Genomic DNA, 57,671 nt, shown 5'->3' with positions numbered 1-57,671 from the left:
TGTAAGCATATGGAGTTGCGCATTACGCGGCTTTTTTTTATTAAGCTCAAGGGCAGGATGCTTCCAATAGTTGTATAATTAAGATAAGGAAGTAGATTCGGTATTAGGCTGATGCTATTGGATTCAGTTATTCCGGAAGCTAGCAAATATTATCATATGCTTGAGGTTGGAGGCGTTGCTGGTGGATGAAAAGTCTATATCTCAGCTCTATGTAATGACAGCAAAAATCCCAGAAGAAGGCGTTGATAAATTTAATGAATATGAAAGTCTTGTACTCCCTTTGCTTAGAGAGTATGGGGCAAAATTAGAAAGAAGGCTCCAGAGCCATGATCGTCTCAACGAGGTTCATATCATCTGGTTTCCATCTCCCCAGTCGTTTGAGAATTATCGTAAAGATCCTAGACGAAGTCAGCATGCATATCTTCTTGTTGAGTCAGGCGCTGTTATTGAGTTAATGATTATGAATGAGTTGAATTCATTCGGGCATTCAACGAGTGAGGAACAATAGCTGAACAAATACGTGACGGCAGTTAAACATATGATCGGCTGCCGTTTTCTCAACTACCTCGGTACGGTTTGGTTTTCTTGCGAATGCTCTTATTCGCAGGATTTCGCCACACTTAACGATTAACCATAAGCGAGTGTCCCGGCTGATGAAGGTAAAAGGAATCCGATCCGTTATTAGCAGGAAGAAAAAGAAATATGCGCGTTCCACTCCGCAGCAGGTGGCCGAGAACTTGTTAAACCGCGAGTTTCAAGCAAGCGTTAAAACTAGCCTTGTAGGCTGCACCAGGAAGCAAGCCTATGCTACATAGCGACAGGGGATTCCAATATAAATCGCTCGACTTCAAATTGCTCCTGGACGAAAACAAGCTGACTCAGAGTATGTCCCGAGTCGGGGAGTGCATTGATAACGGTCCAATAGAATCGTTTTGGGGGACTCTAAAGTGCGAGAAGTATTATTTGTACACGTACCATACCCTTGAAGAGCTCGAGAGAACTGCAAACCGGGAAGGCGTCCTCTTAGACAAAGAACAGGAAAGGGATCGATCAGGACTGAAATGAACGCATCATAGTCGATAATTTGTTTCAGAATGTTATCCGACATGCCAAGGCGGGGCGATATATCGGCATCTTCTGCTGTGAGCAGGATGGTGAAATGGTTGTAGCGATCCGAGACCATGGCCCCGGCATCGCGTACCGTTCAAGTGCGAAAGGGGCGGAAATCGTTCAGTCCATTTTGTCATTAACGATTAAAGATATGAATTTGCAGTGGAAGATCGACTCCGAGAACATCGGAACTACCGTATACATCAGTACATAAAATTAAACAAAACTTAAACTTGAGGTCACCTAAAAGCCAATCTAAAGTTGTTAGGATAGCTATTGAGGTGATGAGAATGAACGTTAAGAAAAGAAATCGGGCAGGCTATATTGCGTGCATATGCGGGCTGTTATATGCACTTCCGCACTTTTGGTGGGGCTTGGGGGTTTCATTCGGTTTCCCGGGAGATTTTGCAAAGGTACCAGATGAATTATTATCTCGGGTAATCGGTTATTGGTTTATGGGAGTGATGGCCGTGCTTTCTGCCCTATTCAGCTTGTCGTTCGTGTATAAGTGGGGAGATAAGCTACCGAGGAGGCTGAAGATCATTCTGGGGCTTTAGCTTCTTTGTTCTTAAGTTTCAATTTGCAATTGGACGTGTCGTGTCCGCTCCCTCTTTCGTAGAACAGGATGCAAGCCCAATGGCTGTATGGGGATATGTATGGTATGCACTGTTCCTTTGCTGGGGAATCTCGCTTGGCTTTGCTGCATTTTTCGAAGGAAAAATGACAAAAACATTTGGTCATAGGGTTATTAATGGTGTTGGTTCGCCGCGCTGAGCTCTGTCCCAAACAACGAATTTTCGCATTAGCGATGATATGGTGAACCATATCACAAGTAGAAGTACGTAACATTACGCTAACGAAATGTTGTCTACAAGAAGCTCATGATAATGATGAAAAGATTGATGTGTTCGTAGATGGAGTGAATGTGGTAGAAGTAAGTGATGGCTTGCAAGGAGAGCTATTTACCATGGGCAAGGCAGTTATACCGCTTGAGCTTGAACGATTTTATTGATTATTTCGTCGAAGGTCTCGCACGAGTGAAGATAGGTAAGAGTAAAGAAGTAGTGAGGTTAAAAACGAGAACGTTGAAGCATATTTTAAAAGACACGAAGAGGTGCATAAAAATCACCTATGGGGTTTTATAGATAAAACGGGAAGTATTATTGTACCTATGGAATATCATTCGGAAGAGTAAAACATGAGAGCAGGTTAGATGAATTACGGAGGAATAAATATGTATTTAGATAAATTCATATTGCCAATAGATGAAGAATCCTCATTGATAGAACAAAGAATGGCATACAATGGCGGTAGGTTTGGATATATCGACAAAACTTACCCATGTGGCATTTTCTCAAAAAATCGGTTTTCCGAATTGAGCTTTTCAAAAATTACAATTTTATATGGAGGAAACGGCTCGGGGAAAAGCACACTTCTAAATCTCATAGCGAATAAATTGGAACTAAATCGTATTGCACCATTCAATTCAAGTGAATTGTTTAGTTCATATGTTGAACATTGTAAATTTGAACTTGGACTTGACGACGAGGGATTTAAACATCGAATTCCAAATGGAAGCAGGATAATCACAAGTGATGATATTTTTGATTATATGCTTACAGTCCGCACAAACAACGATGAAATCGCGGATAGTGCAGAAGAAATAAGATCGGAATGGGGAAATAAGAAAGGAGATCTGAAATTCGGCAATACAGTGAAAATGAATGGCATGGAAGATTATGAAGCACTGAGGTTGCAGGTGCTTTCAAGAAAAAAAACAGTTTCACGCAGGGAGTTTATTCGCAGAGTCGCCGGCACCGAAATTAAGCTGAACAGCAATGGGGAGACAGCTCTGAGTTATTTTAATTCCAAATTTAAAAATGACACCTTGTATTGTTTGGATGAACCGGAGAACAGTCTATCTCCTAAAATGCAGCTTGAACTTGTCAAAATGCTAGAGGAAATGGCTCACTATTGCGGATGTCAATTTATCATTGCAACTCACTCACCGTTTTTACTGGCGATGGAGTTTACAAAAATATATGATTTAGAAGCTAATCCAGTCGACGTAAAGCAATGGTGGGAATTAGAAAACACAAAAGTGTACTTTGATTTTTTCAATAAGCATAAAGGGCTGTTTCTCGACGATAAGTAGGGGAACAAGAGTTGAACAAAAATATCCGCCGCGTATATCTTCCGACCACGGCAGCTGTGGTGGAGATGATCTACTGACTGGAGGGAGCCAGAGAAATTCAGGTGTCCGGCGCGAAGCACGATGTCGTGCAGATGAAAGTCGGCAAGCCAGATTCCCGCGAAGACTACGATCGGATTCAAGCGGTTCGCATGGTCATCCGTGTCGGGAGCCAAGAACATAGTATCATTGGATGCCGCATTTAATGCGGCATTTTTTTATGTTATCAAGTTCTTGTCAAATTGCAATGACAAGAACTTGATAACATTCCCGATGAGTGACAAGAACGTTGATTCATTCCCGACATGCGTATTCGAGTAAGCGGCGATATTTTTGAAACGGTAAATTGATTTCAAAACGTGTCATGTTAATCGTTAGTGAAGAAAGAAAACAACAAATATTTACCATGGAATCGAAAACCTCTTGAGCGTACTTTTCCAATTCAACGTACCCGTCAATACGAGTGTAATGAAATAGATGAGCAAGGACCAGACAATTGAAACTATTACACTCCATAACAGCGGTAGGCCTTGGACGGTAAGATAATCATAGGTCCAGTGCCCGCATATCGCCATCAGCATCATACAGATCCCAACCTTGATATAAGGGCGAATGCTCCAGTAAAATCCGATCGAGCCTGAGATCGAAAAGAAGTTTAACAGTGTTTGCATGACAATTCCGATGCCGATGCCGTACGCGATGCCGATAATGCCGAATTGGCTGCCGAACACGAAGATCGAGACAACTTTGAAAATCGTTGCTATCACGTAGTTCCACAGTGTAGCTTTCGCTCGGCCGAGACCGAGCAGGATCGCGTGCAGTGGTGCGTCAAAATAATGCAAAAAAAACAACGGCGCCAATATTTTGAGTAACAATCCTGCTTCCGGTGCGTTGTATACAAGCGTCGTAAGTGGAGTTGCCCACTCGTATAAGATGACGGTCGCCGGCGCGCCGATCAGAAGTCCCAAGCTTAACGCCTGATTCATCCTCTCATGCATAAGCAGACTGTTCTTGTTCGCCGCTGCCTCGCCAATCGCAGGAATGAGCGCGGTGGACAAGGACTGCGTAATAAAGCTTGGCATGAACAGCAGTGGAAATACATAGCCGGCCAGCAGGCCGAATTGCTTCGTGGCTAACACCGTGCCGATGCCGGCCAGCGCCAGGCTGGATGTAATGAGAAGCGGTTGGAAAGTGCCATATAGCGAATGAATAACGCCGTGCCCGGTCGTCGGCAGACCGATCTGTAGCAGCTCTCCAAGTGTGCTTCTTCCTTGCTTCATGTGGCTCGCCCATGTCTCGCCCGGCATCTTCGATTCGCCGTACAGTTTGTAGCTTGCCACTAGAAATAAGAGGCTGATCGCTTCACTGACGACTGACGCAGCCATTGCACCCGCAGCCGCATACGCGATGCCAAAAGGCAGCAATAGGTGTACCAATGCAAGGACACAGGCGATTTGCACCGTATGCTCGAGCACATCGGAGGTAGCGATGGTCCTCATCTGCTGCATGCCGCGGAAGTATCCTTTTAACACCGCGGAGACAGCGACAATCGGTGCGATCGGCGTAATCGCGAGCATCGCATAATAGGCGCGTTGATCGCTCAGCAGGATGGATGCGATCCATTCGGATCCTAGTAGTGAAATGAACGTAAGCGCTATGCTCAAGATGCCGGTGACGGCTAGCGACACGTGCAGGATACGTCTCACTTTCAATCGTTCGCCTCGGGCGTGGGCCTCCGCGACCAGCTTTGAAATTGCCACTGGCAATCCAAGCTCCGTAATCGTAATAACGAGAGGGACGAGCGGATGCGCCATCATCAATAGGCCGATTCCCTCCGCTCCCAGTACACGCGCAATATACATGCCGCTGATAAAGCCGAGAATGCGGTTGATGAAAGCAGCGACAGACAAGACTAGCGTTCCTCTCATGAACGATTGCCCGTGTTGCACCATGGCTTGTTTCCTCCTGTTTATTTAATACTTAAATATGTATTCAACATTTGGAAAAAGCATGCGAACGAGCTGGTATCAGACTCATTTATGAACAAGCAATGTTATACAACGGCGCGGCTTTTTTTACGATTATGTTCTAAGAAAACTTTCAACGAGAGAAGAATAAAGTTCATAATAAAGGTACCTTTTCCATCTAGTTTTGAACAAACGGCTTTTAGCGGTAGATTCAGACGCCGTGCTCCTCCATTAGAAATATTCTTTCGAAGCCTTTTCACTTCCTTACATCCGCGCGGAATGAACCCCGGGGATCGAACCCCTGACCTCATCGCTGCCAGCGATGAAATGGCTATCCGAAGGAGTCCGTTTAGATCCGCTGAAGCCTTGTCCTGTCTAATTCTTGGCGTTTCTATTCGGATGGGGATGAACTCGGGAAATCCCCCTGAATAAAAAATGTTTAATACGACTTCAGTATATGGGCATCTATTTATGCTAACTAACAATATCACGACATATTTGATAGCGCTTTCTCGACATTTTTGGGATGGTATGGAAAAGCATATAAAAATCCGAAGCGCCGCGACAAGCAATGTCATGGTGCTTCGGACCTCATTCAAAATTATTGGCTTTGCTCGGCAGCCCAAGCTTCAAACTGTTTTTGCTTCTCGGCTTTGTATGCAGTACTCGTATGCAGCCGACTAGAAATGATCGGCTGCTGTAAGGGGACAAGAAGTTATACTGCGCCGGTTCCTAGTCGGGCCTTAAGTCGGTGGGACGTCGTGAATACGGGAATTCATGAGAGTTTTTTGCTCTAACGGGAAGCTTATATCTTGAATTATTTTAGCAATATTGAATTACTTTCGCCTTGCGTGACCAATCTGCGGTATTCCTTTGGTGTAACTCCATACAAGGAATAAAACTTCCTATAGAAAAATGTTAAATTGTTATAACCGATTTCTTTGGAGATCTCCTCAATGGTTTGATTGGTTAGTTTTAGCTGCAACGCAGCGTGTATAAATTTTTGTTCTTGTACCAATGTAGAAAAGGATTTTCCGGTTACATTTTTGATGATCCTGCCTACATGCTCTGCTGAATACCGAAAGTGCTCGGCCGTTTGTACTAATGTCGTGTTTAGATAGTGTTTATTAATATAGGCTATTATTTCTATTACAGAGATACTCGATTTTCTGGTTCCGTTGTTCAAAAACATTTTGTAACTATCACTTTCTAATAATCTGCTGAAAAGGATAGTCAGATAAGATTTAATTATCTCTCGATTCGCATTTTTGCTTCCGAATGACTCGCATAATATGTTTTGGATTGTTTGTTTGATTTGCCAATTATTTGACGTATGGAATAATAGAAAACTCTTTTCTTTAGAAGCATCTGCGATAATCGAAGCTATTGTCTTACTAAGTATATTATCCCCAAGGATTTTGTAAATGAAGGAACTATCAAAAAATTCATTCTTCGCTAAGAAGTTGATGAGGATATCATTTTCTCCACTTTTTTCAATTGAATGCTCCACATTCTTATTGAGAATAATCAAGTCTCCTTCTTTTAATTCAAACCGTTCACCCTGAATCTCTTGATAAAAGGTACCGCTATAAATGTAATTCATCTCAAATAGGTTATGGGTGTGCGTTAGCATTTTGACAAACCTGGTATGTCTGGAGATGGCGAAGATTTCTCCTGTGACATTCAATCTAAGCACATCCCCATCCAATGTGTAGTGGTATATGGAAGGGTGAGTTATTGCCATAGACTGATTAGGTACTCCACGAGAATTGTTTTGGACAGAGAGCCTTTCCTCTGACAAGGCAGGAGAAAGAATCCGACTTTTAATTATTTCATCTGTAAGATCGTTATCTTTTAATTTAATCTCCAAATCAGTCAATTCAAATAAAAAATGGTCCAATTCTTCATAATTCATGAAACCGCCTCCCATAGATATTATATCAGTTTTGGTCAGTCAAATAGACGCCTATAGATATTGGATAAAGGGGTTTCATGCGTTAATATATCCGAAAAGGTTAGTCTTATTATGTCTCTGTTAATAAAAGTAATCGTAATTTCTATTAATATCCAAGTGAGTTGTGACGAATGCGGATGTGCTTCTTGACCGAGTAGTTAAGTTGTATTCATGTATTTTGACCGGAGGTAATATTTATGGAACTTGGCTATATTGAAAATGAGTCATTATATTCAAACCAAGCAATCAGAAGCGTTGTAGAAGAAGTGTTCATAGAAGGTAAAAAGCTGGTTCGGATTCATACGGCTTGGCAGCTAAAAAATGGTCAAATCTTACTCTATGAGTATTCGCCAAGAAACAGTCCCACAAGTAATTTTTGCTTATATGATTGTTTGGATGATTATAACGAACTATGTAATCAACTTGAATGGGTGCATGGAAAGTAGACTTGTTATGCCAATTCTATCATGATCACCATGGCATTGAAGTCCTTATGCTTCGTCCAGCGGACTTCACGCCTTTTCAATCTCTTCGCCATTATGGAGAACGATTGCTTCACGGCGGCGTCGACAGGCGGGACGTGATTCAGTCTGCCGTCCTTGCCGCAACGTGCGCGCAAACCTACGGCGCCTATCATATCGTGCGGCAGGATCCGTTCACCGAAGAGGATGTGCAAGCCTATGCGGCGTCCCCTCTCAAGATTTGGGAGAAGGTCTACCTGGGAGCCGCAGCGATTATTAAGTTGATAAGATGCATGTGCCACATCGAATTCAGGTACAAGGAGGAAGGCGAAAGCCGGACCGGATTTTTACTGAGATTCACGTTCAGCCATCCCGCCATGTCAACCACGATCGAAGAATCCGGAGCATCTGGTGGAAAACTTGCGTAACGCGGAAAAAGGAGCGCTGCCGGACAACGTATACGAAGAAGCAAAGAGAAGGGTATAGGAAACCGGGCACGGACCAAAAGAATAACCCGGAAGGAAGATGACGTTGCAATACCGCGTAATGGGAAGATCCGGTTTAAAGGTGAGCGAGGTCAGCCCGGGCTGCTGGGCGATCGGCGGGCCTTCGTGGAGGGACGGCAATCCCGTAGGCTGGTCAGGCAATGACGATAACGATTCACTCGCCGGGTTGCGGCAGGCCTTTGAGCTGGCATTAATCAGGATAAAATCCTAAAACATGTAAAGGCCTAAAACATGTAAAGGCATTACGTTCAAGTCGTTCGTAAGGATAAAAATGCCGAAGCCGCAGCTCATCCGAGCTTTATTCTGGCCTTCGTCCTGTCCGATTCGAACAAAGCATCCATAACGTGCGCTTGCGCCATTATGGACTCGCCGGCATCCGTTTCGGTATCTCCGGCAAGGGCGTACCATGCGAACCGCTCTGCTTGCAGGCGGAACGGGGCAACGCGTTCCGTAACAAAATTCTTCGTCTCTCCGTTCAACGTCACCTGCAGCGTAATCGTTTGCGCATTCGCGAACTGCTTGACTTCCAGTTCGCCATTCGTACCCTTGATCGCATAGCCGCAGCCGTAGGGCATATCGAGTGAGGCAGTCATGTGCGCCGTTCCGCCGCCCGGGAACAGCAGCGTACCCGCGAACCGGAGGTCGACCCCCGTACCGCCCGCCTGAATCATCCGGGAGTCGGCATATTCGGGTTCCTCTTGAAAATGAAAGCGGCACCAAGACACCAAATAGCAGCCTAAGTCGTACAACGCGCCTCCACCCCAAGCTTCATTCAACCGGCTGCTGCCCGCGGCGGCCTGAAAGGAGAAATGGCCGCGGAAGAAGACGGGATCGCCGATCGTTCCGCTCCGGATCGCCTCCCTCGCATAATGATGGCCCTCCAGGGTACGCCATACGAACGCTTCCTCCACGCGGACGCCGCGGCGTCTTGCCAGGTCGACGATTTCCTTTGCTTCGGTGGCGTTCAATGCGAACGGCTTCTCCAGCAGCACGTGCTTGCCAGCTTTGACGGCTTCGAGCGCCCAATCCTTATGTAAATGGTGGAGCAAGGCAATGTAGACCGCATCGATATCGGGATCGTCCAGAAGCTCCCGGTAACCCGCGTAAGCTTTCGGCACGCCATACGTATCGGCCGCCTTTCGGCTATTCTCGGCCATTCGGCCGGATATGCCGATCCACTCGCCGTTATCGGATTGATGCAGAGCCGGCCCCGCTTTCCCTATGATGTTTCCGGTTCCCAATACACCCCATCGCAATTTGTTCATCTGGCATCCTCCTGAAATTCCAACGATTTACTACTCATTTTACTTGACAGACCGCCCCTTGTGAAGATTGACTTAAAGTGATTCGAAATTAGGATGGAATGGTAGATTTTTGTTAGAGGACCAGAACATATAGCGTACCGGATCCGCGTTTGTCGCATAATGAAAACGAACAGGGGAGTAGTACCCGTTTTTGATCATATCTGCAATGACAAGCGCGTCCTTACGATCGCTTTTAGACGGTGTATTATCCCGGTTTTCCTTATTCTTTTTGACGAAATGAGGATTAACCAGAACGGCTTCATTGCCTTGGGCGACAAGCCAGCGTGCTAGGCTAAACCAGTAGTGGCCGGTAGGTTCCATGCCAACCATGACGCTGCTCAGTTTGTAAGTATTGAGCAGATCCTGGATCCAGCGTTCGAACATCTGGAACCCTCGACAGCTCATCCCATAACCCATTATAATCAAATCAAGTCTACTGCTGATCCAAAGTCAGCAGTTTTTTTATGGAAAAGTCGTTGACAATATAGGATAGGGGGGTATACTATACGAGTGTAAGCTAAATCAAGGAGGAATACAAAATGTCAGGAAATTCAAATGCTATGACTAATGCGAATCCGCTAAGATGGAAGGCATTGTTCTTGCTATGCTTGGCCCAGTTCATGGTTATCATGGACACATCTATCATCGGGGTTGCTCTCCCAGCGATTAAAGAAGCACTTGGTTACTCGCAAAACAACCTGCAATGGGTATTTAATGCTTATGTCATTTTCTTCGGTGGATTGTTGTTGCTTGGGGGCAGGCTTTCCGATCTATTCGGTCAACGCAAAATGTTTATACTCGGGTTCGTGATCCTGTCGCTCGCATCATTGTTAGCCGGATTAGCTTGGTCCGAGGAGTCGATGAATATCGGCCGCGCCTTTCAAGGATTTGGATCTGCTCTAATCGCTCCAGCTGCATTGACCATCATCATGCAACTCTTTGTCGCTAACCCTAAGGAGTTAAACAAAGCCTTCGGCTTCTGGGGAGCATCCGCTGCAGCAGGCGGTACGGCCGGGGTTTTCCTCGGAGGAGTCATCACGGAATGGCTCAGTTGGAATTGGACATTCCTGATCAATATCCCCGTGGGCTTGTTCGCTATTTTGTACAGTCTGTATGTCCTTCCAAAAGGAACGAAAAGCAAGGGCAGCATCGATCTCTTAGGATCACTGACGGTCACGGCTGCGTTGGTACTGGCGGTATATGCAATCGTCACTTCGGAGCATAACGGATGGGGAGCGCAAACATTCGGTTTATTGGCTATTGCTGCTGTACTGTTCATTCTGTTTCTAATCGTGCAAGCGAAGAAAAAGGAACCGCTCGTACCTCTACGGATATTTAGAGCTCCGAATCTACTTGCGAGCAATATCATTTTGGCAACTCTTGCAGGTGCTTGGATTCCGCTTTGGTTTTTCTTGAATCTGTATCTTCAACAGGTTCTGAACTATTCGGCATTCATGGGCGGGGTTGCTCTGGTGCCAATGACGATCCTCATCATGATCTTGATGGTCGGAGTCATGGGAAGGCTTGTCGGCAAGTTCGGCATCAAAGGAAATCTCGTCATTGGTATGCTTGTATTAGCGGGATCACTGTTGCTGTTCGCAGGTAATACGCCAGAAGGAGGAAACTTCGTTACCAACGTACTATGGGCTTCTCTACTCGGGGCACTTGGCATGTCAATGGCTTATATCCCGGCAACGATCGCCTCCTTGTCGGGGGCAAGGCCGGAAGAATCCGGTTTGGCGTCGGGCTTATCCAATATGAGCTATCAGATTGGTTCAGCCATTGGATTAGCTGTCATGGTTGCCGTATCTTCTTCCTGGACGAAAGGGGAGTTGGATAAAGGGATCGATCAAATCGCAGCATTAAATACGGGTTTTCACTCCGCATTCGTTGGAGCAGCTATAATAGCTAGCGTCGGTGCACTTATCGCGTTGATTTTCATCCGTAAAGGGAAAACGTCAGAGAATTGAATAGTTCAATGCATCCATGGAGCAGAATGCGATCCGGCATCTGCTCCATTTTCTTTGAGCAACCAGAGCATAAGGCTTGGCGAAATCATTTTTGCGGCACTTATACGCTACGATACAACATTGCGAGTGAAATCAGGTTTGTATCAAGTATCAAACAAAAAAATCAGAAACGAAGAAAGGACAGTACTAACATGAAAAACGTATCTAATGTAGATAAATTGGAATCAATAAGATCTTTGCAATCGACTCATCATTACACCTAGGAAGAATTAGCAGAAGTTCGCAATGTTATTACTGGTTGATCTCCATCAATTGAAATATGCTAAGTCAAAGGCTGGTGTGGTTAGAATTTGGTTTCATACTTATCATTTATATATACGGAATGAAGCTTTTTAATTTTATCGTATAAGAAATAAAATATGCTCTAAAGTACTGTTTTTTCCAGAGTAGAACTCATGAAACTGAATTCAACTTCAGTAATTAAACTTTGTTTATTAGGATACTAGATAATGACTTGCCTCTTGTTTAAATTTGTACTTTAACCGAGCTAATTGGAAAGTTGTCTAGATGAAAACGAATGAACCAGCAATACATTTTTGGCGGGATGTAGTGAACCACTATACCTCTGGCCAGTATACTGAAGTGTTTCGAGAAGATCTAAACAAATATGTACAATCGTTTACTAATCAAAACCGAATTTAAAAGCGTTGGCTAGTGCAGTTCACCTAACGCGAATCTAAATAAAACCACTACGGTCAATGACTTTGTTCAATTATCAGGAAACATTAGTTGTAAATTAATATTTAAGCAGGCAGCCGGCTAAACCAAGCGGCTGCCTTTGTTCAACTAACGGCAGAATAGTGCAACAAATCCCAATATTTTGCGTATGGAGTATGCTTGGAAAACATGTGATAAGGCGGAGATGGGCGATGAACCGTCAACATATATTCCGGCTGCTTTTAGCTGGATCATTGGCTATAGCATCCGTAGCAGGGATGGCTAAGCCGAAAGACATATCAGCAGCTGCAAATAAGGAACAAACACCAGGCTATCATTTGAACTTTAATGGAAATAAAAATACCGAGCAGGCGCTCCGCCTGCCGATTCGACAGCTAAACGGCCGCTTCTTTATCAGTCTTGTAGATGCACGGATAATGTTCATGGACGTCAAGTTCTCAAAGCTAGCTGATAGCTCGCTTCTTCTGCAAGTTCTAACATTTAAAGCCATAAGTAAGTGGGATGTTGATTTCGACAAGCCGATCTTTAGTCAGGATCGGGATTACATGGATCAATACGTCTAGTTAACAGAGGGATGAATAGGTGTGGAATGTGTTATTTTCATTGGGATTCAGGCATCTGGGAAGTCAACGTTCTACAAAGAGAAATTCTTCAAGACCCATATGCGAATAAATCTTGACATGCTTAAGACTAGAAACCGTGAGGATTATTATTTAGCGGCTTCGATTCAGTCTAAGCAACCTTTTGTGGTCGATAATACGAATCCAACAATTGATGACAGAATGAAGTATATTGATATTGCCAGAAAGCATAATTTCAAGGTTATCGGATATTTTTTTGAGCCAGATTATGATTTATCTACTGAAAGAAACAATGAGCGACAGGGGAAAGAAAAAGTTCGTGAGGCAGGAATAAAAAGCACTTTGAAAAAACTGCAGACCCCGAAATATACCGAAGGTTTTGATGAGCTATATCTAGTAAGATCGGTTGGCGGGAATAAGTTCATAGTGAAGAAAATGTAATGAGTCACATGGAGGCAAACAATGAGAAGAGAGATCATAAAGATGTTCACTGGGCTATTTACAAGTCCTATGTTACCGAGGAATACAAAGATTATATTCTATCGGTAAAAGCAGAAAGGAACTCAGAAGGTAATACGAAGTAAAGATCCATAAGTAAGTTGATAATCTGGTCAAATAATCTGAGGGAGTGATTGTCATGGGAAGAGAAGATGCAATATATAATGAGATAGCACTATTTATAGTGGATTACTACAGAAAGAGGATATATGTTAATCAACCCATGAGCAATTACGGAGATCCTGAAGAAGAGCTGACGCTTCGGTGAAACGGCCGACCTTTTATCTTAACGGCATTTATATGACATTTGAAATGTCAGGAACGGCGGACAGACCTTGTCGTTCAGCTGCAAATTCAACGGCGATCCGAAGCCGTCGGTCAGCGTCAAAGTGTTCACTTGGGGTGAGCCGGAGACGGTACAAGCACCTTAAAGAGAAGATACGGAAATGCCCCATGTGAATGAAATGAGGACCACTGTAAAAAAGCTGGTTTTCCTGTACGCTAAGGTTAACCGGCTGACATCGAACTAATTGAAAGAGCTGGTTACGGTAATCTAGCCGATCAGGCACGAGCCACGGCCGATTCTCGTTTTCGGTACCGTATTTTGAACGGCTGTTCCAATTTCCTATTTTGAAACTGCCGGCCGATGCCGGCCAGTGCACGAATAGAAAAAACACTTGACATTACAGAAGCGCCCAAATGTTCGCGTGGCAGCTGTAGCTGCCATACGACTGAAGGAAGACGAGCTGTCGAACGCTGCTACGACAGAAGACGAAGCTCCAGCCACCTACATAGGAGCTATTTGCTCATCAGCAACCGATCTGACGCCTCTGAAGAAGCGTTAAGGACTCATGTGAAGCGTTGGCGACAAGCTTGAAAAATACGTGCTAGGTGGCGGCGCGTTCATAACGACGAGCGAGCTTCGGAAGCTTCTCGGCACTGCCTCGATGATACCAATTGGAAGGGGTGATAACGGCGGATTATAACCGCAGGTCAAGAATACGGCGGACAGTTCATGCTTGTTCTCTTAAGACAGCAGATCACCAGACCTTGACAGGATTGAAGGATGGAAGCAGTCGCAAGAAGGCAGTGAGCGTCATCGACCGACTAAATGAATGATGTGAGGAGAGAGTTGAAGATGAACTGGAGAAGCAAGGCTTTCAATGTGCGGCTGCTTATTGTCAGTATGCTGCTGACATTGATCCCGGCAGGTTTGGTTCAAGCCGACGCGGGCGGGGAAGCGATCAATCTGGCGTTAGGGAAGGAAGTCACGTCCTCCTCGAGCTATGAGATGGCGAATGAAGGATGGGCGAGAGTCAATCTGGTAGACGGATCGAAGACCGGTCCGCGGCCGCCGGGTTCGGTGGAGAATGGATTCTCGACCTTTCCATTGAATCCCGAGCCGACGCCCGCTTGGGTGATGATCGATCTGGGTGCTGTGTATAAAGTCGATCAATTGGTTCTGTGGCCGCGCAACGATAATGGGACAATCAATATGGGCGGCGGATTTCCAGTCGATTTCAAAATTATGATTTCGACGGATAAATCGAATTGGGCGACAGTCGTTGAGAAAACGGATTACCCCATTCCTGTCGATGCGGCGGCACAGATTTTCGATATCGATACGGCTGACGCTCGCTATGTTCGCTTGGAGGCAACAAAGCTTCAAGCTGCCAAGGAAGTGGTCATGCAGTTCCGGGAATTCGAGGTATTCTCAGCAAGCCTCGGACTCAGCGATGAAGAAATCGTCGACAACGATTGGGCCTCATTGGTGTTGGAAGGAAATACGGAGAATATCGTGTCCAGCTTGCCATTGCGTAAGGTCGGCATGCTGGGTTCTACGATCAGTTGGAGCAGCTCGGATACGGAAGTGATTGATTCGAACGGTAAGGTCACGCGTCCTCCGGCAGGACAGGAGACTGCTGCCGTTACGCTCACAGCAACGATTACACAGGGGGAGGCATCCATGACGAAGGAATTTGCCGTCACCGTCAAGCCTCATAAGCTGCGCGAAGCAGAGGAAGAAGAATTACTAATCGGCATCTTCTGGCCGCCAACCTGGGAATACACCAACCTAGAGCAGTATCAGTGGATGAAGGATGCGCATATTGATGTCGTTCAGAACGTACTCGGATCCGGTCTGGATACAGAGACGCGCAACATGACAATGCTGGATTATGCCGAACAAGTCGGCCTGAAGGTGAATGTGGCAGACCCGCGAATACGGGGGACGGATGCACAAATCAAGGAAGTCGTGGACACCTATAAGGATTACTGGGCTACCGGAGGTTATTACATCCGGGATGAGCCTGGTATCGGTGAACTGGATCGCGAAGCTCATATCTATCAGGAAGTACTCAAGAATGATTCAACCAAGAATCCATATGTGAACTTGCTCCCGAACATCTACGGCGATCTTTACGAATCCGATTATGTACGGGCATGGGTTAAGGCAGTGGGAAACAATGAAGCCGGCGTGCCTAACTTGAAATACTTATCGTATGACAATTATCCCTTCTTGAAGAATTCATTCGATAACGGGTATTACGACATGGCGGATATTATTCGCCAGGTTGGTTTGGAGAACAATATTAAGACAGCGTCCTATTTGCAGTCGATCGGCTTTGGCAGCTTGGGAAGCACAGAAGAGCAGATGCACCATCGCAGACCGAGTGCTCAGGATCTATCATTCAGCGCTTATTCCTATTTGGCTTATGGCTTTAAGTATTTGACTTGGTTCACATATTGGACGCCTACCGAGCGAGGTGAAGCGTTCACGAATGCGATTATTACGCCTGATGGGCAGAAGACGGATTTGTATGAGCCGTTCCAGCGCTTGAACGCTGAAGTCAAGCAGCTCGGCAAGACCCTCATTCATACGGATGCGCTGCAGGTATACCATTCCGGAGCTGTGATGCCGACAACGAAGACGCAGAGGGTTCCGGATGATTTTCTGCTGCGGCCTGTTAATGCCAATGATGAACTGATCATTTCGTATATGGTTCATAAGGATACGGGAAAATCCTACGTAATGGTGGTCAATAAATCGCTGACAGAATCACTGTCCAGTACACTGCAAGCGGACCCTCGCGTCACGAACGTACAGGAAGTATCCAAGGTTACCGGCGAAGAGGAAGCCACTACCTATGATCCGGCATCCGGTAATATGACAATCGATCTTCTACCTGGTGAAGGGCGACTGTTTGTGCTCGAAGGAAGCTTCCCAGGCCATCAAGATCCGCGCAAGCCTGAATTGCTGCCGCAGCCTCCAACTAGCCAGCACCCCGCAACGAATCTCGCTCTAGGCAAAACGGTCGATGCCTCCAGCGATGTCGGGAATTGGGGCTGGCTGAAATCGAATGCGGTCGATGGCAAACGGACCGGAGAGGGCGACAGTATGGGGTGGAGCAGCGTGCCAATTAATCCTCACCCAGCTACTCCGGCATGGATTCAAGTGGATCTTGGCCGGGAATACCCGGTTGAGACCGTAACACTGTGGCCGCGCAATGATTCCGGAACCAATATTGGCGTAGGCTTTCCGGAATCCCTTGAAGTTAAGGTTTCAACAGATGGGGAGAGCTGGACGCCAGTTCTTGCACTTACGGATATCGCTCAGCCTACAACAGGTAAGCCCCTCGAATTGAAGCTGGAGACGCCTGTATCGGCACGGTATGTGAAGGTCGAGACGAATAAGATGCGGCCGGATCCCAATAAAGCTTATGCGTTTCAAATCGCTGAGCTTGAAGTGTATCAGCATGATTCGGGGAGCCGTCTGGATGTCCAAGTCGACAGCACCGATATGATCATCGGTCAGCATACAACCTTGCGAGCCGGTATGTGGCAGGACAATCTAACGCTGTTACCGCTGGAGGATGCGACATTCACAAGCAGCGATAAGAAAATCGTGACTGTCGATGAGAACGGGGTCTTGACCGCTTTGTCTGAAGGTTCAGTAACAATTAAAGTGAAGGCGGAAGGTAAAGAGGGCAGAACCGAGCAGAAGGAGATCGTGTTTACGGTCCGTAAGCTGCCGGACCCGTGGGGCTTGACAACCTTTGGCGATGTTCAAGCAACCGTCATCCCGGATTCGGAACAGCTGGTTCTTTCCTCAAGCGGAGCTGGTGTTGGAGAACTGGATGATTCTTATGCTTTCATCCATCAGGCGGTGGATGGGGACTACAATGAATTGTCAGCAGAATTCACTTCATTCGCTATTCCTTCGGGTGCCGAGGGGCTGGAAGGTCGAACCGGCTTGATGTTCCGAGCTGGAACGGGAGCGGGAGCATCACTTGTATATCTCTCAATAAGTCCAGAGGGTCGGATGGAACTTCGTACACGCGATGCCGAAGGAAATATCGAGACAGCCGTTCGGGGCAGCTATACCGATCTGCCGGTTTCCTTGAAATTGGTGCAGAAGGGCGATCGGTTCACCGGCTACTACAGTAAGGGAAGCGCCTGGTATCCCATTTATTTGAGCGAATATGCATCATCTGTTCAATTGACTAGTTCATCAGGTTGGCAGGGAGGGCTAGCCTCATTCTCTAATGTAGATAATCGGCAGAACCAGACGACTGTTCGGCAGTTCATAAATCGAACAGAGAAGCTGCTCTTCGACTTCGAAGGAACTACGCAAGGGTGGACGGCGAAGACCAATTTAGTCACGCCGACTGTTGTCGAATCGTTCCTGAACGGGCCAACGAAGCCGAAGCTGGGCAAATATGCGCTGAGTGCCAGATCCGCCCCTATAGACGCTACAACCTGGAGAACGTTCGAGGTAGCGCCGGAATCGCCGATCGATCTGAGCGTGGCCGACCAATTCTTCTATCACATCAACTCGTATGGCGGAGTGCCTAACGCGACCTACGAGACGAAGGTTACTTTCTACAGCGGCACGGAGAGCATCACTTCAACCGCGCCGATGTCGGCGGACATGTGGAACCGGATCAGCGTAAGCGTTGCCGATTGGGAGCACAACAGTCAGGTGACCCGAATCGAAATCTCCTTCCGGGCAGTAGGCAATAATATGACATGGAGTCCGGAGATTCAGCTGGATTATATCGGATACACTTCCACCAAGGCGGCTACGAAACAAGTTGCAAGTCTAAGGACGGAACAGAAATATGCCGTTCTGAAGCCGAATCAACCGGTCGCGATGAAGGTCTATGCCGTCTATGAGGATGGCAAGGAGAAGGAAATCAGCGGCGATGCAGGAACGGTGTACCAGAGCAGCAACGTCAATGTCGTAGGTGTAACGGGGCAATCTCTCCGGACCGGAAGCGTGGAAGGGATGTCGGTCGTGACGGTTTCCTACGGCGGCAAGCAAACGAAATTTCTGACCGTAGTGGATAATAGCGACCTGAAGTCTGTCATTCCGTCCGCCTACAACGTTCAGCTGATGCCGAAGGCTTCGGCTACGCTTCAACTGCAGGCGGTGTTTATGGACGGCACCAGACAGAACGTAACCGCATATGCGGGCTGGACGTCGAACGTGCCGAAGCTGGCCACGGTTCAAGGAAGCACGATTACGGCTGTGAAAACAGGCAACGTTATCATTACGGTGAAATTCGCGGGTAAAGTGAACTATATTATGGTCAATATCAGGTAGGCGGACCTTCTTCAATCCGCAGGTGTAATCGCCGACGGATTACGGAACGGCTGGGTTAAGGATTTTTCTATGGAATGATTGGAAGAACGAAGGGCTGTCCCTATCATCCTATGATGACAGGGACAGCTATATTGGGCGGGCTGTTTAATCGGGCCAGCTCTTACTCGACATATGAGAGCTCTCCGAATCGTCCAGCTCTTCCCGGATGGCAGACTCCTCCGAGTAGCCTGCGGCCTGCAATTCCTTCACACTTGTACGTAAATGATCGAGCATTTCCTCACGAAAATCATTGATATCCCCCGGTTTGCCCTTCATTTTATTGCAGATGCCGTCCACATAACGGATCAATTCGGTCTTTTGCATAATGGCTGCTCGCATGTTTTGTCATTCACTTCCATCCTCCTTCAGAAAAGCGTCCAATACGTTTCGGACTTCCATCCATTCTCGTTTCTTGTCGGCTAATTCCTGGCGGCCGAGCGCTGTTAATTCATAGTACTTGCGCTTGCCGCCGCCGGATTCCTCGCTGCTCCACGATTCGACCCATTTCTTCTGCTCCAGCCGCTTTAAGGATAAATAGAGCGTCGCTTCCTTCAGCTCAAAGCTTCCTGTCGTTCGCTCACGGGCTCTCCTTTCCATTTCATAACCGTAACTCGGGCCTTGATCAAGCAAGCTAAGCAGGATCGGATCGATGTAGCCTTTCAATTTTTCTATGTCAAACAAGCGGATCAACTCCATTACATCAGTTGAGTACCCTGTATAACAAGGCAAGTACATTGTAATGCAAGGTGTCTTATTGTAATAAATTACCATTTCTTAACGTTCCTATTGGAATAATTAAGGGAATGATAAGGCCTGAAAGACGCTGGGACGTGATAGAATGTCTGGAGAAATCGACCAAGAGGTAGAAGAGGAATGAACTGTTGAAAAAGAAACTATCCGTTGAAGGCGATCGAAACGGCCGGGCAGCAGGAGCTCGAGAAAGCGCAGCTGGCGGATAAAGCCGCCAAAGAGAAAGAGGGAAGCGCCGAATTGGCGAGCAGTCAATTAGGATTCGTTCGCTGCCGACTTCTTTAAGGCGCCCGACAACTCTGACGGATTAATCCAGCGAACTTCCGTCCGAGCCTTAATTGGTTTCCGTTAAAATAGTCCGCCGATTCCAAAATCAATCCATAGTCCCATGTAACTGCCAATAAAGATGAACCAATTGCTTTTCATACATAAAATGTTTCTTGTAGAAATAAATATGTTTTTCTGGGTCGGTATGCTCGTAAAACATTGCCAATGTTCCATACAGGCTAGTCAATTGAAGAAGTTGTGCCAATCGCGGATCCAAAAACATCTCTCCCTCGAAATAGGTTTGAAATCAGCATATGCGGAGTAGGCTTTTGGTGCATAGGTCAATGTCACGATGTTCACTCTTTATTTTTTGGGTAACCACTGCAAGGAAAATTGTTTTTATTGGCTTGGAATGAGCAGAAACTATGTATCTTTATAGACAAAAAACTCTCCAGTTTGGAGAGTCCAAGGAAGTGTGTTTGTCATTTATATGCATCATGAAAGAGTGAAAGGTGTGTTTGTAGGTCATTTTATTATCGGGGACTCAGGTGATATGGAATCATGATGGAGTATAGATATTATTGAATCCACCTTACTTTTACTTACGGGGCTTCGCAAGATCAAGTTCGTTAAATGAACTGTTGATGTATTCACCGTGTAATCGAATTGATTTCGTTTTCTTTGAATTCCATTTCATGTTATTCATTAAGGCCGGATCCGCTGCCGGCATTCTAGACGAAGGGAGATCGGCATTATGGCCTATATCAGCCAAAGCGATGAATCGGAAATGATAATCAGCCTGCATGGCGAACAGCACTGGAGGCGCAGGGAAGAGGAGCTTTCACGGTGGATCGTTGCCCCGAAGCCGAGAATGCGGTCCAAACTGACCGCTAGCTTCAGAGGGTTCGATATAGATGCGGAGCTGCTTCCCGCGCTTACACTATTCATACGATTGGAAATCGAAACGGAATTCTCGTGCGCGGGTGTAAGCCTGCTAGATGAGCCGGAGGAGCATTCGCTGTACGCCTATATTACGTTCCCCGCATCTTACGTGCGGAAGTGTTCGTCAAGCTTGCCATGAAGAGGATGAAACACCGCCTTCTGGTCACGTTCGAGCCTGGCCGGAATCGTTTTGACCTGTCTTCTTTTTATATCGGACATAATCGCTCGTTTTGCCTCTTGATGGAGAGTTGTGCCAGAGTCATGATGGAGCTGGAGGAAGGGGCAATCGCAAGTAACGCTTTATATGAATAAACTGCGAAAACATTCCCATTCGAGGATTGCCCGTGCGTGCTTTTTACGGAATAGATCAGGATCGTGTTATATCGATGCCAATCCCGATTTATCTTCTTACTAGGTTTCTGTTCAGGAAAACGACACTTTTCAACCACGCACTTGATTCTGAAAGAGTGTGGCAAGTTGCTGTCGGTTGTTATAAACGAGCTCGCCCCTGTCAAAATCGACGTGAAAATGTTAGACCGAGAGGAGACAGTTTATTAGTATCCGCTAGTTCCAAATATCTGACATGGAAAGGAGAGATGAACGATGCGAGTTATTATCAAGTTGGCTTGTACGAAATGCGGGGATCGTAACTATACGACAACCAAGAACAAACGTACAACGCCCGAGCGGCTGGAGATCAAAAAATATTCGCCGCGCCTCAAAAAATATACGATTCATAGAGAAACTTGTTAATAACGGCAAAAGCAGCTGAGAATCGCATCCGAACCGATATCTTCAACAAAACTGAGATATCGGAAAATTTCTCCAGAGCCCGGCATTTCTTTGACGAGCAGGTCACGACTGCCTCATACGTCGTATCGCGTCTAGTAATCCCAGTACCACCATTGATAAGCACTGTTTCGACCGTATCCCCAACTGCAGCTTCACGAACGAGCGCTTGAATATGAGCATACTCATCATTCACAATACGGTAATCTTTTATTTCAAAGCTGCCTGCTTGTTGTAACAAATCTTTTATAAGGCTCCCGCTTGTATCTGTTTCCGCTGTTCTCGTGTCGGATATGGTGATGTTCATGCAGCGAACCGAGGCGGGGGCTAGGGATGTTCTTCCACCGATGACATGGCCCCCTAATTGACCTGAGGCGCTGTATCCATAATGCACCCTGAAAATTGTTCTTGGAACCAAGCTTGATTCAAATTCCGACCGATAATAACGATTTCACTTTTTTTCGTTTCATCAGGTCTCCAGTCACGATCCGGTGTTGAACTAAATAGCATATGAATCCCCTGGAAAACGATGCGTTGCTTCACGCCTTTGATGTTAAGGATCCCCTTGTAACGAAACGTATCCGGGCCGTGTTCTTGAAGCCATTTTCCAAAGAAGGCCTCCAGCTTGTTCAGATCAAGCGGACGTTCGTCACTCATCACAATCGAGGTCACATCGTCATCATGGTCATGGTCTTCTTCCTCGAGGAATCCGGGATCGAGCTCTAGCTTCTTGTCGAGGTCAAAGGCGTTGATGGCCAGGATGTGGCCGATATCAATGTTGGATTTATGTGTTCGATAAATTTTAGAGTACGGATTCATGGTGCGCAGCCTTTGCTCAAGCTTACTCAATTCTTCCATATCGACAAGATCGGTTTTGTTGAGCAAAATAACATCGGCGAATGCCACCTGTTCCTGCGCTTTATGACCTTCATCGAGGTGTTGCGGCGCATGCTTGGCATCGACCATCGTAATGATCGCGTCCAGCTTATAAAATTCAGCCATCTCCTCGTCAACGAAGAACGTTTGAGCTACCGGAGCTGGATCAGCAAGTCCAGTCGTTTCAATGATAATCCGATCAAAGTCTACCTTGCGGTCGCTGACTCCTCGCTTGGCATCCATCAATTCGCCTAAAATACGAATCAAATCCCCACGAACGGTACAGCAGATACAGCCATTGTTCATTTCAAATATTTCTTCGTCGGCTCCCACTACAAGTTGGTTATCGATACCGACCTCCCCAAATTCGTTGACGATGACCGCGATCTTCTGCCCGTGATCAGACGTAAGGATATGGTTGAGCAATGTAGTTTTCCCGGCGCCAAGAAAGCCGGTCAGAACAGAAACGGGAACGCGATGGTCTGCATTTTCTACAGTATACATGAAACACACTCCTTGATTATGTATTTTGGTTTATTCGTAATTGTTACTAATAAGAGTATAGATTTGGATTTAACTTCTGTCAAATGTTTACTGTATTCGTATAACTGTATGGATATGGAGCTTCAGAACATGAACATAAAGAATAACGGTTCGTGACTAATCCGAAGATGAAAGTGTTTGGTCAAATAGGGACAAGAAATAGTAAAAACGAAAGACGGAACTAAGTTCTGAATGTTAGCCTAATAGTTGGATCTAATCCTCCTCGATTCGCTGTCGGTTCAAATCAATTCCAATAAGGACGAGATAGGAGGGACCGTGATAATCCGTGATTTCCCAGTTGATGCGACTCCCGGCAAACTGGATAAGTCTGTGTTTATATTTTCATCAGATAACGTCACGTACCCGTTCACCTGAATCCTTTATGGTAATACTCATCCAATTGCTCGGTTAATCGGCTCATGTTGATGCCTTTGGTTTCACGGCTTAAAGCTGGTTGTGAGTTGAAACTGACAGATAGTAATTTGCCGATTTGGTTCCACTTCCGAGAGTACTGTAATAGGGTGCTTCACTTGACTGATACCCACTGCATTGATTTCAAACAAATAATCTTGTTTCTGATTCTGGTGGGACGGAACCGAATAAAACGAGCCGCTCTTCCTTAGTCGGTAAGGGATGAGAGTTTTTTTTGTGAAAACATCTGTTTACTCCTTGTATATGCAGTTTTTTGTGTATATAATCGTAAACGTTACGATTAAATTTATATTAAAGGTTTAGGGACTTTTCTGTCAAAGCAAGAGGAGAGGAGAGATATCATGACAACATGGAATCTGCAGAAGACCCGATGTCATTTACTCATTTGTAACGGCGGCAGTTGCATAAAACGGGGCGGTGAGGAAGTGATTCAAGAGATTCGGAGAGAGATAAAAAAACTTAACGCCGACAACATCATTCATACAACACGCACACGTTGTAATGGACGTTGTGCAGACGCTTGCGTCGTAATCGCTTATCCCGACGGTATCTGGTATAGAGACATTACACCTGAAACGGGCAGGCAGTTAGTCCGCAGGCATGTGGTAGGGCAGCACTTGGAGGAGCAGGTAGTGTACACATACGAACATCAATTTATCGCTTCAGAACGAGCGGTCGAAGGAATAACAAAGGGGTAGAGAGCATGAGCAATATCATTTCGATCATCATTTATCCGTTTTTTTAGGAAGCGGCAAAACAACGCTACTTATAAAGCTCTTGGAACATTATACGAAGTCCGGGAAGAGACCGGCTGTCATCATGAATGAAATTGGAGATGTGAATCTAGATGGTCAGATGGTCGAGGAGTCCATTCTAATGCGAGAAATGTTGAGCGGCTCTTCTGGTCAGAAAGGTAGTAAGTTGCCTTACAATGTATACCGGGGGAAAGGGATCTTCACGTGAAAATTCGTGAGTTCATGATAAAGGGAGTTGACGATGTCGGATGGCATTACTATTATTGTGCATGGGAGAGATGTTGATTGTCTTGGTATGAACAAAGTTTTGGAGTCGATTATTTAACCGTATATAACCATCGAAATGCGGAGCAGGCAGAGCGGGAAGTCGCGCAAATGATGCAATGGTTGCGTATGCCTAACCAGGCGAAAGTCCTAGATTTATGTTGCGGGATGGGACGGCATTCGCTTTGTCTGGCCGAGCTCGGCTTCGACGTAACAGGATATGATCTTTCCGAGGTGCTACTTGCGGAGGCAAGGGCGAAAGATACAACTTCTAACGTCCGCTGGGTCCAAGGTGATATGCGCAACCTTCCTTTTCCGAACCATGCGTATGATGCCGTTGTTAATTTATTTACTTCGTTTGGTTACTTTGATGAAGATGAAGAGAACTGCAGAGTTCTCTCGGAAATGGATAAAGTGTTAAAGCCTCACGGGAAATGGATTATCGACTACTTAAATCCCGATGTTGTAGTTTCTCGATTGGTGCACGAGTCTGAGCGTAAAGAGAACACCTTCACTATTCGTGAAGTAAGAACGGTGAAAGACGGCATGGTGAAGAAACAGATTGCAATCTGCGAAGATATAGGTTCGCCTCGATACTACATGGAGCAAGTGAAACTGTATTCTTTCTCTGATTTTATGCGAATGCTGCAAGGCACATCCCTTGTCGTGGATCAAGCATTTGGTGATTATTCGGGCTCGACATTCGTTCCGGCTGCTTCCCCACGTATGATTCTAGTTGGTCATAAACGGTAACGGATGGATGCCAAGGACATATGGAACATGAATGAGCAATCGATCAAAAACGTTTCATACTAATCAATTGACGAATGAAAAGTTAGCTGATAAACTACATTAAGCGTAATTATTACTATTAACCGATTTCGATTGGTTTTTTTCTTGCTTTCACATCGTAATAATTACTATCTGTAGTTGAAGTAATTCAAAGGCGGTGCAGTAAGTGGAGGAACGGGATGTAGAGCTTATTGTTCAGTCCATGAATAGACTCGGATTGCGAATAACAGATCAACGCAAAACGATAGCTCAGCTTTTCGCAAATGCTACCGGATTTTTGTCGGCTAAGGAAGTGTTTCTTGGTATGGTCGATAAATACGACGGTATCAGTTTTGATACGATATATCGTAATTTAAGATTGTTAAAGGAATTAGGTGTAATTGAGCAATTTCAGATTGAGGATAGCTATAAGTATCGTGTAGCCTGTTTCGGACATCAACACCACCATCATCATATGATCTGTCTGTCATGTAATCGTGTAATTCCGCTCGAATCATGCCCTATGGATAATTTCCAGGCCCCTGATCAATTCCGAATTGTAAAGCATAGGTTTGAAATTTACGGTTATTGTGACAATTGTCAACAGCAAGGCATGGGAGAAGACGCCGAAACGATCTCAGCATAACCTTATAAAATTTATGAACGAAAGGATGATTAAATTGCTCTTGGCTTCCATGAATAAAGTGGTGTTCGGTTATAGCGACGTGCCTTGCTTAGAGAATGCAACCATGGATATTTATTCTGGAGAATTCGTCGCGGTTACGGGCCCAAACGGCGCTTCTAAGACCACACTCCTTAAACTCGCACTTGGCTTACTTAAGCCTTGGCGCGGAGACATTTATTTAGCTAAGCAGAATCAAAGTGGCAAGAGACTCGTGATTGGGTATGTTCCACAGCAGATTGCCGCATTCAACAGCGGATTTCCAAGTACTATTCTAGAATTTGTTCGGTCGGGTACATATGTAAGGCGTTCTTGGCTTCATAAGCTCCGCCCTAGTGATCATGCCATTACAGAAATGGCGCTACGTCAAGTGGGGATGTGGGAACACCGACATAAAAAGATCGGTGAGCTTTCAGGCGGACAGAAGCAGCGGATTTGCATTGCACGTGCTTTAGCGCAGCTGCCGGACTTACTCATTATGGATGAGCCCACTACCGGTATGGATCAGGAAAGCAGAGTCGGCTTTTATGAGTTGATGCACCATCATGTGAAAGAGCATGGACGGACTATCGTTATGGTTACCCATAGTCTCAAAGAGGTTCAGTCTTATCTGGACCGAATTATAGAGCTGGAAAAGAAGGAGGAAGGAGGATGGAAATGCTGCACTACGACTTCATGCAGCGGGCATTTTTCGCCGGTGGGTTAATTGCACTGGTTGCTTCTGTTCTTGGTGTGTATCTCATGCTTAGGCGACAAGCTATGATGGCTGATATGCTCTCACATGTCTCGCTGGCGGGAGTAGCAGGAGGGGCATATCTTCAACTAAATCCGTCGCTAACAGGCTTTGCTATTGCTATTACTGGTGCCATTGCTGTGGAATATGTAAGAAGATCTTATAAGACTTATAGTGAGATTTCTACAGCAATCATTATGATTGGCGGGTTATCCAGTGCGGTTGTTCTAATGAGTTTGAATCAAGGCATGAATAAAAGTTTCTCATCCTATTTGTTTGGCTCTATCGTGGCCGTGAATCAAACAGAATTATCTTTAATGATAGCAGTGGCCTTAATAGGGGCATCGTTTTTTATTTTGTTCCGTAGACCTTTGTATCAAATAGCTTTTGATGAGGAGACGGCCGCGACGAATGGTATTCCGGTCAAATGGGTCTCGCTTATCTTTAGCGTTATTACCGGAATGATTGCCGCGGCAGCTATGCCGATTGTCGGAGTTCTGTTAGTATCCTCTCTGATCGTACTGCCCGCTTCGCTTGCAATCAGGGTTTCATCTAGCTTTACATCTGCACTGTACATCGCAATGGGAATTGGATTAATTGGCGTATTCTCAGGTCTAACTGCCTCTTATGAACTTAGCACGCCGCCGGGAGGAACGATTGCGGTTGTACTCTTAATTCTGTTGGTTGCCGGAATTGCAGTAAAGAAACTGATGTTAAAGGTCGGGAAATTAAGAAGCAAGAATTCAACTAGTAAAGTAGACAACATGAGTACCGCTTTCCCACGTTTCACGATGAACTCATCCATTCAAACAACAGGAGGCAAAGAAAATGAAAACTTGGTCTAGCAAACTAATTCTAATTTCTACAGTCACCGCATTACTATTAGCAGGGTGCGGAGCAAATAACGAGGGTATCAATAACATCAGCAGCGAGCCTGAGAACAGCGGCAAGAAGCTGAAAGTCGTAACGTCCATTTATCCAATTTACGAATTCAGTAAGCAGGTTGCCGGAGAGCATGCTGATGTCATTGGCTTGATTCCTGCAGGCGTTGAACCGCACGATTGGGAGCCAAGCGCCAAGGATATGGCTAATATTAAAGAAGCGGATCTATTCATCTATAACGGGATTGTCGAAGGCTGGGCAGAGCAAGCACTTGAGAGCGCTCCGAATGATAAGCGTATTGTGGTAGAAGCAATTGATGGAATACAGCTGATGGAAAGCGAAGACCATGGGCATGAGGAAGAAGGCCATGAGGAAGAAGGGCATGAGGAAGAGGGGCATGAGGAAGGGGGAAGCCTCGATCCGCACATCTGGTTGAGTCCGGTATTAGCGCAGCAAGAGGTGCTTGCGATTCAGAAGGCATTTGAGAAGGCTGACCCAGCTCATAAGGATGAATACAAGGCGAATGCTAATGCCTATATTTCAAAGCTAAAAGAACTGGATGATGCTTTTAAATCCGAACTTCAAGGCGTTAAGCGTACCGAGTTTGTAACCCAACATGCGGCATTCGGTTACCTCGCAAAGGAATATGGTCTGACCCAGGTTCCAATTGCTGGTCTATCGCCAGAACAAGAGCCGTCTCCAGAGCAGATGGCAGAAGTAATTGCGTTTGCGAAAGAGCATGATATCAAAACGATTTTATTCGAGACGCTCGTCGACCCGAAGATTGCTCAGACGATAGCGAATGAGATCGGAGCCAAAACGGATGTGCTTAATCCGATCGAAGGTCTGACGGACGAGGACAAGAAAGCCAATCTCGATTATATCGGCATTATGACTAAGAACTTAGAAGCGTTGAAGAATGCTTTAAACGAATAGAGTTTGTACTTTTTATTCATTATATTCGTTTGTTGAGTCATTATTAAATTCGAAGCAAGCTGACGCTTATAAATGAGTGTCAGCTTTGTTATTGTTCATACAAAACGTTAACGATTAAAATAGAGGAACCTTCCTGTAGAGCTTAAGAAATGAGCTTTGTAAAAAAGGGAGCGCCACCTGTAAGCGATCATTGGCGACCCTCAAGACATTCCCATGCCCACAAGACTTAGAGACGTATACAGCACCGGATGTCATCCAAGCATGGCGAGTTCATATGCAGCGCGATGGAGGCTTTACGGGCATAGAGAAGGCTGCACAGCTCATTGCTCAGGCGAAACGCAGTGTCGGGAATCGAACTGCTGTAGAAGAAGCAAAGTCAGATTTAAGACGACTCATAGAAGAATATGAACGTGTCACCAGCATGCTTGAAGAGATTGAAACGGACATCGAAGCACTGCTTTCTGAGATTCCAATGGCGCAACAACTCCGTACCATAAAAGGGCTCAGAAAGATCTTCACAGCGGCCATACTAGCTGGCACAGGAGATTTAAGACAGTATGCGCGCGGACGTCAGGTATTACGCAAGGCTGGCCTAAATCTGGCCGAGAGTACGTCTGGAAAGCGAAAGGGACGAATTATACTTTCGAAACGAGGTGATTCAGCTTTACGAAAATATCTCTATCTGGCGACGGTTCAGCTCGTTTGGAATAACCCCGTCTTCCGCCATCTGCATAAGCATAATGTGCAAGAAAGGAAGATGAAAAAGCAGCAATCCATATTCAAGTTAATGGGGAAGTTGCTCGTATATTGACTCGTTCGCGGGATTTCACAAAGAAAGCACGGAGGACCGAGTTCGTGTCCCATAAGGGCTCAGACCCATCCGCTAAACGCTATCGGTCTCCACACCTTGGACAGGTATAACGAAGGAATGTAAGGGGAGTGACCCGTTGAGATCTGGGAGGGTGAACCTCCAGGGATTTGTGGAATATGCGTGCAGTAGAAACTAACTGGGGAATTTAACCTGATCGTTCCTCTATTCCCGCATGCCCAGATCACCACCTCAACGGGTATCACTTCGCTGCTTTCTGAGATTGACCTAAATCAAGGTGATGAAATCCTGCGAATGAGTGATATGTGAGATAAATCCTTAAATCCGAGGGACGGGACACGATAGTTCAATGCTATTGGTAAATTATTTCGATCTGTTAGCAAGCGCGATAAGAGCACGCGCTTTTCGTTCTACAGAGTGACGTTTCATCAGCGATTTCCGTAGGGAAAAGATGAAGCATGGCCAAAGAACCGGTGCACATGAGGCTCTTAAAGACTTGACGCAGTTCGGGGAATACAACGTCAACCCACCGATGGATTTGGTTCTTTGCGATAACGAGTCTCGTCACGACAGAGTCGCGGTTGGAGAGAAAACACGCAGCTCTTCAAAGGATTCAGGCGTGTTATGAATGAACAATGTCGGCAATGAAGAGGGCATCCTCACGAGATGAGGTTTACAGTTGGAGAAGGGCTATATGTCGGCGGAACGAATTTCCGCTCTTGCCCGAGCGTAATTCGTACCTTTCCAGTCAAGCGACATCTCTTATGATGTGCCCTCAGCAATACTCTCTGTCCTATTCTACCAACCAGCCCCTCCAGGAGGCTGCAGGGGGCCCTGCTTTAAACCGGCTTTGACCATCGCCTGGCCCCATGTCTTAACATCCGTTGTTTTGGAACCGCAGGAAACAGGGTTTGTAAATCCCAGCAACTCTCCATCGACGGAGCGAACTTCCGCACGTGCCCAAACGTAGTCGCGATTCTTCCAATCGAATGTCGCCATGAATGTGCCACCGCCATCACCAATTTCAACCGTTTGTACCCGTTCGCCATTCTCGATCCAATGCAATTGGCCTGCATTCATTCCACTGATGCTCAAATGACAGCGAACAATGCCATCGGCAGAGGCTTTGATAGCTTCTGTCAAATCGGTGCCGGGCAAGTACACGGTATCGTCAACTTGAATCGTGGGCTCAAGCTCGGGCCCAATTGTGACACAAACGCGTCCTGCACGGATGCCATCAAGAATTTCATGGGCTGATAAGCGTGATGCAAATACGCAAGTCGTTGGACTACCAACACAGTATTCCTTGCCTCCTTCGTGTGGGGCCAGGTTTAAATGGAAATCGGAACCTCCGATTCCTGTCTTCCGCAGTCCTTCATTCCACATTGTGTTCCAAAGCACAAGCGTTTGATCGTTGGCCTCCTTGCTGATTCTGTTCTCTGGTGAGTTAACGATCTCAACAGCGTCGATCCGGCTGAGATCAGTATCATGCAAGGTCCACTCAAAGGACGGATCTAAAGGATGGTTGATGGAGCATACTGCGCCGGAATCGGACGCATCGCGGATGACCCGATTCATTCCTTGTTCGGTTGTCATTCCGCCGTCAGCCAAATTTCCGTTCCAGTCTATCCATGTCCGCGGACCAAGCGCATTCCAATGCCCGCAGCTGGCTGTCACTTCAATGCCAGGTATGACCAATAAATCGGCTTGGGGCCAGGATGTCGGAACAATAAAATGATCCGTTGCCACAATGAAGTCGAGGCCAGCTGTCTGTGCTTGCCGATTGAGTTCAGACGGTGGTAAACTCCCATCCGATAACATGGTGTGCAAATGACAGTCGCCCTTGTACCAACGGCTGCCTTCTTCCCGACTTGACTCCCAATCGTAGAGATTCAGCATGAAACGGCCGGATCTGTCGAATTCGGTTGCCCAGATATCGCGCGCCGGATCGGGGATACTGGGTCTATATTTATAAGAAAGAGCTCCATTGCCATACTCATAATGCAGTTTGAACGTAGTCGGTTTGCTGCCGAAGTCAATCCGCCATTCACCGGCAGGTATCGCTCCGCCTACACCATTAAAGTTTGTCTTGAACGGATCTCGATGAATGGTCACTGTACGCGGGCTACTGATATCCAAGTGTTGATAACGCAATCTGCCAAGTGGATCACGCACATGGAATATGCGATATGCCGGGAGACTCGAACCACAATCTACATTGAAAATAAGCCAATCGCTTTCTTCCTCCACACGAAAGAAATGGGAGTGTGCTAAATTCAGTTCATTTGCCTCCATGATTAATCGATCCTCCTTGGTTATCGCTCAGAGTTGATAAAATTAAATTAGTTAGTAAATTATATCAAAATAAAAAAAATCCGTAAACCTAATATATGAACAAAACCTTCGCTTATTACGACATATTTGTACATAATTTAAACTAAAATCGGCAACACCTAATAATTTGTTTTATGAAATAATTTAAGGATTATGAGCAATCTGGAAGTAATGAGCAATCTTCATCGTAGCGATTTTTTTCCGGCCTTTCGTATCCGAAGTGACTGTGTCTTCCCGCCACTCCCACATGTCGGCCGTAAACATCAACTTGCGAAACTGCTTTCCCTTCAGCTTCTTCTCCTAATCCGGCTCAATGCTCATAGCGCTCACCCCTTCATGGCCGCCGCTCTCCAACAGCCGCAACGTATATAGCGGATTGTAAGCCTGCTAGAAAATCGCAAACCTGCTCTTATTCTCCAAGGAGGTTAAGCTGGGCAGAGGCAGAATTATTGGCTGGGAGACGTATGGTGGCGAAGCTACAACGACAGCCAACTGCGCGGGGCTTTCAGACCCAAAAACAAACCAAGGAGATTACAACATGCATTCTACTCAAAATGAACGAATTAATCTAATCACTTCTTCTACCTTAATTGTCGGTATAGACATCGCGAAATTCAAACATGTGGCTCGAGCACAAGACTACCACGGCGTCAAGCTCGGGAAGCCAATCTCAATTTGAAAATAACCGAGAAGGTTTTGAGCTATTCGTATGAAAATTCGTGATCACCTGTCGACTGACCTGCGTGTGGTACAAGGATGTGTCCATAATGGGTTGGATCGGTCCTTTCCAGAGTTCCTCACGTAAGGATTGGGAATGGCAAGTCGGCTCGTCAAATGCTTAGCCTCTATTTGCTTCCGCATGAACTTGTTTCACTCCGGCTGATATCTTGCCTGAAAAAACAGGGATGCCGCTGGAGGATATGCAGCTTTTTTTGGCGGTCTCCACCGATGCTGATCCCGCGGATTATCCCGAACTGGTGGAACACTTAAGGAGACACCGGAAAAATATCGTCAGCCAAATCGCCGCTCTGCAGCAGGTAGTTGATTTTATCGACATGAAGTTGGAGGAGGGGAGATACCGACGGGACTGCTCGGATGAAAGTCAGGTCGGTGTGTCAGAGAAAACGATGGGAGAACCGAAACCAAAATCCGTCTCACCTGTTGAGATGAGTTATTTTCCGTATCGCCCAATACGGGCAAGTCACCGACTTCCATATGATAAGCTCACAATTCAAGGGGGAGTACAAGCGAAACTGACACCACCGGCAACATTAAAAAAACATGTTTGAAAGGGTTCTGGTTTGCGATGCACGGCGGCTAGTTTTTCATAGAGGATAGCCGAAGATCTGGCACAGTAATTGAAGAAGGAGTTTATTTCTTGCACCATAATTTGGTTAAATTCCCAGGCACAACAAGAGGTATTTCGAGCTGTGTTACAACCAACACTGGGCTATTTAACCCCAGACCGGTTTGTAGCTGAGTATTACAAAAGCATCGTGTGAGCAACCTTATTTCGCGTCCACTTTCTTGACAGAGGTCCATTGATTATCAAGCAGCAGGAGTAGTCATCATGGCCGTATTAACTCCGCTTTTATTAAAGATTGGCGGATAGCGAGCCCAGCTTATTACGGATTGGTGGTTCATTTATTCCGAAAATGGGTAATACATAGTTTCAATACTCATTTTGTCCAATACACCAAGGTAAGCGCTGATTATGCGTAAAGAGTAAGGAGGATTGTGTTCAGCTGTAATCAGCCATTTTCCCACTACAGATCACCCCGATGAGTCATTGTACAAAGGAGGTATTATAATGTTTCAGGAGCGTTTAGCTCTTCGCGAAAGGAACTTGAAAATTTTCACATCGGTTGTTCTCGCCATTCTTTTATTCATCACGCCAGTCCTGCCTGCGTCGGCAGCATCACCTGGCAAAACCGTGAACGCATCAGCAAAGCTTGCGTATAACTTAAAAGGGCTCAAGCACAATGTGGCAGTACAAAAAGCATATATCGCAGACAAGTATATCTATGTTACACAGCGGTCAAAGGGTACATGCTATCTTTCCAGATTGCGCATTAACGGGAAAGACGCCAAGTACGTAGATCAAATGACCGTCACCAATACCGGCCATTGCCAAACGCTTGATATGTACACGTACAAAGGTGAAAATTATTTCTACTTCAGTTCTAAAGCAGATCCTTCAACAGCCCAATACTGGTCGCTCCAGGTGGCAAGACTTCAATATAAAGCCGGCTCGAAGGTCGATTATACGAAGCTTGATCGGTTCACCTATATGAATTACGCTAATAAGACTGGCAAAAGATTAGGCACCACCTATAGGGTAGACGGCGGTGGTAACAGCAAATATACGTTTTTCCGAGTACAAACAAAGGAAAAGACCGTTACCTGGTCCATATACAGCACAGCGGCCTTGAACAAGCTTTTGGACAGCAAAAAGCAGGTTCGAATGGACAGTGCCGTCGCGGTAAAAGCGAGCGTAGCGAGTTTCTCGCAATCCGGCAGCCGTATTATTAGACCGAATGGATCTTTTCAGGGTGCAGATATGCTGGGAAATACAAAAATTTACACCTCGGGGGGCGCCGAAGGCCAAACCCCTCAGATCGCCATGATGACCAGCTCGGGCGCGTACAAAACCCTGGTGAAAATTACGAATGTAGGAAAGCATGAAATCGAGGGAGTTCAGACAAAGAATGGGAAAGTATATTTTACTATTGTGACGGATCCCAAGAACAAGAAAAATACACAGAAAATCTACTATGTGCCGGATACTATATTTTAAATAACTGTACGTAAAAGAAGTCGCCGTTTATTAAATAATAAAAAAGTAAGCCATTGAGAATTTTCATGCCTGTTTACTGTAACGGAAACGAACACCAAACTTAGAAGGAATTATTTATCTTCCTGAACTCCCTCGGGCAGTATAATATAACTAAACAAAGTTTCTTCAACTTCCGAAATAGCAATCGATAAGAAACCACATCATCTGTAACATGGTAGAATAAAAGTATTATAAAATTCATCCATACAGGGTGGCAACCGCCCTGACTATGAAGGAGGAACCTATTAGTGACAAAGAAAGATAATTCTCTTGCTCCACACGGACCACCCAAGCCAGATCGTGCGCTCACTCGCTTGAATGTATTCATTGGCAAATGGAGTACGGAAGGACTGATTAAGGCGAGTCCGTCCGGGCCGGCTGCCAAGTTGAAGGCAATTGATATCTACGAATGGCTACCTGGCGGGTTTTTCCTTATTCACCACGTGGATGGCTATATGGGAGAGGAAGAGGTTAAGACCATCGAGATCATAGGCTATGATACTTCTAGCCAGACGTACTTCACGCACTCTTATGACAACCGAGGCAGCGTCGGTACGTACCAAGCGAATCTACTCGATGCCGCCTGGACCATTGCAGGAAAATCGGAGCGCTTCACGGGAATGTTTAGCGATGACAGCAACACCTTAACTGGCAGTTGGGAGCTGTCAGGCGACGGCGACAGTTGGGTACCTTGGATGGATATCAAGTTGACGAAAGTCGTTTAGCTGAAAATCCCAAAAAAACTTATAAACTCTTGGGGATCAATAGCGGAACAAACCACAAACAAGAAAGGATCTGAAGTTCCCGGCTCGTATCGTTAAACTAACGGACACGATAGCATTCAATTAACCGCCCTTACAGAGGGCGGTTTTTCTTTGGTCGAAAATCAACATTAAGATTTAACATAGCCTAATGAAAAGAGATAATAATACAATGACAAATCAAAAAGTATGGTTCTGAAGGAACGCGAAATAGTATCAATGCAATGAAATGACAGTTTCCGTGCTTTCGACAAGGTGTCTTTTTTTGAGACGAATGTAGCATTGTTGGGCAGTTTTATCTCTGTTACAATATAAAAGTAACAGGTATGTAACAAGTTATTTAAACGTATTTTAAATGAAAAGGAGGAAATTATGAAGCCTTTAATGTCCCGATTGGTTATCGTCCAGCTGTCCGTGCTGCTATTCGCGGCATCCGGACTACCGGCGCCGAAGGCGCTGGCTGGGGAAGGAGATTCGGATCAAGTGCGGAGCATGAGCTTAGGGAAATCGAAGTCGACGTATTACACGACGGAAAAGGTGACGAATGCGCGCAGTAATATCGAAAAATACGACTGGGCGAAATCGATACGTGACAACGCCGTCAATAACGCACAATTTTTCATCGACTTGGATGACGAATTTTTATGGCATTTTCCGACGTCGCAGGCTCTTCCCCGCAGTTTAGGAGTGCTGACGCGTTACAAGCAGCGGGTGAAGGGCAGCCCGGGTCCGGATGGGGCCGAAATCAACAAGTATGGCAACTACCCGTGGATCATCGATCCGATCAATCATCCGTGGAAGCTGAAAAGCCCCGTAACGGGCGAGCTATACCCAACCAACGATTTCAAGTCGTATTACCAGAGCGGTCTCAACGAGAACGGCGAATTCGATCCGGAGCTGGCAAAAAAAAATGGCTCGCAATTTTTAAAAAATGAGTTGTACCCCGAGCGGGGCGAAAATTGGGGCGTTGATGACGGCTGGGGATGGGAGGACGCGGACGGCGACGTCTGGACGTTCATTGCGTATTACAACCATTGGGCTCATTGGGTGACCGGCGGCGGTAACGCCAACCACGGTTATATTACACGCGGCTTGGACGCCTTGCGCGACGCGTATTTGTATACGGGTGATCCCAAATATGCCCATAAAGGGCTGATCCTGCTCGATCGGATCGCCGATTTGTACCCAGATATGGACATTTCGGTCCATCATTGGGATTTGGGCTTCGACAACGGAGACCCCAACGTTCATTCCGCACAAGGCAAAATTGTACACGACATATGGGAAACGGGCATCGTCAAGTCGTTCACATACGCTTACGACGCGTTTTACCCTGTGATCGATCAAGATACCGAGCTCCTTTCGTTTCTTAGCTCGAAAGCGGAGCAGTATAAGTTGGGGAAATCAAAAAACACGCCAGACGATATCCACAATAACATCGAAGACAACATTTTGCGCTATATTTACCCGGGTGTGCAAAACTCTCAAATCCGGGGCAACATCGGGCAGCACCAAAGCGCACTGGCGCTCGCCGCCGTGGTGCTCGACGAGGAAGGAACGAGCAAGGAATGGCTCGATTTCGTATTCAAGCCCGGTGAGCTGATCAAGCAGCCCGACCCAAATGCGCCTTTCGGACGAAAATATATTTTGACGGGGGGCAATTTCGACCCCGTGTTCTATAACGACATTGACCGGGACGGCTGGGGCAACGAAGCATCGCCAGGCTATAACATGGGCTGGCTCAACAATTTCCAGATCGTCGCCGATGTAGTCGACGGTTACGAGCGATACCCGGAGTATGATTTGTACAATAATCTGAAGTATTTGAAAATGTTCCAGGCGTATTATCCGATCATAATGCTGGACAACTATTCGCCGACGATCGGCGATACAGGTAAAACGGGCAATCCTGGACTGATTGGCAGCTTAGCGAGCGATTTGATCGGCTTCGAAAAAACGGAAGATCCCGTCCTGGCCCAGCTCGCCTATAAGCGGAACGGAAATAAGACGACGGGCATGCACGGCAGCATTTTCTCGGCCGATCCCGAAAAGATCATCAGAGATATAGAGGAAGTGATCCGGACAAAAGGGACGTTCCGGTTGGGCAGCACGCACGAAACAGGATTCGGGTTTTCGGCGCTCCGGGACAGCGATCAGGACAGCCAGCGCGGCTTGTGGTCGTATTATGGCCGCAATTCTGGCCACGGTCATCTCGATACGCTGAACATCGGTCTGCATGCGTTCGACGTCGACCTGTCGCCCGATTTGGGCTATCCGGAAGTGACGGGTACCGATCCGGAACGAATGAACTGGACCAGCGCAACGACGAGCCATAACACAGTAGTCGTGGACCGGCAGTCGCAGAAACACCAAGTGGCGGCAATTCCCCGCCATATCGACGATACGGAAACCGTCAAGCTCCTTGATATCGAAGCACCGAACGTGTATCCGCAGACGGAGCTGTATCGTCGGACGACCGCTCTGATCAAAGCGGATGAAACGAATTCGTACGCCGTAGACTTTTTTCGGATCAAGGGGGGGAGCGACCACGTGTTCAGCTTCCACGGGGCGGAAGGCACCGCGACGGCGGAAGGTGTGGAGATGATACCGCAAAGTGGGGGCTCTTACGCGGGGGCAGACGTTCCGCTTAAAGATCCCGACTACAACAAGAACGGGCTTCTCAGCGGCTTCAACTATTTGGGAAGGGTGGAGCGCGATCCCGATCCGACCGCAGCCTTCAGCGTTGATTGGAGCATAAAAGATACGTGGAACGTACATTCGGTCGATCGGGACATTCATATGCGCCTCACGATGCTCGGAGAAACCGACGATGTAGCACTGGCCGACGGGGTGCCTCCGCAAAACAAGCCGGGCAATCCGAAGACGCTGCGCTATATGCTGGCGCATCGGAGCGGGTCCAATTTGGAAAGCAACTTTACATCCGTGCTCGAGCCGTACGAGAATGAACGATTTATTGCGGACATTCAAGAAGTGTCCGTAATGTCTAACGGCGAGGCGGTTACCCCACTAGAAGCGAAGGCGGTCAAAGTGACGCTGCGTGACGGTCGGATCGACTACATCGTCAGCGCTTTAAATGAAGAAGCTTTATACGACGTCGACGACAAGTTCGAGTTCCAAGGAAGCTTCGGGATGGTATCTTATCGGGACGGCAAGCCGGTGTATATGTATATGCACGATGCATCCCGACTGAAGCCGGACCGGGGACCGATGCAGGCTAAGCTGCCATCAGTTCACGGTACAGTCGAGAGCTTCACGGGGGAGCTGTCGTCGCAGAACGAGATCATCGTAGAAATGAAGCTGAATCACGGCGTGAAACCCGAACAATTGGTCGGGAAATTCATTCATTTGGAAACGGACGGAGTGCGCAACGCCTCGTACGAAATCAAGAGCATCGTGAAAACGGGAGGAGGTCGCCGCTATGCGATCGGCATCGGCGACATAACCCTGATTCGCGGCATGCAAGATAAGACGGACCGGAGTAAAGGGTTCGTCTACGACATTGCGAAAGGCGCTTCGTTTACGATTCCGTTAACGTACGAATTACGCTAACGGGACTGACATTTCAACTTCAACTAAAACGAGGCTACCGGATAGATTGGTTGTCTAATGTTGCCGACATGAAGAAAGAACGTACTGATTTCCAAGCTCAAGTATTAGCAATCGATGCTGAAATAGCATCGCTACCATAGCCACAAGAGTCGTCCAATGGGCGGCTCTTCTATTTTATAAGAAGGGATACCAAGGCAGTAACCGTCAAAGCGCGCAGGATACACGCTCGAGCTATCACCTGGTAAATGCAACGCCGTTTCAGTACAAGGAGGCGTTCCAGTACAAGGAATGACAACTTACGTACGATTACGATTGATTATTGTGAGACGTCGATTGTCGAGTGAACATACTTCCTTAAAAGCCGCATAGTTTCGACTTTTTTTATTTAAGGACGCAAGTTCTTGTCAAAATGAATGGACAAGAACTTGCGTCCTTAGCCGACTTGTGACAACAACATACCTCCTTAACCGCGGCAGCTTATTTTCTCAACTAACTGTATGCGTTAACGGTAGCACAAACGAAATTGAATATAGCCGTTAGAGCCAGCAGTTGTTTAGTAATAAGGCAGTCTAATCACTCATGGTCGCTCAACTAACAGGGAGGTTAGCTCAACCACTCAAGCGTCATAGGAATTAAAGGATATCGGATGGATTTAGCGAATTGACTCCAATTTTAAGGAGGGTAATGGGACGTCTGCGTGGAATGTTTCATGCGCCCAAGTGTGATAATATTTAGGGAGGATTATGGATAAAAAATGAGAGAATGCAGGTGAGAGATTGAACTTTGTTTTTATTAAACGATTTTTAATATTAGTAGCAAGTCTTTTCATCTAGTTTATCATTCACACTACTTTTGTGATAATAGATGGGTTGAATGATGAATTGAAACCTGTTGACGTAGCTGTAGTCGCGAAAGTATAGAAGAGGTCCGTAGCGCATTAGCTAGACTTGATGAACCTCACCGCCTTGCTTTAATCCTCAATTATTTGAGCGGCCTTACATCAAAAGAAATCAGTGACCTACTTAAAGTATCAAAAAGTACTATTGAAAGCCGTATAAGGAGAGCAAAATTAAAGATAAAAAAGGAGCTGGTACCGATGGTAGAACAAACATTGATGAATAACCAATTAGGAGTATCTTTCGTGCAGGAAGTAAAGAGGAAGATCAATACTGGACCAACTATGTTACTCGTATCCAATCTCTCTGAATCCAGAAGGTATTATGAAGAAGTTCTGGGATGTGAGTATGACGATTGTGGTCATACATCAAGAGAAGGGTTATTTCTCTTAATGTATGAAGCTAATAATATTGAAGATGTTAAGCCGATCAGTAGCATTCCTGGCGGTCCACCCTGGGATATTCTGGCTTATACAGAATCGCAAGAAGAGCTTTTTGAAGAGTTTAAAGCAAAAGGAGCCATTATTCGCACCGAATTGAGTGTATCTCAATCGGGGTGGAAAGAATTTGTCATTCAAGATTTAGATGGTTACAAAATTGGTTTTGGTGGTTAATGAAGAAAATCGAAGCTTCAATGATGGAGTTATAGAATTTATCATTAACGGAGAACGTTAGTTCAACCATTACAGGAAGCAGTCCGCCGCGGCGCTGCTCCCTGTCTCATTGAAGTAACGGGCAGCATAGATGAATTCCCATATTTCCTCTTGGAGAAGAAAGATAAAGGCCCCACTATACGGTAGGTAGGGCCTATTAAGAGGAGGATAACTGGTGATTTGACTTAAGCCCATAACCCCATTTTTTTCGGACAATAACACTTTTAGTGCTCATTGTCCTTTCGGATTTGTCCTTTATAAGTGAGGGCGAGCCTAGAGGGCAAATTTCCAAATAAACCAACAGATGAGAGCGGACCCCCAAGATATGAAACCAAATACCATGACAATCTTATTCTCGCTCCAGCCATACTTCAAACTGAAATGATAATGAATCGGAGCCATTTTAAATAGTCGCAACTTCGTGAGTTTATAGTAACAGACTTGCAGGATGACCGAAAATTTTTCGGCCAGATAAACTGAAAACAGAATTGGGATTAATATTTCTACCTTCTCAATTACCGCTAAGATGGAGAGTGAACCTCCAATTGCTAGCGATCCAGTATCCCCCATAAATGCTCTAGCGGGATAAATATTATAGAGAAATAATCCGAGCAGACATCCAATCATTACGAGCGAAAATGTTTGTACTTCCTGCTTGTCTGAGATTAAGAAAAAGAAAAAATAAGTCGGGATGGCAACATTAATCAATAGCCCATCTAGACCATCTGTAAAATTGATTGCATTAGTTGATCCAACCACAAATAATAACATGATTGCTATGTACACGTAAACGGGCAAGTGTAGCTGAAAACCATTGAACAACGAAATATCGCTCGTCAGCGAAAACGAATGGAACAAAGTAATAAGCAGAATAGCGGTAAATGCGAATTGAAACACAAGTTTCGTCCGTCCAGAGATGCCTGATGGATCTTGCCACGCTGCCTTTTTGAGATCATCCATAAAACCAACAGAACTGAATAAGAGAAACGTAACGCACAAAAAGATCATCAATGGTGCAGGGTGAAATTGTAAAGATGTTACCACACCAATAAGCAAAATGAGGCCAGCCATCAGTGGTGTCCCTTGCTTGGCTTGATGGTCAGGGGGTAACTCAGAGCGAATGGGCTGCGTTAGCTTCAGGTTGCGCAGTCCCCAAATGAGCAGTGGCGTAAAAAATGCCACAAGGAAAAAAGAAAGACCGGATATACCCAAGATTCCAACCATTCTGAAAGCACCCCTCCCTTGTCATATAATGAAATGTCCTGCATGATTCAGATATATCTCAAAATCAACTATACATAAGGTTTTACATTCATTAAAGTGAAGGTTTGCTTGGCTTTTTTTCATATTTTCGGTATAAGTCGTTGAACTAACGTACACGATAGCTGAACGAAACAAGGAACAGTTTGCCGCGGCAGCTGTTCCTTATTATTAAGCTAAAGGCAGTTTAATGAATAAAGGTAGCCTAATTCATCACAGGAACAAAGCTTTGCCATCCAATGCTTAACATACCGAGATAAGAGTTTTTTCTTGGAGATGCCTTCGGAAGAAGGTGAAACTTATTCCAATCTTATGCGTCTATCAAGGGATGTGATAGGAGGTGTTATTTATGTCTGAAACATGCACTAAGTGCGGCGCCGTTCATACTGGGGAGAAGACATGCGAATCGATTTTCGGCGAATTTTTGGCACTCGAGTTCACGGATCCCGGTTACGGACGGGTTCATTTTCTCACCGTCGCCTGCTACATGGTTCAACATGAGGGCTACAGCGATGAATTGTATGTCTGGGTGCAAACCGCGCTGCGAAAATACCTGGAGGAAGGCCACACCACGGAGATGATTCGCCAGGATGCCGCCCAAGGACCAGGACGCACCAAGGGGATTCGAAGGCCGGCGGATGCGCCGCCTCTTCCCAAGGTGGCCTGGTCCATGACGATCGCCGATGTGGCCTCGCAGATGCATGATGCGGAAAGTTATTGCAAGCTTATTGAGCAATGGGGACGTACCACGCTGAAAGAGATGGGACCGCTTGTTTTAAATAGATGATAGGATGGATTATAGTAGAGCGAAGTTGCAATGGTAATTAAAGTAACGGTACACATATTTTGTAGCTCGATTAAGAATACAAAACACAAACCAGCATGCCGAATTAAAATGGTAACGCTGATTTGTTTTTGAGAAGGCCCAGAAGAGTGCGAAGATTGAGAAGCATTAATGTATAGAAGGTTCTGTCAAAAGACACGATATCTGTTTGGAGGACTGGTGCACAACCAGAAAAGGATTACTCTACCCCGCGTGCTTCCAAAAAGGAGCGACATACCGTGGTGCACCTTGATCGTCGTAGTCAGACTAACGGATGGGTTCGCGACACCATAGCGTAACGACCTTCCTCACCAGCCGTAAACATCGTATAAAATGCCGCACCAAAATTTTCATTATTCTGCGGTGCCCCGAGAGGGGCATGGGTGGCTAACGGGCAGTTTAGTAACAATCTCATTAAAAAATCGGCAGCCTAAGACCATGTAAAAGGTTTAGGCTGCCGATTATTTTTTTCTCATCCATCTGATAATCATTCATCAAAATCGCCTTCCGTAATGCCAGGAATAACCTACTTAGCGAATGAACGTAGATCAGGCTTGAGCATGCGGAATCGGCTCGCGCCCCGGTATAAAGTTCCGTCTAAATCAATCAAAAATCCATTCATACGTAAAAGCTACTCCCTTCAGTTGAATGATTTATTTCAAGTACAGTGAATTAAACAAACCGTGTGCGTGCAGCGCCTAATCCGAGCCCAAACATAAGAATAGAAGTCACGATGAGCAATAGTAATGGGGTTGTCCAACCCTGAGTTAGATCATGAAACAAATCAAATAGAAATGGACCTACTGAAGCCGTTAAATATCCTATGGATTGCACCATCCTCGACATTTCAGCCGCCTCATGACTGGATCTTGTTCGCAGGCTGAAAAACATCATAGCCAGACTTAATGAAAAGCCGCTGCCGGCCACGATCAATATTGCCCATAGAGGTACTAGCTGATTTGTTCCCGTTGCCAGCCCTATAAATCCAATTAAGTAAAACATGGAGGCCAGTGTAGTAAGTAACCTCTGATCTTTCATACGCCAGGCGATAATTGGCACGATGAATGTAAAGGGAACGCGGTGATTTGCCATGCTAATGAAGACTTCCAGATAGCTTCCCGGTTGGATTTTGTCGTTCTATTTACCTTCATTAATTGATTCGGTAAACGAAGACGTGGAATCCATAAGAGTGTGGCTATTACAGCAAGCCCGCTCCAGCATAAGAGCGATCCTCGCCAACCAAGACCAACGTTATGAGCTAGTGGGTTGCTGAGACCGGAACCGAGTGCGGAGAAGAAGTTCATCGATACTGTACAAAGACCCGTCATCAGTCCAATTTTTGTACTGAAGTCGCGTTTAACTACCGAGTGGCGAATCCACGTCTTTTTCCCGTCATAATAAGCGACGGCGAACATTTTCTTAGCTCGAATTTCACAATATATATATATAGAAAATCCAACTATGCGGTTGACCAGCGGGTATATTCGCTTGGAATAAACTTACCAGTGTACAAGCTTTATGCGTCGACCAACTCCCGTAAAGTGGATTTAATATAAATGGACAATTGTCATAATCTTTGTACAAAAACATAAGCAATTTTTTCGGAAGAAGATTATACTAACCCCGACGCAAGGTGTGTATATTTGCGATGAATATGCCTTGCTAATTGGCAAAGAGGGGGGGAATTGAGATTTATTATGCCAAATGGCGAAGAATAAGTTGTATTACCGTTTGGAGATTCATTCTTGGGAACAGAGTATTGTCCGAATTGTGAAGTTTATTCGGTAGAATTAACAGAGCCAGTAGATTCTAAATGTATACATTATGGTTCAGTATCTCCACTAAGAAATACCTAATATATATAACATTATCGACTTGCAGGTAATGATAATGTCTTATGCGCCATATTTATTAGATCGTTCGGCAAACCCAGCCAGAACTGCGTAGTCTCGTTCTCGCCGACGATCCACTGCCCATAGTCCTTGTTTCTGTCCAAATCGATGTATTTTGCAATCGAGCCTAGTTTTGCAAAGTTACTATTCGGAAAAGTACCTTTTATGCGGAGGTTTGACATGGAGCCTCTACGGACATGATTTCGCTTCAACGGATATTGAGCTGTCATGCCCAAATCGTTTTAAAGAAGAAAGGAGGCTTGGTCTGTTCTTATACCGACTATTGCATTTGACAATCCGGACGAGAATAAAATAAAAGAAAGGATGATATGTTCAATGAACAACCCTTGGTTTCAAAAGTCGTTGGTAAAGCTTTTGTTTTTGTTTACTCTGGGCATTGGTTTGTTAGGGTTCAATCATTCGCAAGCCCATGCGCTCGACAATGGGCTTGCGGAAACGCCTCCGATGGGCTGGAATGGTTGGAACGCCTTTCGTTGTAACGTTGATGCCGATCGCGTGAAGGAAACGGCTAAAAAGATTGTTGAGTCCGGGATGAAAGAAGCGGGCTATCAATACGTCAACCTCGATGATTGTTGGATGCTTGATCATCGCGATGAAAACGGCAATTTGATTCCCAATCCGGAAAAATTTCCAAACGGGATTAAGGAAGTCGCCGATTATGTTCATTCTCTCGGTCTGAAAATTGGTATTTACGCAAGCGCAGGTACAACGACTTGTGCGTGGTACCCTGGTAGTCTCAATTATGAAAAGCAAGATGCCCAAAGTTTTGCCGAGTGGGGAATCGACTATTTAAAGTATGATAATTGTGGCGACCCTCTGGGTCGACCGATACAGGAACGCTATGAGAAGATGCGCGATGCGCTTGCGGATACAGGACGGGACATTGTTTTCAGTATGAGCGTTGGGGGAGGCGATGATCCGTGGGAATGGGGCAAGCAGGTGGGCCATCTGTGGCGGACAAACGGTGATATTAGTGATTCGTATCTAAGGATGTTAGTCGTATTCCTTAAGAACGTTGAACTGTATCCGTATGGCGGTCCGGGCTATTGGAATGATGCCGATATGTTGGAAATCGGTAACGGGGGCATGAGTCTAGAAGAATATCGTACCGAATTTGGTCTTTGGTCCATAATGGCTTCGCCATTGCTCGCGGGTACCGATTTACTGAATGCCCCCCAAGAAATTTTAGATATTTACACCAATCGTGAAGTGATTGCGGTGAATCAGGATCCAATCGGAATACAGGGACGCCCCATCAAGCAGCAAAACGACGGTAATTTAGTATTGTTGAAACCGATGGCCAATGGGGACAAAGCCGTGTTGTTCTTCAACTCAAACGATAATGCATCAAATATGGAGATAAGTCTTAGTCAATTGGGCATACCACCCTCTGTCGACAAGAAAAACTATACGGTTCGGAATCTCTGGGCACATGAAACGGCAACGACCACAGATAAAATCAGTGCTTCTGTTCCGTCTCACGGGATTATGATGTATCGCATCAGTCCGGGAACGGGAAATGAGGTTTCAACTGACGGATTTAAGCGTATTATCAATAATGACGGCAAAGAAATTTGGGTGAAATCGTTGTCTGACGGAAGCAAAATGATTACATTGGTCAACCGGACTGCTGCAGCGACAACAATCAGTGCTGAACCGGAAAAATTAGGTTTCAAACATGCATCGGTTTATTTGGCTGAAGACTATTGGACTGGCCAAATAATGAGTTATGCCAGCAAAATCGTCTCCGATGTTGAACCATTTTCAGCGGTCACCTACCGTGTTACACCGGGAAAACCGAACGAGGTGCCTGCCGCTGTTAGTATATCGTTTGACGGTCCTTCTTTTATAGCCCCAGGTGAAACCAAAACGATCATAACAACGATGACCAATTATGGAAGAGTGGCTGTCCATAACCTGGATCTCAATCTAAATGTACCGGAAGGATGGAATGTAATCCCCGGATCGGACACCACATTTCAAACCATTCCACCGGCAGGCAAAAACAATTCCGTTAAGGTGAGTTGGAAGGTGACGGTGCCTCTAGACGCTGGGGTTGGCTGGAGTCATCTTACAGCGAATGCCATGTTCAATTCTGGTGGGGGAAATCAGGGGCATGTACTCTCAGGATTTTCCGTGCAAGTCCCGTCCGCCCCTCCGCCGGAAGATACATTTCTCAGCGACATGCAATTTTTCGGCAACGTTTCAAACGGCTGGGGTCCGGCTGAAAGGGATACAAGTGTCGGCGGGAACGTTCAAGGAGATGGCAATATGATCACTCTGAACGGTAAAGGGTATGAAAAAGGATTGGGTGTCCATGCTTACTCTAAAGTTTCATTTTATATTGGTAAAAACTTTTCAAGGTTTATCTCTGATATCGGACTAGACGGTGAAACTCAGGGGGCCTCTGTCGTCTTTAGATTGTGGGGAGACGGGAAAAAACTCTATGATAGCGGTGTAATTAAAGATAACGCGGATTCCCAGCATGTCAATGTTGATGTTTCCGATGTTGATGTTCTTATGTTGGAAGTAACGGACGGTGGCGTCGGCAATAGTGCGACTCATGCTGATTGGGCTGGAGCTAAGCTGTTGAAAGAGGTGTTAGTAGATGACATCAAGATCAACGGGGAATCCTTCTCAAGTTTTGATCACGTAACCAAAGATTACTACATGACATTTTTGGAAGGCACGATATCGGATGTACCCACGGTGGAAGTCATTCCGACCAATAACGATGTCAAGGTAGATATTTCACCGGCTGAACAACTTCCGGGTACCACCGTAATTACCGTCACCTCAGCAGATGGATCAGTGACGAAAACGTATAAGATTCATTTTAACATCACTTCACAATTGTATTTAAGCGACCTTCCGTGGATTTATGCGACGACTGGCTGGGGAACGATTCATCGAGATGCTAGTGTCGAAGGGAACCCGATTAAATTGCTAAGTGATTCGGGCGTTGTCACCTATGATAAAGGAATTGGAACGCATGCTAATTCAGAAATTATTTACGACATTGCCGGGAGAGGGTATGATCGCTTTCAATGCTACGTAGGCCTTGACCAGGAAGCAAACACAAACGATATCGGATCCGTAGATTTTCAAGTATGGGCCGATGGTGAAAAATTGTTTGACAGCGGGACGATGAAAAGAGACACTCCGGCCAAGTTTGTTGATGTTGATGTTAGTGGGAGGAAACAATTAAAGTTAGTCGTTACCGATGCTGGCGATGGAATTGGCAATGATCACGCCGATTGGGCGGGCGCCCAATTTATTGCTGACAACACGGCTCCCTAAATCCATACAAAGATGAACGGTAAGGATCTTCAAACTGAAGCAACTATACCTGATTCAAATCGTTGAGTTCACGTGGCATGTGAAAGAAAAGAAAGCGAAATAACCAAAGTATCCGCAACATTCGACCTTACAAAAGGACATCGGTGATCTATCGCTCCATTGATTTATTGCCTCATAAACGCACAAATAGTAGGGGTGTAGCAACTCCGCAAGCATCGTCAGCGGAAGAGACGCTTACTTTTTTAGGAGTCATTTAACCTGACGTGAATCTGCTTTTGAAATACGTTGTCATTACGTTAACGGGGAACGATAGCTAAATAAATAACTAAGACGCGGCTGCCGGCATGGATCGGCAGCCGCGTTGCGCTAACTGGCAGTTATGCTCAAAAAACTATGTTAAACTGGAAGAAAACTACTCATTAGGGGAAATTGTGCGTTTCTATTGCAGATATTACTACGAGAAGGAATGATGGAGTGAAATATATGGATATATGGATCGGGATGGAAGGTTTGTAATTGAGCCCGTATTTGAATTTGCCCGTTTTTTCTCTGGGGGGATACCCATGTACTATAAATGGGAAGACACGGTTCATTTCGCTAGATGGAGATACAATACTTGAAGTGAATTTCCCCTTTGTGAAAACGGACGAGCTTTATTCACCAACGGAAGTAAATTTGGATATTTTGACATGGACGGGAACATTTCAATCTCGGCAGTGTTTGATCATGCCTATGTTTTTTCGGAAGGATATGCCAGTGTATTAGTACCTGAAGGCAAAATAGCTATAATTGATGTAAACGGGAATTTGATCAATGAATCAATGTCGCTGGAGAATTAGTGATCGATCCGATCTATGATTCGCCAATATAATTATTGCCGTTGTATTACTGGGTTTCGTTATTGGTGCGCTGTTCTTTGCTACGTGGATAAATAAAACGATAAATGATACTTCACACATAACACGATTTTCAGAAGAAAGCGAACAGTTTATCACCTTTGTGCGCAATTACGATTCCTTAACGCCGGTAGAACTTATGACCGCCGAGCTTGACCCGCAGACATTCAAAGATGCCGCGGCTTTCGCCCCTGACCACGGTACGGCGAATGATTTACAATACATTGCCGAACTAATTAAGCGATATAATGACGACGCAGACGTCGAAGTGCTACAAGAAGCTGCCGCGATATTAAATGATGTCATTCCCCATATTCGCGAAACATTGTAGAAATAGAGGGCCTCTGACAAGGCGATAGTTATCTAGAAGCCTGAAGTGTAATTCGAAAATAGTGACTCAACTAACAGGTAACAGTTAGCTGAATAAACCCGCGACAGCAGCCGACCCGCAATCGGCTGCCGTTTCTCAATTAACGGGAGTTTAACGCAACTTTCCAAATGGTGGTAACGTTTATAAATTATAGGGTGAGGTGAAGGTGTGGAACGGTCAATAAAAATAATGCTTTTAGGTATTGCTTTTATGCTTCTCGGTCTATTTATACAAGGTGAACCAGGTATTGAGATGTATGGAAATGAATTTTTTATTGTACTACTTGGTTTTATGATGACTTTATTTGGTGTTTTTGCGAAAAGATAATAAAGTTTTTAAGCGTTAAATAAGGATACGATTTCTTTAATACCAACAACCCGAACGTTATGCTAAAACCAGCTAATATCTTTTCAACATTTTTCTCTTAAATTAAGTTGGCGGTATACTAAAAATAGGTGCACTAAAGAACCTTCTCTGCGAGTACTGGAAGGTTTATCTTTGGGATGATAAATATGCCAAGTAAGCTAAATCGACAAAGCTTTCTTAGGGTTTTCCTGCTTCACGCTTTTTATTGTAAAACTCACGCAATCTCTTGCTGCCTGCTTTCTTCAAACCGCATAATACGGCGAGATATAAGGCGTGTCGCAGCTTCTTTGAGCCATGTTTTGTAATGCAATTGGTTGTCGCTGTGAACTTGACTGAAGAGTAAACACTAGACTAGGGTCAATTCCCGCGAAAGCAACCAGCTTTTTGGCGTGATTAAACCGATGGATTTCCCCGATTTCTGAGAGAATCGTTGCAGCGATTTTGCCTCCTATACTGGGAATCGATTGAATAATCTGATAAGCTTCAACTTCTTCAGCAAGGGCATCAATCTGACTTCGTAGGTGGGAAAGATGCTCTTGGTACTGAACATGGACAGGTTGAGTGAAGGAATGTGGGAGCGTAGACTCGCGAGATGTGGGAGGGTAGACCGCCATGAGCCCATGTGGAGATCCAAGGGAGCAACCCCATAACATCCACTTTTTAAAACGAGTGGTCTAGGTGGAGACTTTTTTTCACTTCAATGGCCCCATAAATTTCTTCTTCTGCAACTTCATACCACTTAAATGTTATCTGCTAAATAGTAAACTTGGGTCAAAATTTAAGAAAACGTAAGTATTTAAGAGAAAAGTGATTCTCCATAGAGGCAGGATAGTTTTAAGAGTATGTTGAAAATTAATTGGAAAATTTTTAGTCAATTATTTAACTCATTCTTGAGGTATCTGATGGAGCACCATGTACCTAATTTTCAGAAAGTTCTTGACTATGACGTTAGGTCATAGTTCATAATTCTCTCTATGAATACATAACTAGGAGTGAGAGATATGAACATAAAAACATTGCGTTCAGACCAAATTTATCAAAAAGTTGCCCAAGCTTCGCCCGAGGAAAAGATTGAATTATTCAGAAACGAAATGATGGCTCCCTTTATGAAACAATGGCAAATTCAACAGATCCCTTTTAAAGCTGAAGAGGCGAATGGTTTTGACGTTATTACATTTAATAGTATGATGCATCGATCCCCTGATCAGATTACCCAGCAGATTTCACCTGAGGTAGAGTTGATTTCGTCAGATTCTTTTTGGTTAGAGTGTGAGCACGCTGTAAGGAAAAGCCTCCGTCTATTTATAGAACATGAAATAAGTCTCCCCGTATCCGAATATTTGTTTACCATTCAACTAGGGAATCCGGAAAGCCGTGCCTTAGCAATAAACGAAGGATATAGCGGCTTTGGGGGCATTCCCGGGTTTATCTGGGGTACACTCTTGCCAAATGAGTACACGATTCCTCGAATGAAGGCTGCGCTGGCGCATGAATGCAACCATAATGTGCGATATCAATTTATTCAGTGGGATCACACCGTTAATTTGGGCGAGCTAATTGTAAGTGAAGGATTAGCTGAAAACTTTTCTACGTTCATGTTTGGAGAAGAGTTCCTAGGCCCTTGGGTAACGAAAATAAACGCAGAAACACTTAACGGACGCATAAAGCCTGTGCTTAGAGAGCAATTGCAACTAACCGGGTTTGATAAATTTGCTCCGTATCTTTACGGTGATGAGATTGCTAAGCTTCAAAACTTTGAACCGGTCAATATGCCTTATAGCGCGGGTTACGCTTGCGGCTATTATTTAATCCAATATTATTTAAGAGAAACGGGGAAAACGATCTTTGAGGCCACCATAACGCCTGCTGCTCAAATACTAGACGAAGTAAAAGGATTTTGGGATGAAGAAACCATTATTAGCCGTTAAAGATATTGTTCAGATTACAGGCATAACAGGCCGGACCCTGCATTATTACGATAGAATTGATTTATTTAAACCGACGCATCTGACGGAAAAAGGGTATCGCCTATATGATCGAAGCAGTTTGGAAAAGCTTCAAACGATTTTATTCTTGAAGGAATTGGATTTTTCCTTGAAAGAAATTGCGGACATTTTAAAGCTAACCCGGCAAGAACAGAAACAAATAATAAAGAAGCAGCGACAAATCTTATTATCGAGAAAACAAAGACTAGAAACCATCATGGTAGCTCTCAATGAATACGTTTCGGGGAAAGATATTAGCAATTTGCAAATATTCAACCATTCTTCCGTTTTGCCATTGAAAGAACAATATGCAAATGAGGCGAGATTCATTTATGGTGAAACAGAAACGTATAAAGAGTTTAATGAAACGTTGGAAAAATTATCACTAGATGATAAAGAGGAACGTTTTCAATCCATGGAGGAAATATTCAAACAAATTGCGTCTTGTGTCGATCTAGAACCTTCTTCCGATGAAGTTCAGCGACTAATCGAGGAGTGGAAAAAAATTTTAATGCAATTCATGACATGTGATGCAGAGTTACTGGCTTGCATGGCTCATACCTACAAATTCGATGCACGATTCAAAAACTATTTTAATCAATATAGCAATGAAGATTTTGCAGATTTTCTTTACAGTGCAATAATGCACAATATCAATCGGTAATCATCTCAATGAATGGTAAATGCTCAACTGCCAGTCTTAAAACAACAACGTGATGGTACTCAAGAATTATTTTATTCAGCGAATCGTTTTACACGGCATTGCTTGTGACTTGACTCTTCCGCATAGATATGGTTTACGGTTTAATTGGAAGGGGGAGATTAAGTTTTATACGACTGGTCAATTAGAGCGAGAGACGGGCATTATTGAAAGGACAATTGCTTACTATAATAGTTTAGGACTCCTCACATTAAAGAAGAAGCAAGGGAAAATGAGGCATTGATAACATAAGCTATTACGCTAAACATTCCTGTAGAGCTTAAGAAATGAGCTTTGTAAAAAAGGGAGCGCCTCGGTATGATGGGTTTGTCGACAACACATCAAGGAGGCGCTCTTACTATGAAGTTTAAGCAAACAGACGCACAAAATCAACGGATTGAACAAATTACCACCTCGCATCTCGTCGTAGGAATCGACATGGCCAAAGAAACACATGTGGCTCTGGCCACAAATTTCCGTGGAATCGTCGTTTCCAAACGGCATCTCTCATTCTCGAATTCCATTGAAGGATTTGAAAAGTTGAGCCGCTGGATGAGCGAATTACAGCAGAAACATCGCTTAAAAAAGCTCATCATTGGCATCGAGCCAACCGGTCATTACTGGTTTAACCTGGCTAACTGGTTATCGTATAAGGGCTTACATGTGGTTATGGTGAACCCTGCCACGACAAAGCGTAATAAAGAAAATCGAGATAACTGTCCATCAAAGAACGATCCCAAAGATGCGTTGGTTATCGCAGATGCAGTCAGTCGAGGGTTCTACTATGAATACACGCGTCAATCGCTTGTGTTTCAACGATTACGGACGATGATGAGTGATCGAGAATTCTGGGTGACGAACAGTATTCGGCTGCAGAATCGGATCATACGCTGGCTGGACATTCGTTTTCCCGAATATCCATCTGTATTCAAAGACTGGACTTGTAAGCGAGCGATCATTGGCGACACGGAAGACATTCCCTTGCCCACAGGATTTGCAGAGGTATACAGCACCGGATGTTATTAATGCTTGGCGTGAATTTATGCAACGTGCCGGGGGTTCTACGGGGATAGAGAAGGCTGCACAACTCATCGCACAAGCAAAACGCAGTGTCGGAGAACGAACTGCTGTAGAAGAAGCTAGAGCAGACTTAAAACGGCTCATTGAAGAATATGAGCGTGTTACCAACATGCTGGAACAGATTGAAAAGGACATCGAAGCTTTGCTTACTGAGATTCCTATGGCGCAGCAGCTTCGAATCATAAAAGGACTGATGCCATAACGGCTTTCGTTCGCTGTATAAGCTCCCGGACTTCTTCCCACGAGACCGTAGGAGCTTCTCCCGTTGTTCCGTTGATGATCAACCCTGAATGTCATGAGCCAATAAGTTCGTGATATAGCGCTCGTAAGAGGTGACATCTAGCGACTCGTCAGTCAATAACGTCGTTACAACCGGAACAACTCTGATGGATTCCGCTCGAAGTGTCTATGCACGACTGTTATTGGTTTGATGGCAGAATCATCTTATGTGTTCAAAGTTACGGCATTCGATGATAAGAGTAACGAAAGCGAGCCGGACTGAGTGTGGAAGCAGCTACTTTGCCTAAGCTGGACACCGAATCGCCGGAATGGCCGGACGGCAGTGAAATACTTACAAGCAATTATATTCATTATTTAAGTTTACACTAAATTAAGTATGCGCTAAAATAATATCATGAATATAGATCAATTATTTACTGCCATGGCGGAACCGAACCGCAGAAGGATGCTTGAACTTCTTCGTTCCGGGGGCAAATCCGCCGGTGAACTGTCGTCTGTTTTTGATATTAGCAACTCTGCCGTATCCCAACATCTAAAGATTTTATCGAATTCAGGATTGGTTGCGGTGGAAAAGCGGAAAACCAGCAGAATTTACTATTTACGAAAGGAGGGCTTTCAAGACTTACAGCAGTATTTAAATCAGTTTTGGTACGACCATCTGCTTGTTCTGAAGCAATTGGCAGAGGAGGAAGAAAGGGAGAATCAAACTCATGAATAATTTTCTTGTGGAACATAAGTTGTTTATTCAAGCCCGTCAGGAGATCATCTATTCCTACTTTGTGCAACCCCAGAAATTAAGCCAATGGTTGGGTAGGTCGGCAAATCTGGATCCTAAATATAATGGAGGGCTTCGTATCAACATGAACCAAAACGATTTCGTCCAGGGTAATTACAGGATATTGGAGCCATATAGCCGTATATGCTTTACTTGGGGCTGGGATGGAAGTGAATCTCATCCTCCTGGTTCTTCGATTGTGGAGATTATTCTAGATCCTCACGACAATGGCACTTGGTTAACGCTTACGCATGCCGCGATTCCCGATGAAGAGCTGGATTGTCATAATCAAGGCTGGGAACAGAATCTATTTCGACTAAAGAACCTGCTTCAAGAAGGTGTAGCGTATGGGTGAGATTGTTGCAGAGCGTCATCTATGGGCATTGGATGTAATGAATATCGCTCCATCTGATCGTATCCTGGAGATCGGCTGTGGCTACGGTCATATGGCCTCTCTGATTTGCAGCCACTTGATTGAAGGTCGGATTACCGCCATAGACCGATCGGAGAAGATGATACAAGCAGCCAAGAAGCGAACCGCTCCATTCATGTCTTTGGATAAGGTGAGATTCGTAACAGCCTCTATTCATGAAGCAGACTTGGGTACCGAACGCTTTGATAAAGTCTTTGCCGTCAATGTCAATGTGTTCTGGATGAAGGCCGAACGAGAGCTTGCTGCGATCAAGCAGCACCTTCTTCCAGATGGACACGTTTACTTATTCATTCAACCTCCGGCACCAGGTAGGCTAAGAACAATATCGGACTTAATGTCACATAATCTGCTTGAAGCCGGATTTACGGTGTCGAACGTTGTGGTAGAACCGAGACATCCAGTCCAAATGGTCTGCGTGATTTCAAAAATGTAGAATTGGAGTGACTTTATGATAAAAATAAAGATTTAGTTGCTGTCGTTACCGGAGCGGCGCGTGGAATCTGGCGTGGTATTGCACTTGTATTGGGGAAACAGGAGCAACGATATACGTTACAGATATCGAATCTCGAAATCGCAAGACCTCAGAACTGCCCGGAAGTGTCGAAGATACGGCTGAACAGCTTACGGAACGAGGTGGCGTAGGAATTCCGGTACGACTAGATCACACAGACGATGACGCTGTTGCGGAAACCATAAAAAGAGAACATGGCGTCCTTGATTTGCTTGTAGCCAATGCATTTAATGGCAATGCCATTCCATTCAAAAGTGATCCATTTTGGAAGCTATCGCTTACCAACTGGCACAATATGATCGACAACGGATTGCGCAATCATTTGGTTGCTGCATGGCATGCCGCTCCATTGCTGAATAGGCGCAAGGGCCGTATCGTATTGACGGGATTAAAAACCTCAGACGAGGGGATTATGGGCAATCTCTTTAATGACCTGGCTATGAATGGCATTAGCAAGTTGACGCATGCCTTGAATTATGAACTAAGCACACATGGAGTCACTTCAGTAGCTATTTCGCCCGGTTTTACACGTACTGAAGCGATTATGGCTGTCATGGGCGGGAACTAATTGAGGAGTATCACAAATTTGTAACTGAAGAAGCACTGGAGCCTTTGTATCAATCTTTTCTGGATTGGAAGTCAGGTTCATTACCCTATTTCGAACTTACAGAGCTAATCCATCAATTCCATAAGAAGAATCAGGAGATCTATAAAGACTTCAACTACACAGACCATAACGACCTCCTACTACTTTCCAAAATAAAATTGGGTCGATTAACTGAGAAGGACGTTATTGAAAATAAACGGCTACTGGAACGATTGGATTGTGAGGACAAAACCTAGGACAACAAGTTGCCAACTACTTGATAACGGTGCACCACTGAATTTCATCCAAGGTATGCTGGGGCATGAAAAAGCATCAGCCACGCAAATCTATGCTCAGCTCCGTGACGAGCGCCGGAGAGAACTTTATCGGCGATTTTTTTAGCATGAAATAGCGGTGGATTCGCCTTTAGAGATCCGCCGCTATTCAACTAAAGGGCAGACTTTTTTGCACTTCAATGTTCCCATAAATTCCTTCTTCTGCAACTTCATACCACTTAAATGTTATCTGCTAAGTAGTAAACTTGGGTCAAAATCTATGAAAACGAAAGTATTTAAGAGAAAAGTGATTCTCCATAGAGGGAGTTTAGTTTAATGATCAAAAATAATAAGCAGGAGATAATATCGTAATTGTTAAAGTATAAAAATATTAGGAGTTTAGAAAAGGGGTATCTACGTAATTTTATTACGTAAAACGATCTTATTACGGTAATTACGAATTGAATTTCGTAGAATAAAAGTTAATATGACATATCCGAAAACCAAATTTCACATTTTACTATACTGTGACTTTATTTTTGTTATTATGAACTGTGACAAGATGTTAATTGTTTGGAAGGAATTAGTAATTCTTGATAGAATAAATATAAAGATGATCAGGTAATAAATTTGTACGCATAAGGAGATGAAACTATGGCAAAAAACAAATTACTAAGAATGGACAATGTTGGCATCGTTGTAGAATCCCTTGATGACGCAATCTCTTTCTTCGAGGAGATTGGCTTGAAGCTCGAAGGGCGAGCTACTGTCGAAGGTGAATGGGCTGGTCGCGTAACCGGGCTGGGTTCACAGTGTGTAGAGATTGCTATGATGGTTACCCCAGATGGCCACAGCCGACTTGAACTTTCGCGATTTCTCACCCCACCTACTATATCAGATCACCGAACTGCTCCTGTAAATGCCCTCGGTTATCTACGCGTCATGTTCACCGTTGAAGACATTGACGAAATGGTATCCAGACTCACTAAGTATGGTGCTCAGCTCGTTGGCGAAGTGGTTCAGTACGAGGACTCGTATCGGCTCTGCTACATTCGTGGAAGTGAAGGACTTCTAATCGGTTTGGCGGAACAACTCGGTAATAAATAAGTGACGTTTAAAAGAAGACTTAACAGAAATATACATTACTAGAGTAAAAATAGAAACAGAAAAGCAGTGTGAAAGTATCTCGAAGAAGTCGGGGGCATCATATAAACACCGCATTCACGCTCCGGGTCTGGCGATCCTCGGTCCCGGAAACAAGGAACGAGGAAGTAATTGCCGGGACACCTCCGCACCGACTAACCGCATCGCGGCCGGCAGCAAGCTGCCTTAACTCGGTGGGACTTCATGATGCATGAACTTTAACGGAAATCAATGCAAAACCAAATTAAAGGGACTCAACTAACGGGTAAGAGAGTGGAATGGAGCAGATTGCAACGGCAGTCTGCTTTTTTCATTGAAGTAACGGGCAGCATTCCTATTATGAAGAAATACGAGATTTGAGAAACAAAATGACTCCTTGGTATGATGTTAATGGGTCCACGACGCTGGCGGGCTGACGGATCCCAAAAACAAACCAAGGAGACTACAAGATGCATTCTACTCAAAATGAACGCATTAATCAAATCACATCTTCTACCTTAATTGTCGGTGTAGACATCGCAAAGTTTAAACATGTGGCTCGAGCACAAGACTACCGCGGAGTCGAGCTCGGGAAGCCAATTACGTTTGAA

The 57,671-nt window shown here is 45.1% G+C and carries 54 protein-coding genes and 8 pseudogenes; 48 read left to right on the top strand and 14 right to left on the bottom strand.

Annotation, left to right across the window (positions count from 1 at the left end; translation table 11 throughout):
• Positions 1–181: 181 nt before the first annotated feature.
• The 6 genes from NNL21_RS14585 (at position 182) to NNL21_RS14555 (ending at position 3,507) form a co-directional block, all read left to right on the top strand.
• Positions 182–508, top strand: a complete 327-nt coding sequence (locus NNL21_RS14585; protein WP_204818016.1) for a hypothetical protein — start codon at positions 182–184, stop codon at positions 506–508.
• A 651-nt stretch (positions 509–1,159) separates the two neighbouring features.
• Positions 1,160–1,324: a hypothetical protein gene (locus tag NNL21_RS14575; protein ID WP_204818014.1), complete on the top strand. Its 165-nt coding sequence runs from the start codon at positions 1,160–1,162 to the stop codon at positions 1,322–1,324.
• 76 nt (positions 1,325–1,400) lie between these two features.
• A complete protein-coding gene (locus NNL21_RS14570; RefSeq protein WP_256555254.1) occupies positions 1,401–1,667 on the top strand; it encodes a hypothetical protein in 267 nt (88 codons plus the stop codon).
• A 79-nt stretch (positions 1,668–1,746) separates the two neighbouring features.
• A complete protein-coding gene (locus NNL21_RS14565) occupies positions 1,747–1,884 on the top strand; it encodes a hypothetical protein (protein ID WP_256555253.1) in 138 nt (45 codons plus the stop codon).
• 460 nt (positions 1,885–2,344) lie between these two features.
• Positions 2,345–3,265, top strand: a complete 921-nt coding sequence (locus NNL21_RS14560; RefSeq protein ID WP_204818013.1) for an AAA family ATPase — start codon at positions 2,345–2,347, stop codon at positions 3,263–3,265.
• A gap of 101 nt (positions 3,266–3,366) precedes the next feature.
• Positions 3,367–3,507: a hypothetical protein gene (locus tag NNL21_RS14555; RefSeq protein ID WP_204818012.1), complete on the top strand. Its 141-nt coding sequence runs from the start codon at positions 3,367–3,369 to the stop codon at positions 3,505–3,507.
• A 195-nt stretch (positions 3,508–3,702) separates the two neighbouring features.
• On the opposite strand, the gene spoVB is transcribed toward NNL21_RS14555, so the two are convergent.
• Entirely contained in the window at positions 3,703–5,253 is a 1,551-nt protein-coding gene (spoVB, locus tag NNL21_RS14550; protein WP_204818011.1) for a stage V sporulation protein B, read from the bottom strand.
• A gap of 832 nt (positions 5,254–6,085) precedes the next feature.
• Positions 6,086–7,183 carry an AraC family transcriptional regulator gene (locus NNL21_RS14545; RefSeq protein WP_204818010.1) on the bottom strand — a complete coding sequence of 366 codons (1,098 nt, stop codon included), beginning with the start codon at positions 7,181–7,183 and terminating at the stop codon, positions 6,086–6,088.
• A gap of 236 nt (positions 7,184–7,419) precedes the next feature.
• Between NNL21_RS14545 and NNL21_RS14540 the strand changes: the two genes are divergently transcribed.
• The 3 genes from NNL21_RS14540 (at position 7,420) to NNL21_RS14530 (ending at position 8,400) form a co-directional block, all read left to right on the top strand.
• Positions 7,420–7,668, top strand: a complete 249-nt coding sequence (locus NNL21_RS14540) for a hypothetical protein (RefSeq protein ID WP_204818009.1) — start codon at positions 7,420–7,422, stop codon at positions 7,666–7,668.
• A complete protein-coding gene (locus NNL21_RS14535; protein ID WP_204818008.1) occupies positions 7,650–8,111 on the top strand; it encodes a hypothetical protein in 462 nt (153 codons plus the stop codon). Before NNL21_RS14540 ends, NNL21_RS14535 begins: the two co-directional genes overlap by 19 nt.
• A gap of 103 nt (positions 8,112–8,214) precedes the next feature.
• A complete protein-coding gene (locus NNL21_RS14530) occupies positions 8,215–8,400 on the top strand; it encodes a hypothetical protein (RefSeq protein WP_204818007.1) in 186 nt (61 codons plus the stop codon).
• A 76-nt stretch (positions 8,401–8,476) separates the two neighbouring features.
• Here the strand turns inward: NNL21_RS14530 and NNL21_RS14525 are convergent, their stop codons facing one another.
• Together NNL21_RS14525 and NNL21_RS14520 are read right to left on the bottom strand one after the other, a co-directional pair.
• Positions 8,477–9,454 (bottom strand): Gfo/Idh/MocA family protein, encoded by a 978-nt coding sequence (locus NNL21_RS14525; RefSeq protein WP_204818006.1) that lies wholly within the window; start codon positions 9,452–9,454, stop codon positions 8,477–8,479.
• Positions 9,455–9,619: 165 nt separating this feature from the next.
• Positions 9,620–9,886 (bottom strand): annotated as a pseudogene (locus NNL21_RS14520) (IS110 family transposase); the annotation flags it as partial.
• 146 nt (positions 9,887–10,032) lie between these two features.
• Between NNL21_RS14520 and NNL21_RS14515 the strand changes: the two are divergent.
• The 5 genes from NNL21_RS14515 (at position 10,033) to NNL21_RS14495 (ending at position 18,885) form a co-directional block, all read left to right on the top strand.
• Positions 10,033–11,463 (top strand): MFS transporter, encoded by a 1,431-nt coding sequence (locus tag NNL21_RS14515; protein WP_204818005.1) that lies wholly within the window; start codon positions 10,033–10,035, stop codon positions 11,461–11,463.
• Positions 11,464–12,392: 929 nt separating this feature from the next.
• Positions 12,393–12,764: a hypothetical protein gene (locus NNL21_RS14510; protein WP_204818004.1), complete on the top strand. Its 372-nt coding sequence runs from the start codon at positions 12,393–12,395 to the stop codon at positions 12,762–12,764.
• A gap of 21 nt (positions 12,765–12,785) precedes the next feature.
• The gene (locus NNL21_RS14505) at positions 12,786–13,223 is read left to right on the top strand and encodes an AAA family ATPase (protein WP_204818003.1); all 438 of its coding nucleotides are present in this window, start codon (positions 12,786–12,788) and stop codon (positions 13,221–13,223) included.
• 196 nt (positions 13,224–13,419) lie between these two features.
• Entirely contained in the window at positions 13,420–13,548 is a 129-nt protein-coding gene (locus NNL21_RS14500; protein ID WP_256555252.1) for a hypothetical protein, read from the top strand.
• Positions 13,549–14,418: 870 nt separating this feature from the next.
• Positions 14,419–18,885, top strand: a complete 4,467-nt coding sequence (locus NNL21_RS14495) for a discoidin domain-containing protein (RefSeq protein ID WP_204818002.1) — start codon at positions 14,419–14,421, stop codon at positions 18,883–18,885.
• 144 nt (positions 18,886–19,029) lie between these two features.
• Here the strand turns inward: NNL21_RS14495 and NNL21_RS14490 are convergent, their stop codons facing one another.
• Positions 19,030–19,248, bottom strand: a complete 219-nt coding sequence (locus NNL21_RS14490) for a permease prefix domain 1-containing protein (protein ID WP_204818001.1) — start codon at positions 19,246–19,248, stop codon at positions 19,030–19,032.
• Positions 19,249–19,269: 21 nt separating this feature from the next.
• Complete coding sequence (locus NNL21_RS14485) at positions 19,270–19,605, bottom strand: PadR family transcriptional regulator (protein ID WP_309145327.1); 336 nt, start codon at positions 19,603–19,605, stop codon at positions 19,270–19,272.
• A gap of 219 nt (positions 19,606–19,824) precedes the next feature.
• On the opposite strand from NNL21_RS14485, the gene NNL21_RS14480 reads away from it, so the two are divergent.
• From NNL21_RS14480 to rpmG, 3 genes are all read left to right on the top strand, one after another.
• Positions 19,825–19,959 (top strand): hypothetical protein, encoded by a 135-nt coding sequence (locus tag NNL21_RS14480; protein ID WP_256555251.1) that lies wholly within the window; start codon positions 19,825–19,827, stop codon positions 19,957–19,959.
• Positions 19,960–20,695: 736 nt separating this feature from the next.
• Positions 20,696–21,022 (top strand): hypothetical protein, encoded by a 327-nt coding sequence (locus NNL21_RS36505; RefSeq protein WP_309145326.1) that lies wholly within the window; start codon positions 20,696–20,698, stop codon positions 21,020–21,022.
• Between the two features lie 464 nt (positions 21,023–21,486).
• A complete protein-coding gene (gene rpmG, locus NNL21_RS14470) occupies positions 21,487–21,636 on the top strand; it encodes a 50S ribosomal protein L33 (RefSeq protein WP_204817999.1) in 150 nt (49 codons plus the stop codon).
• 14 nt (positions 21,637–21,650) lie between these two features.
• Here rpmG and NNL21_RS14465 read toward each other — a convergent pair.
• Positions 21,651–21,979 (bottom strand): annotated as a pseudogene (locus NNL21_RS14465) (MogA/MoaB family molybdenum cofactor biosynthesis protein); the annotation flags it as partial.
• A gap of 53 nt (positions 21,980–22,032) precedes the next feature.
• A complete protein-coding gene (locus NNL21_RS14460) occupies positions 22,033–23,052 on the bottom strand; it encodes a CobW family GTP-binding protein (RefSeq protein ID WP_204817998.1) in 1,020 nt (339 codons plus the stop codon).
• Between the two features lie 812 nt (positions 23,053–23,864).
• Between NNL21_RS14460 and NNL21_RS14455 the strand changes: the two genes are divergently transcribed.
• From NNL21_RS14455 to NNL21_RS14420, 8 genes and pseudogenes are all read left to right on the top strand, one after another.
• Positions 23,865–24,221 (top strand): (2Fe-2S) ferredoxin domain-containing protein, encoded by a 357-nt coding sequence (locus tag NNL21_RS14455; protein WP_204817997.1) that lies wholly within the window; start codon positions 23,865–23,867, stop codon positions 24,219–24,221.
• Positions 24,222–24,252: 31 nt separating this feature from the next.
• Positions 24,253–24,420 (top strand): annotated as a pseudogene (locus NNL21_RS14450) (GTP-binding protein); the annotation flags it as partial.
• 143 nt (positions 24,421–24,563) lie between these two features.
• Positions 24,564–25,295: a class I SAM-dependent methyltransferase gene (locus NNL21_RS14445; protein ID WP_204817996.1), complete on the top strand. Its 732-nt coding sequence runs from the start codon at positions 24,564–24,566 to the stop codon at positions 25,293–25,295.
• Between the two features lie 205 nt (positions 25,296–25,500).
• Positions 25,501–25,959, top strand: coding sequence for a Fur family transcriptional regulator (locus NNL21_RS14440; protein ID WP_256555249.1), 459 nt, complete (start codon positions 25,501–25,503; stop codon positions 25,957–25,959).
• Positions 25,960–25,993: 34 nt separating this feature from the next.
• A complete protein-coding gene (locus tag NNL21_RS14435) occupies positions 25,994–26,701 on the top strand; it encodes a metal ABC transporter ATP-binding protein (RefSeq protein WP_204818509.1) in 708 nt (235 codons plus the stop codon).
• Positions 26,647–27,573, top strand: coding sequence for a metal ABC transporter permease (locus NNL21_RS14430; protein ID WP_204817995.1), 927 nt, complete (start codon positions 26,647–26,649; stop codon positions 27,571–27,573). Before NNL21_RS14435 ends, NNL21_RS14430 begins: the two co-directional genes overlap by 55 nt.
• Complete coding sequence (locus NNL21_RS14425) at positions 27,557–28,546, top strand: metal ABC transporter substrate-binding protein (RefSeq protein WP_204817994.1); 990 nt, start codon at positions 27,557–27,559, stop codon at positions 28,544–28,546. The genes NNL21_RS14430 and NNL21_RS14425 overlap by 17 nt, the downstream gene beginning before the upstream one ends.
• 274 nt (positions 28,547–28,820) lie before the next feature.
• Complete coding sequence (locus NNL21_RS14420; RefSeq protein WP_256555248.1) at positions 28,821–29,357, top strand: transposase; 537 nt, start codon at positions 28,821–28,823, stop codon at positions 29,355–29,357.
• A gap of 387 nt (positions 29,358–29,744) precedes the next feature.
• On the opposite strand, the pseudogene NNL21_RS36790 reads toward NNL21_RS14420, so the two are convergent.
• Both NNL21_RS36790 and NNL21_RS14415 read right to left on the bottom strand, forming a co-directional pair.
• Positions 29,745–30,008, bottom strand: a pseudogene (locus NNL21_RS36790) (IS110 family RNA-guided transposase); the annotation flags it as partial.
• A gap of 165 nt (positions 30,009–30,173) precedes the next feature.
• Positions 30,174–31,670 carry a CehA/McbA family metallohydrolase gene (locus tag NNL21_RS14415; protein WP_204817993.1) on the bottom strand — a complete coding sequence of 499 codons (1,497 nt, stop codon included), beginning with the start codon at positions 31,668–31,670 and terminating at the stop codon, positions 30,174–30,176.
• A gap of 926 nt (positions 31,671–32,596) precedes the next feature.
• Between NNL21_RS14415 and NNL21_RS14405 the strand changes: the two genes are divergently transcribed.
• From NNL21_RS14405 to NNL21_RS14385, 6 genes and pseudogenes are all read left to right on the top strand, one after another.
• The gene (locus NNL21_RS14405) at positions 32,597–32,998 is read left to right on the top strand and encodes a MerR family transcriptional regulator (RefSeq protein ID WP_256555247.1); all 402 of its coding nucleotides are present in this window, start codon (positions 32,597–32,599) and stop codon (positions 32,996–32,998) included.
• Positions 32,999–33,519: 521 nt separating this feature from the next.
• Positions 33,520–34,506 (top strand): helveticin J family class III bacteriocin, encoded by a 987-nt coding sequence (locus NNL21_RS14400; protein WP_204817992.1) that lies wholly within the window; start codon positions 33,520–33,522, stop codon positions 34,504–34,506.
• A 287-nt stretch (positions 34,507–34,793) separates the two neighbouring features.
• The gene (locus NNL21_RS14395) at positions 34,794–35,270 is read left to right on the top strand and encodes a DUF1579 family protein (RefSeq protein WP_204817991.1); all 477 of its coding nucleotides are present in this window, start codon (positions 34,794–34,796) and stop codon (positions 35,268–35,270) included.
• Positions 35,271–35,678: 408 nt separating this feature from the next.
• Entirely contained in the window at positions 35,679–38,876 is a 3,198-nt protein-coding gene (locus NNL21_RS14390) for a heparinase II/III domain-containing protein (protein ID WP_204817990.1), read from the top strand.
• Between the two features lie 916 nt (positions 38,877–39,792).
• Positions 39,793–39,948: pseudogene (locus tag NNL21_RS36785) on the top strand (RNA polymerase sigma factor); the annotation flags it as partial.
• Between the two features lie 24 nt (positions 39,949–39,972).
• Positions 39,973–40,386 carry a VOC family protein gene (locus NNL21_RS14385; protein WP_256555246.1) on the top strand — a complete coding sequence of 138 codons (414 nt, stop codon included), beginning with the start codon at positions 39,973–39,975 and terminating at the stop codon, positions 40,384–40,386.
• 312 nt (positions 40,387–40,698) lie between these two features.
• Here the strand turns inward: NNL21_RS14385 and mraY are convergent, their stop codons facing one another.
• The gene (mraY, locus tag NNL21_RS14380; protein WP_204817989.1) at positions 40,699–41,649 is read right to left on the bottom strand and encodes a phospho-N-acetylmuramoyl-pentapeptide-transferase; all 951 of its coding nucleotides are present in this window, start codon (positions 41,647–41,649) and stop codon (positions 40,699–40,701) included.
• Positions 41,650–42,034: 385 nt separating this feature from the next.
• Between mraY and NNL21_RS14375 the strand changes: the two genes are divergently transcribed.
• On the top strand, positions 42,035–42,472 hold the full coding sequence (locus tag NNL21_RS14375; protein ID WP_204817988.1) for a DUF5946 family protein: 438 nt from the start codon (positions 42,035–42,037) through the stop codon (positions 42,470–42,472).
• 708 nt (positions 42,473–43,180) lie between these two features.
• Here NNL21_RS14375 and NNL21_RS14370 read toward each other — a convergent pair.
• Complete coding sequence (locus NNL21_RS14370; protein ID WP_204817987.1) at positions 43,181–43,600, bottom strand: MFS transporter; 420 nt, start codon at positions 43,598–43,600, stop codon at positions 43,181–43,183.
• 1,136 nt (positions 43,601–44,736) lie between these two features.
• On the opposite strand from NNL21_RS14370, the gene NNL21_RS14365 reads away from it, so the two are divergent.
• The 5 genes and pseudogenes from NNL21_RS14365 to NNL21_RS14355 all read left to right on the top strand — a co-directional run bounded on the left by NNL21_RS14365 (position 44,737) and on the right by NNL21_RS14355 (position 49,314).
• Positions 44,737–47,721: an NPCBM/NEW2 domain-containing protein gene (locus tag NNL21_RS14365; RefSeq protein ID WP_204817986.1), complete on the top strand. Its 2,985-nt coding sequence runs from the start codon at positions 44,737–44,739 to the stop codon at positions 47,719–47,721.
• 491 nt (positions 47,722–48,212) lie between these two features.
• Entirely contained in the window at positions 48,213–48,341 is a 129-nt protein-coding gene (locus NNL21_RS36780) for a WG repeat-containing protein (protein WP_204817985.1), read from the top strand.
• Positions 48,342–48,407: 66 nt separating this feature from the next.
• A pseudogene (locus NNL21_RS36775) lies at positions 48,408–48,560 on the top strand (WG repeat-containing protein); the annotation flags it as partial.
• 196 nt (positions 48,561–48,756) lie between these two features.
• Positions 48,757–48,948 carry a hypothetical protein gene (locus NNL21_RS14360; RefSeq protein ID WP_204817983.1) on the top strand — a complete coding sequence of 64 codons (192 nt, stop codon included), beginning with the start codon at positions 48,757–48,759 and terminating at the stop codon, positions 48,946–48,948.
• A 207-nt stretch (positions 48,949–49,155) separates the two neighbouring features.
• Complete coding sequence (locus tag NNL21_RS14355; RefSeq protein WP_204817982.1) at positions 49,156–49,314, top strand: hypothetical protein; 159 nt, start codon at positions 49,156–49,158, stop codon at positions 49,312–49,314.
• Between the two features lie 222 nt (positions 49,315–49,536).
• Here the strand turns inward: NNL21_RS14355 and NNL21_RS14350 are convergent.
• A pseudogene (locus NNL21_RS14350) lies at positions 49,537–49,901 on the bottom strand (transposase); the annotation flags it as partial.
• Between the two features lie 453 nt (positions 49,902–50,354).
• Here NNL21_RS14350 and NNL21_RS14345 point away from each other — a divergent pair.
• From NNL21_RS14345 to NNL21_RS14330, 4 genes are all read left to right on the top strand, one after another.
• Positions 50,355–51,281, top strand: coding sequence for a DUF2268 domain-containing putative Zn-dependent protease (locus NNL21_RS14345; RefSeq protein WP_204817981.1), 927 nt, complete (start codon positions 50,355–50,357; stop codon positions 51,279–51,281).
• Positions 51,256–52,002: a MerR family transcriptional regulator gene (locus NNL21_RS14340; RefSeq protein ID WP_204817980.1), complete on the top strand. Its 747-nt coding sequence runs from the start codon at positions 51,256–51,258 to the stop codon at positions 52,000–52,002. The genes NNL21_RS14345 and NNL21_RS14340 overlap by 26 nt, the downstream gene beginning before the upstream one ends.
• A gap of 396 nt (positions 52,003–52,398) precedes the next feature.
• Positions 52,399–53,064 carry an IS110 family transposase gene (locus NNL21_RS14335; protein ID WP_256555245.1) on the top strand — a complete coding sequence of 222 codons (666 nt, stop codon included), beginning with the start codon at positions 52,399–52,401 and terminating at the stop codon, positions 53,062–53,064.
• 16 nt (positions 53,065–53,080) lie between these two features.
• A complete protein-coding gene (locus NNL21_RS14330; protein ID WP_256555244.1) occupies positions 53,081–53,320 on the top strand; it encodes a hypothetical protein in 240 nt (79 codons plus the stop codon).
• Here NNL21_RS14330 and NNL21_RS14325 read toward each other — a convergent pair.
• Positions 53,298–53,402, bottom strand: coding sequence for a hypothetical protein (locus tag NNL21_RS14325; RefSeq protein WP_256555243.1), 105 nt, complete (start codon positions 53,400–53,402; stop codon positions 53,298–53,300). The two genes, NNL21_RS14330 and NNL21_RS14325, sit on opposite strands and share 23 nt — an antisense overlap.
• Positions 53,403–53,752: 350 nt before the next feature.
• On the opposite strand from NNL21_RS14325, the gene NNL21_RS14320 reads away from it, so the two are divergent.
• From NNL21_RS14320 to NNL21_RS14290, 7 genes and pseudogenes are all read left to right on the top strand, one after another.
• The gene (locus NNL21_RS14320; RefSeq protein WP_204817979.1) at positions 53,753–54,076 is read left to right on the top strand and encodes an ArsR/SmtB family transcription factor; all 324 of its coding nucleotides are present in this window, start codon (positions 53,753–53,755) and stop codon (positions 54,074–54,076) included.
• Positions 54,069–54,488: an SRPBCC family protein gene (locus NNL21_RS14315; protein ID WP_204817978.1), complete on the top strand. Its 420-nt coding sequence runs from the start codon at positions 54,069–54,071 to the stop codon at positions 54,486–54,488. Before NNL21_RS14320 ends, NNL21_RS14315 begins: the two co-directional genes overlap by 8 nt.
• Positions 54,481–54,999: a class I SAM-dependent methyltransferase gene (locus tag NNL21_RS14310; RefSeq protein WP_204817977.1), complete on the top strand. Its 519-nt coding sequence runs from the start codon at positions 54,481–54,483 to the stop codon at positions 54,997–54,999. The genes NNL21_RS14315 and NNL21_RS14310 overlap by 8 nt, the downstream gene beginning before the upstream one ends.
• A gap of 67 nt (positions 55,000–55,066) precedes the next feature.
• Complete coding sequence (locus NNL21_RS14305; RefSeq protein WP_204818507.1) at positions 55,067–55,645, top strand: SDR family oxidoreductase; 579 nt, start codon at positions 55,067–55,069, stop codon at positions 55,643–55,645.
• A 258-nt stretch (positions 55,646–55,903) separates the two neighbouring features.
• Positions 55,904–56,065, top strand: coding sequence for a tyrosine-type recombinase/integrase (locus NNL21_RS14300; RefSeq protein WP_256555298.1), 162 nt, complete (start codon positions 55,904–55,906; stop codon positions 56,063–56,065).
• A 527-nt stretch (positions 56,066–56,592) separates the two neighbouring features.
• Positions 56,593–57,045 (top strand): VOC family protein, encoded by a 453-nt coding sequence (locus NNL21_RS14295; RefSeq protein ID WP_204817976.1) that lies wholly within the window; start codon positions 56,593–56,595, stop codon positions 57,043–57,045.
• Positions 57,046–57,530: 485 nt separating this feature from the next.
• Positions 57,531–57,671 (top strand): annotated as a pseudogene (locus NNL21_RS14290) (IS110 family transposase); the annotation flags it as partial.

This window comes from Paenibacillus mendelii, from assembly GCF_024498075.1.
Lineage (GTDB): Bacteria > Bacillota > Bacilli > Paenibacillales > Paenibacillaceae > Paenibacillus_Z > Paenibacillus_Z mendelii.
The sequence above is the reverse complement of the archived record's forward strand: the minus strand, read 5'-3'. Positions and strand labels throughout refer to the sequence as shown.

Bases quoted from the DNA above. Each gene is read 5' to 3' on its own strand.
- NNL21_RS14385 (WP_256555246.1), top strand. From the start codon at position 39,973: ATGGTAGAACAAACATTGATGAATAACCAATTAGGAGTATCTTTCGTG.
- NNL21_RS36505 (WP_309145326.1), top strand. From the start codon at position 20,696: ATGGCCTATATCAGCCAAAGCGATGAATCGGAAATGATAATCAGCCTG.
- NNL21_RS14425 (WP_204817994.1), top strand. From the start codon at position 27,557: ATGAAAACTTGGTCTAGCAAACTAATTCTAATTTCTACAGTCACCGCA.
- rpmG (WP_204817999.1), top strand. From the start codon at position 21,487: ATGCGAGTTATTATCAAGTTGGCTTGTACGAAATGCGGGGATCGTAAC.
- NNL21_RS14390 (WP_204817990.1), top strand. From the start codon at position 35,679: ATGAAGCCTTTAATGTCCCGATTGGTTATCGTCCAGCTGTCCGTGCTG.
- NNL21_RS14400 (WP_204817992.1), top strand. From the start codon at position 33,520: ATGTTTCAGGAGCGTTTAGCTCTTCGCGAAAGGAACTTGAAAATTTTC.
- NNL21_RS14365 (WP_204817986.1), top strand. From the start codon at position 44,737: ATGAACAACCCTTGGTTTCAAAAGTCGTTGGTAAAGCTTTTGTTTTTG.
- NNL21_RS14315 (WP_204817978.1), top strand. From the start codon at position 54,069: ATGAATAATTTTCTTGTGGAACATAAGTTGTTTATTCAAGCCCGTCAG.
- NNL21_RS14540 (WP_204818009.1), top strand. From the start codon at position 7,420: ATGGAACTTGGCTATATTGAAAATGAGTCATTATATTCAAACCAAGCA.
- NNL21_RS14310 (WP_204817977.1), top strand. From the start codon at position 54,481: ATGGGTGAGATTGTTGCAGAGCGTCATCTATGGGCATTGGATGTAATG.
- NNL21_RS14525 (WP_204818006.1), bottom strand. From the start codon at position 9,454: ATGAACAAATTGCGATGGGGTGTATTGGGAACCGGAAACATCATAGGG.
- NNL21_RS14515 (WP_204818005.1), top strand. From the start codon at position 10,033: ATGTCAGGAAATTCAAATGCTATGACTAATGCGAATCCGCTAAGATGG.
- NNL21_RS14370 (WP_204817987.1), bottom strand. From the start codon at position 43,600: ATGGCAAATCACCGCGTTCCCTTTACATTCATCGTGCCAATTATCGCC.
- NNL21_RS14490 (WP_204818001.1), bottom strand. From the start codon at position 19,248: ATGCAAAAGACCGAATTGATCCGTTATGTGGACGGCATCTGCAATAAA.
- NNL21_RS14495 (WP_204818002.1), top strand. From the start codon at position 14,419: ATGAACTGGAGAAGCAAGGCTTTCAATGTGCGGCTGCTTATTGTCAGT.
- NNL21_RS14360 (WP_204817983.1), top strand. From the start codon at position 48,757: ATGACCGCCGAGCTTGACCCGCAGACATTCAAAGATGCCGCGGCTTTC.
- NNL21_RS14375 (WP_204817988.1), top strand. From the start codon at position 42,035: ATGTCTGAAACATGCACTAAGTGCGGCGCCGTTCATACTGGGGAGAAG.
- NNL21_RS14420 (WP_256555248.1), top strand. From the start codon at position 28,821: ATGCAGCGCGATGGAGGCTTTACGGGCATAGAGAAGGCTGCACAGCTC.
- NNL21_RS14510 (WP_204818004.1), top strand. From the start codon at position 12,393: ATGAACCGTCAACATATATTCCGGCTGCTTTTAGCTGGATCATTGGCT.
- NNL21_RS14575 (WP_204818014.1), top strand. From the start codon at position 1,160: ATGGTTGTAGCGATCCGAGACCATGGCCCCGGCATCGCGTACCGTTCA.
- NNL21_RS14500 (WP_256555252.1), top strand. From the start codon at position 13,420: ATGGGAAGAGAAGATGCAATATATAATGAGATAGCACTATTTATAGTG.
- NNL21_RS14455 (WP_204817997.1), top strand. From the start codon at position 23,865: ATGACAACATGGAATCTGCAGAAGACCCGATGTCATTTACTCATTTGT.
- NNL21_RS14340 (WP_204817980.1), top strand. From the start codon at position 51,256: ATGAAGAAACCATTATTAGCCGTTAAAGATATTGTTCAGATTACAGGC.
- NNL21_RS14565 (WP_256555253.1), top strand. From the start codon at position 1,747: ATGGCTGTATGGGGATATGTATGGTATGCACTGTTCCTTTGCTGGGGA.
- NNL21_RS36780 (WP_204817985.1), top strand. From the start codon at position 48,213: ATGGATCGGGATGGAAGGTTTGTAATTGAGCCCGTATTTGAATTTGCC.
- NNL21_RS14545 (WP_204818010.1), bottom strand. From the start codon at position 7,183: ATGAATTATGAAGAATTGGACCATTTTTTATTTGAATTGACTGATTTG.
- spoVB (WP_204818011.1), bottom strand. From the start codon at position 5,253: ATGGTGCAACACGGGCAATCGTTCATGAGAGGAACGCTAGTCTTGTCT.
- NNL21_RS14415 (WP_204817993.1), bottom strand. From the start codon at position 31,670: ATGGAGGCAAATGAACTGAATTTAGCACACTCCCATTTCTTTCGTGTG.
- NNL21_RS14345 (WP_204817981.1), top strand. From the start codon at position 50,355: ATGAACATAAAAACATTGCGTTCAGACCAAATTTATCAAAAAGTTGCC.
- NNL21_RS14570 (WP_256555254.1), top strand. From the start codon at position 1,401: ATGAACGTTAAGAAAAGAAATCGGGCAGGCTATATTGCGTGCATATGC.
- NNL21_RS14335 (WP_256555245.1), top strand. From the start codon at position 52,399: ATGAAGTTTAAGCAAACAGACGCACAAAATCAACGGATTGAACAAATT.
- NNL21_RS14460 (WP_204817998.1), bottom strand. From the start codon at position 23,052: ATGTATACTGTAGAAAATGCAGACCATCGCGTTCCCGTTTCTGTTCTG.
- NNL21_RS14560 (WP_204818013.1), top strand. From the start codon at position 2,345: ATGTATTTAGATAAATTCATATTGCCAATAGATGAAGAATCCTCATTG.
- NNL21_RS14295 (WP_204817976.1), top strand. From the start codon at position 56,593: ATGGCAAAAAACAAATTACTAAGAATGGACAATGTTGGCATCGTTGTA.
- NNL21_RS14430 (WP_204817995.1), top strand. From the start codon at position 26,647: ATGGAAATGCTGCACTACGACTTCATGCAGCGGGCATTTTTCGCCGGT.
- mraY (WP_204817989.1), bottom strand. From the start codon at position 41,649: ATGGTTGGAATCTTGGGTATATCCGGTCTTTCTTTTTTCCTTGTGGCA.
- NNL21_RS14330 (WP_256555244.1), top strand. From the start codon at position 53,081: ATGCAACGTGCCGGGGGTTCTACGGGGATAGAGAAGGCTGCACAACTC.
- NNL21_RS14535 (WP_204818008.1), top strand. From the start codon at position 7,650: ATGGGTGCATGGAAAGTAGACTTGTTATGCCAATTCTATCATGATCAC.
- NNL21_RS14320 (WP_204817979.1), top strand. From the start codon at position 53,753: ATGAATATAGATCAATTATTTACTGCCATGGCGGAACCGAACCGCAGA.